The 57671-nt window shown below is 60.6% G+C and carries 46 protein-coding genes (1 of these 46 running past the window's edge); 25 read left to right on the plus strand and 21 right to left on the minus strand.

The genetic code is table 11. From position 1 onward, the window contains the following. The coding region (locus tag GSQ93_RS32530; RefSeq protein WP_254074184.1) for a phospholipase D-like domain-containing protein at positions 1-847 on the plus strand (847 nt) is incomplete at its 5' end. Between the two features lie 74 nt (positions 848-921). Further along, entirely contained in the window at positions 922-2316 is a 1395-nt protein-coding gene (gene fumC, locus GSQ93_RS32535; RefSeq protein ID WP_158940045.1) for a class II fumarate hydratase, read from the plus strand. Positions 2317-2382: 66 nt separating this feature from the next. On the opposite strand, the gene GSQ93_RS32540 is transcribed toward fumC, so the two are convergent. The 3 genes from GSQ93_RS32540 to GSQ93_RS37690 form a co-directional block, all read right to left on the minus strand. After that, a complete protein-coding gene (locus GSQ93_RS32540) occupies positions 2383-3936 on the minus strand; it encodes a class I SAM-dependent methyltransferase (protein WP_158940046.1) in 1554 nt (517 codons plus the stop codon). Between the two features lie 338 nt (positions 3937-4274). Further along, entirely contained in the window at positions 4275-4802 is a 528-nt protein-coding gene (locus tag GSQ93_RS32545; protein WP_158940128.1) for an acyl-CoA thioesterase, read from the minus strand. 123 nt (positions 4803-4925) lie between these two features. After that, positions 4926-5069: a hypothetical protein gene (locus GSQ93_RS37690; protein ID WP_174254707.1), complete on the minus strand. Its 144-nt coding sequence runs from the start codon at positions 5067-5069 to the stop codon at positions 4926-4928. A gap of 161 nt (positions 5070-5230) precedes the next feature. Here GSQ93_RS37690 and GSQ93_RS32550 point away from each other — a divergent pair, with 161 nt between their 5' ends. Next, the gene (locus tag GSQ93_RS32550; protein ID WP_158940047.1) at positions 5231-6010 is read left to right on the plus strand and encodes a helix-turn-helix transcriptional regulator; all 780 of its coding nucleotides are present in this window, start codon (positions 5231-5233) and stop codon (positions 6008-6010) included. A 365-nt stretch (positions 6011-6375) separates the two neighbouring features. After that, positions 6376-8346 (plus strand): alkyl/aryl-sulfatase, encoded by a 1971-nt coding sequence (locus tag GSQ93_RS32555; RefSeq protein ID WP_254074185.1) that lies wholly within the window; start codon positions 6376-6378, stop codon positions 8344-8346. Positions 8347-8429: 83 nt separating this feature from the next. Here the strand turns inward: GSQ93_RS32555 and GSQ93_RS32560 are convergent, their stop codons facing one another. Continuing rightward, complete coding sequence (locus GSQ93_RS32560) at positions 8430-9263, minus strand: thymidylate synthase (RefSeq protein WP_158940048.1); 834 nt, start codon at positions 9261-9263, stop codon at positions 8430-8432. Positions 9264-9576: 313 nt separating this feature from the next. Continuing rightward, entirely contained in the window at positions 9577-10953 is a 1377-nt protein-coding gene (locus GSQ93_RS32565) for a sigma-54 dependent transcriptional regulator (protein WP_158940049.1), read from the minus strand. A gap of 515 nt (positions 10954-11468) precedes the next feature. Between GSQ93_RS32565 and GSQ93_RS32570 the strand changes: the two genes are divergently transcribed. From GSQ93_RS32570 to GSQ93_RS32580, 3 genes are all read left to right on the plus strand, one after another. Then, the gene (locus GSQ93_RS32570; RefSeq protein WP_158940050.1) at positions 11469-11996 is read left to right on the plus strand and encodes a hypothetical protein; all 528 of its coding nucleotides are present in this window, start codon (positions 11469-11471) and stop codon (positions 11994-11996) included. A 421-nt stretch (positions 11997-12417) separates the two neighbouring features. Continuing rightward, entirely contained in the window at positions 12418-13869 is a 1452-nt protein-coding gene (locus GSQ93_RS32575; protein ID WP_158940130.1) for a sigma-54 dependent transcriptional regulator, read from the plus strand. A gap of 83 nt (positions 13870-13952) precedes the next feature. Next, the gene (locus GSQ93_RS32580; RefSeq protein ID WP_158940051.1) at positions 13953-14453 is read left to right on the plus strand and encodes a dihydrofolate reductase; all 501 of its coding nucleotides are present in this window, start codon (positions 13953-13955) and stop codon (positions 14451-14453) included. Positions 14454-14574: 121 nt separating this feature from the next. On the opposite strand, the gene pmbA is transcribed toward GSQ93_RS32580, so the two are convergent. Further along, a complete protein-coding gene (pmbA, locus tag GSQ93_RS32585; protein WP_089163352.1) occupies positions 14575-15945 on the minus strand; it encodes a metalloprotease PmbA in 1371 nt (456 codons plus the stop codon). A 1188-nt stretch (positions 15946-17133) separates the two neighbouring features. Here pmbA and GSQ93_RS32590 point away from each other — a divergent pair. Genes GSQ93_RS32590 through GSQ93_RS32605 form a run of 4 tightly spaced genes read left to right on the plus strand, consistent with a single transcriptional unit; the run spans position 17134 to position 23679 of the window. Next, entirely contained in the window at positions 17134-18414 is a 1281-nt protein-coding gene (locus GSQ93_RS32590) for a DUF445 domain-containing protein (protein ID WP_158940052.1), read from the plus strand. Between the two features lie 59 nt (positions 18415-18473). Beyond that, on the plus strand, positions 18474-18950 hold the full coding sequence (locus GSQ93_RS32595; protein WP_158940053.1) for a nuclear transport factor 2 family protein: 477 nt from the start codon (positions 18474-18476) through the stop codon (positions 18948-18950). Then, on the plus strand, positions 18947-20905 hold the full coding sequence (locus GSQ93_RS32600) for an amylo-alpha-1,6-glucosidase (protein ID WP_158940054.1): 1959 nt from the start codon (positions 18947-18949) through the stop codon (positions 20903-20905). Before GSQ93_RS32595 ends, GSQ93_RS32600 begins: the two co-directional genes overlap by 4 nt. Positions 20906-20946: 41 nt before the next feature. Further along, positions 20947-23679, plus strand: coding sequence for a glucosidase (locus GSQ93_RS32605; RefSeq protein ID WP_158940055.1), 2733 nt, complete (start codon positions 20947-20949; stop codon positions 23677-23679). Between the two features lie 66 nt (positions 23680-23745). On the opposite strand, the gene GSQ93_RS32610 is transcribed toward GSQ93_RS32605, so the two are convergent. Both GSQ93_RS32610 and GSQ93_RS32615 read right to left on the minus strand, forming a co-directional pair. Continuing rightward, positions 23746-24810, minus strand: a complete 1065-nt coding sequence (locus GSQ93_RS32610; protein WP_254074190.1) for a TAXI family TRAP transporter solute-binding subunit — start codon at positions 24808-24810, stop codon at positions 23746-23748. A 170-nt stretch (positions 24811-24980) separates the two neighbouring features. Continuing rightward, positions 24981-26504, minus strand: a complete 1524-nt coding sequence (locus GSQ93_RS32615; RefSeq protein ID WP_158940057.1) for a zinc ribbon domain-containing protein — start codon at positions 26502-26504, stop codon at positions 24981-24983. Positions 26505-27067: 563 nt separating this feature from the next. On the opposite strand from GSQ93_RS32615, the gene GSQ93_RS32620 reads away from it, so the two are divergent. Both GSQ93_RS32620 and GSQ93_RS32625 read left to right on the plus strand, forming a co-directional pair. After that, positions 27068-29527 (plus strand): bifunctional diguanylate cyclase/phosphodiesterase, encoded by a 2460-nt coding sequence (locus GSQ93_RS32620; protein WP_158940058.1) that lies wholly within the window; start codon positions 27068-27070, stop codon positions 29525-29527. Positions 29528-29601: 74 nt separating this feature from the next. After that, entirely contained in the window at positions 29602-30267 is a 666-nt protein-coding gene (locus GSQ93_RS32625) for a TenA family transcriptional regulator (protein ID WP_254074186.1), read from the plus strand. A 30-nt stretch (positions 30268-30297) separates the two neighbouring features. Here the strand turns inward: GSQ93_RS32625 and GSQ93_RS32630 are convergent, their stop codons facing one another. Together GSQ93_RS32630 and GSQ93_RS32635 are read right to left on the minus strand one after the other, a co-directional pair. Further along, complete coding sequence (locus GSQ93_RS32630) at positions 30298-31881, minus strand: aldehyde dehydrogenase (NADP(+)) (protein WP_158940060.1); 1584 nt, start codon at positions 31879-31881, stop codon at positions 30298-30300. A gap of 71 nt (positions 31882-31952) precedes the next feature. Continuing rightward, positions 31953-32885, minus strand: a complete 933-nt coding sequence (locus GSQ93_RS32635) for a dihydrodipicolinate synthase family protein (protein ID WP_158940061.1) — start codon at positions 32883-32885, stop codon at positions 31953-31955. A gap of 99 nt (positions 32886-32984) precedes the next feature. On the opposite strand from GSQ93_RS32635, the gene GSQ93_RS32640 reads away from it, so the two are divergent. From GSQ93_RS32640 to GSQ93_RS32685, 10 genes are all read left to right on the plus strand, one after another. Beyond that, positions 32985-33944: a LysR family transcriptional regulator gene (locus tag GSQ93_RS32640; RefSeq protein ID WP_158940062.1), complete on the plus strand. Its 960-nt coding sequence runs from the start codon at positions 32985-32987 to the stop codon at positions 33942-33944. A gap of 176 nt (positions 33945-34120) precedes the next feature. Next, on the plus strand, positions 34121-35344 hold the full coding sequence (locus GSQ93_RS32645; RefSeq protein ID WP_158940063.1) for a sensor histidine kinase: 1224 nt from the start codon (positions 34121-34123) through the stop codon (positions 35342-35344). A gap of 106 nt (positions 35345-35450) precedes the next feature. Continuing rightward, entirely contained in the window at positions 35451-35747 is a 297-nt protein-coding gene (locus tag GSQ93_RS32650; RefSeq protein ID WP_158940064.1) for a type II toxin-antitoxin system RelE/ParE family toxin, read from the plus strand. A 10-nt stretch (positions 35748-35757) separates the two neighbouring features. After that, complete coding sequence (locus GSQ93_RS32655) at positions 35758-36048, plus strand: HigA family addiction module antitoxin (protein ID WP_062085654.1); 291 nt, start codon at positions 35758-35760, stop codon at positions 36046-36048. Between the two features lie 208 nt (positions 36049-36256). Beyond that, entirely contained in the window at positions 36257-37126 is an 870-nt protein-coding gene (locus GSQ93_RS32660; RefSeq protein WP_158940065.1) for an ABC transporter permease subunit, read from the plus strand. Beyond that, a complete protein-coding gene (locus GSQ93_RS32665; protein ID WP_158940066.1) occupies positions 37126-37836 on the plus strand; it encodes an ABC transporter ATP-binding protein in 711 nt (236 codons plus the stop codon). The genes GSQ93_RS32660 and GSQ93_RS32665 overlap by 1 nt, the downstream gene beginning before the upstream one ends. A gap of 93 nt (positions 37837-37929) precedes the next feature. Beyond that, positions 37930-38916, plus strand: a complete 987-nt coding sequence (locus tag GSQ93_RS32670) for an NrtA/SsuA/CpmA family ABC transporter substrate-binding protein (protein ID WP_158940067.1) — start codon at positions 37930-37932, stop codon at positions 38914-38916. 305 nt (positions 38917-39221) lie between these two features. Further along, positions 39222-39947, plus strand: coding sequence for a haloacid dehalogenase type II (locus GSQ93_RS32675; RefSeq protein ID WP_158940068.1), 726 nt, complete (start codon positions 39222-39224; stop codon positions 39945-39947). Positions 39948-40038: 91 nt separating this feature from the next. Further along, the gene (locus GSQ93_RS32680) at positions 40039-40764 is read left to right on the plus strand and encodes a haloacid dehalogenase type II (protein ID WP_158940069.1); all 726 of its coding nucleotides are present in this window, start codon (positions 40039-40041) and stop codon (positions 40762-40764) included. Positions 40765-40810: 46 nt separating this feature from the next. After that, positions 40811-41305, plus strand: a complete 495-nt coding sequence (locus GSQ93_RS32685; RefSeq protein WP_158940070.1) for an Lrp/AsnC family transcriptional regulator — start codon at positions 40811-40813, stop codon at positions 41303-41305. A gap of 49 nt (positions 41306-41354) precedes the next feature. Here GSQ93_RS32685 and GSQ93_RS32690 read toward each other — a convergent pair whose 3' ends face one another. The 3 genes from GSQ93_RS32690 to GSQ93_RS32700 form a co-directional block, all read right to left on the minus strand. After that, complete coding sequence (locus GSQ93_RS32690) at positions 41355-42749, minus strand: aspartate aminotransferase family protein (RefSeq protein ID WP_158940071.1); 1395 nt, start codon at positions 42747-42749, stop codon at positions 41355-41357. A gap of 154 nt (positions 42750-42903) precedes the next feature. Then, positions 42904-44472 (minus strand): PucR family transcriptional regulator, encoded by a 1569-nt coding sequence (locus tag GSQ93_RS32695; protein ID WP_158940072.1) that lies wholly within the window; start codon positions 44470-44472, stop codon positions 42904-42906. Positions 44473-44499: 27 nt separating this feature from the next. Next, a complete protein-coding gene (locus GSQ93_RS32700) occupies positions 44500-45816 on the minus strand; it encodes an MFS transporter (RefSeq protein WP_158940073.1) in 1317 nt (438 codons plus the stop codon). Between the two features lie 333 nt (positions 45817-46149). Between GSQ93_RS32700 and GSQ93_RS32705 the strand changes: the two genes are divergently transcribed. Next, positions 46150-47769 carry an amidohydrolase family protein gene (locus GSQ93_RS32705; RefSeq protein WP_158940074.1) on the plus strand — a complete coding sequence of 540 codons (1620 nt, stop codon included), beginning with the start codon at positions 46150-46152 and terminating at the stop codon, positions 47767-47769. Then, positions 47766-48749, plus strand: a complete 984-nt coding sequence (locus GSQ93_RS32710) for a GTP-binding protein (RefSeq protein WP_158940075.1) — start codon at positions 47766-47768, stop codon at positions 48747-48749. The genes GSQ93_RS32705 and GSQ93_RS32710 overlap by 4 nt, the downstream gene beginning before the upstream one ends. A gap of 38 nt (positions 48750-48787) precedes the next feature. Here the strand turns inward: GSQ93_RS32710 and GSQ93_RS32715 are convergent, their stop codons facing one another. From GSQ93_RS32715 to ahpF, 8 genes are all read right to left on the minus strand, one after another. Continuing rightward, entirely contained in the window at positions 48788-49906 is a 1119-nt protein-coding gene (locus tag GSQ93_RS32715; protein ID WP_158940076.1) for an LLM class flavin-dependent oxidoreductase, read from the minus strand. Beyond that, positions 49903-51135, minus strand: a complete 1233-nt coding sequence (locus GSQ93_RS32720) for an acyl-CoA dehydrogenase family protein (RefSeq protein ID WP_158940077.1) — start codon at positions 51133-51135, stop codon at positions 49903-49905. The genes GSQ93_RS32715 and GSQ93_RS32720 overlap by 4 nt, the downstream gene beginning before the upstream one ends. 24 nt (positions 51136-51159) lie before the next feature. Next, positions 51160-52095, minus strand: coding sequence for an ABC transporter substrate-binding protein (locus tag GSQ93_RS32725; protein ID WP_158940078.1), 936 nt, complete (start codon positions 52093-52095; stop codon positions 51160-51162). A gap of 130 nt (positions 52096-52225) precedes the next feature. Next, positions 52226-53815: a rhodanese homology domain-containing protein gene (locus tag GSQ93_RS32730; RefSeq protein WP_158940079.1), complete on the minus strand. Its 1590-nt coding sequence runs from the start codon at positions 53813-53815 to the stop codon at positions 52226-52228. Continuing rightward, entirely contained in the window at positions 53812-54408 is a 597-nt protein-coding gene (locus tag GSQ93_RS32735; RefSeq protein WP_158940080.1) for a cysteine dioxygenase, read from the minus strand. The genes GSQ93_RS32730 and GSQ93_RS32735 overlap by 4 nt, the downstream gene beginning before the upstream one ends. Before the next feature lie 14 nt (positions 54409-54422). Beyond that, positions 54423-55499 carry an LLM class flavin-dependent oxidoreductase gene (locus GSQ93_RS32740; RefSeq protein ID WP_158940081.1) on the minus strand — a complete coding sequence of 359 codons (1077 nt, stop codon included), beginning with the start codon at positions 55497-55499 and terminating at the stop codon, positions 54423-54425. Between the two features lie 188 nt (positions 55500-55687). Continuing rightward, positions 55688-56101: a hypothetical protein gene (locus GSQ93_RS32745; protein WP_216857714.1), complete on the minus strand. Its 414-nt coding sequence runs from the start codon at positions 56099-56101 to the stop codon at positions 55688-55690. Positions 56102-56457: 356 nt separating this feature from the next. Further along, positions 56458-57671: the 3' portion of an alkyl hydroperoxide reductase subunit F gene (gene ahpF / locus GSQ93_RS32750; protein ID WP_158940083.1), read on the minus strand. 376 nt of this gene lie beyond the right edge of the window; only the last 1214 of its 1590 coding nucleotides appear in the window; the start codon falls outside the window, past its right edge — the gene reads right to left on this strand; its stop codon occupies positions 56458-56460.

Raw genomic sequence — 57671 nt, forward strand, 5'->3', positions numbered from 1 at the left:
CGACCTGCGTCAACACTGGAAAGAACAAGCCGATCCGCTGAACGCCAAGCCGCTCACCGCCACGCCGATTGCGCAGCAGATAACACAGGATGGACTGGGCCTGACCTGGACACGCACGGAGTTCGAAGCTGACTCGCCGGTAAAGATCGAGCATCCCGACAAGGACTACAAAAGCCCGCCGATGCAGCGCCTGATCGAACTGGCAAATCACGCAAGTAGCGAAGTCCTCATCATTTCGCCGTATTTCGTGCCGCACGACGAGGGCGTGAAAGCACTCGCCGCCATCACGGCGCGCGGTGTGAAGGTGAAGGTGCTGACCAATTCGCTGGCGGCCACCGACGCCGTCGCGGTGCAGGCGGGTTACGCGCCGTATCGCGTACCGATGCTGAAGTCGGGCGTAGAGTTATACGAGTTCAAGCCGGTGCAGGCCGAGGGTGACGGACGGCCAAGCGCCGGGCTGTTCGGCTCGCAATCGCGCGCAAGCCTGCATGCCAAGGCTTATATGATCGATCGCAGTATCCTCGTGATTGGGTCGATGAACCTGGACCCGCGCTCGGCGTCGCTCAACACGGAACTCGCGCTGGTGATCTACAACCAGCAAATTGCGAGCGAAGCCGCACGATTGTTCGATGCCGGCACTGCGCCAGCAAGGGCGTATCGTGTGGAACTCGCTTCGCCCGCGGTGCTTGCGGGCTTGAAGTACACCGGCTCGCCAATGTCCCCGCTCGTCTGGACGACCGAGGACGATGGCCAGGTCCGTACCTACAATTTCGACCCGCAAGCGGGCCTATATCGCAACGTGTTGACGGGTTTGTTCATGCTGCTGCCCGTCGACTCGCAGCTTTGAATTTTTAGATTCTGAAACGTGCAGAACCCGACTGAACCCCGAACCTGATAGCCAAGCCGAAGGAGCATGAAGCCATGACGGACGACGCAAGACTCGAGAAGGATACTTTCGGCGAAATCGCCGTGCCGAACGCAAAACTCTGGGGCGCGCAAACCCAGCGGTCCTTGCAGAACTTCAAGATTTCGAGCGAGAAACAATCGCCGGAACTGATCGATGCACTCGCGATCGTGAAGCGGGCATCGGCGGAAGTAAATGCCGAATTGAAGGTGCTCGCCGACGATAAAGCAAAGGCGATCATCGCCGCTGCCGACGAGATTCTGGCAGGCAAACACCCCGATGAATTCCCGCTCGCCGTGTGGCAAACGGGTTCCGGCACGCAGACCAACATGAACCTCAACGAGGTGATTGCAAACCGGGCAAGCGAGCTGATGGGCGGCGTGCGCGGCGAAGAACGCAAGGTGCATCCGAACGACGACGTGAATCGCGGGCAGTCGTCGAACGACGTCTTCCCGACCGCGATGCACATTGCCGCCGCGGTCGCGATCGTCAAGCATTTGGTGCCGTCGCTCAAGACCTTGCGCGAGACGCTCGATAAAAAATCGAAGGCATTCGATTCCATCGTGAAAATCGGCCGCACGCATTTGCAGGACGCAACGCCGCTTACGCTCGGACAGGAGTTTTCGGGTTATGTCGCGCAACTGGATCAGGGCATCCGGCACGTTGAATCGACTTTGCCGCACCTGTATCAATTGGCGTTGGGCGGCACGGCGGTTGGCACGGGTTTGAACGCGCATCCCGAGTTTGCGGTGAAGGTGGCCGGCGTGATCGGCAAGCTGACCGGCTTGCCGTTTGAAACTGCGCCGAACAAGTTCGAAGTCATGGCCGCCGCCGACGCGCTCGTGTTCGCGCACGGCGCGCTAAAGACCATCGCGGCGGGCTTGATGAAGATCACCAACGATATCCGCTGGCTCTCGAGCGGACCGCGTTGCGGGCTTGGAGAGTTGTCGATTCCCGAGAATGAACCGGGCAGCTCGATCATGCCGGGCAAGGTCAACCCGACTCAATCCGAAGCGGTCACTATGCTCTGCTGCCAGGTGTTTGGGAATGACGTGGCGGTGAATATCGGCGGGGCGAGCGGCAATTTCGAGCTCAACGTCTTCCGCCCGATGATCGCGCACAACGTGCTGCAATCGGTGCGTCTTCTGGCCGACGGCGCGCAAAGTTTCAACGACAACTGCGCGGTCGGGATCGAGCCAAACGAATCGCGGATCGAGAGCTTGCTGAATGAATCGCTGATGCTTGTGACGGCGCTCAATCCGCATATCGGTTACGACAAGGCTGCGAAGATTGCCAAGAAAGCGCACAAGGAAGGCACGACGCTGAAAGCGTCCGCGCTGGCGCTCGGTTATGTGACCGAAGCGGAATTCGACGAATGGGTGAAGCCGGAAGACATGGTGGGGAAGAAGTAACGTCTGGATAGGGAGCGGCGGTTGATCGGTTGATCGCTTGATCGCTTGATCGACCGCTGCCTCTGGTTAGCGCACTGATGCTTTTTGCGCAGCCAGGAAGTCCAGCCCGATCGCGTGCTCCACGAGCGCGTTGCCCGAATCCTCAAAAATATGACGCACGCGTGTGCGCGTCTCTTCCGGCGGTACATCGGCATTTCCCACTTGCAGCCTGAGGCCGGTTGCAGCCAGCGAGCGCGTGACACGGTCGACCAGTTCGTCGATGTCCCGGGGAATCGCTTTTATCGGATCAGCCTTAGCGTGCAGCGACGCCAGCATCAGTTGGTCCAGCACGCTGATACCCGCGCCGCCACCCTGCCGGGGCGACGCCAGCGCACCCCAAGCTTCGCCCCGTTCGACCCGTGCAAGCAAAACGGCATTTAGCCGGTCAGCCGCCGCTCGCGGGTGCATCTCGCCGTAGCGCACGAACGTTTCGCCAACCGCTATCGACAAACGCAGCAGCTTCAAGATGGCGTCGAGCGTGAGGCCGGAGAACTCGGGTGCATCGAAAACCTGTGCGAGCGTCATTTCCGAGCGACGCAACAGATCGAAAAGCGGTTTATGAAACGTGTCACTACGCGTGAGCGTGGCATGTTCGAGAGCCACCGTCGTTTTGTATTGGACAGCCGAATTGCCCCACAAATGAATGTATTCAGCCTGTTTGCGCAAGCCAATGTCATTCAGCGGCGCTTTTGCGCGTACGAAGATGTCCGAGCGAAACCCGCGGTTCGCGAAGTAATCACGAAGCTCTTCCGCGTCGATAGGATCGCTAACCGTCTCCAGCATTTCCCGCTGTTGTTCGCCCAGCCATCCCACCGGCGACATGTAGGCGAAACGCGCGCTGCCGGCGAAGACGAGCTTCGCTTCAGCCATTTCGCGCACGATGTCGGTGAAGTAAAACGGCGTCCACTTCTCGTGCAGATACTCGTGAACGAGGTAACGTTCATCCTGGTTGTCGAAACCCTCGACCCGGCCCAGCGAATCCGGGTTGCGCTTAAAGTGCAGCGCGTCCAGATCCACCATCTTCCGGGCGAAGTCGGACGCCTTGGTCCACGCAGCGCTTCCTCCCCCGGCTCCCATCATCAGCAAGCGTTGCAACGGCAGCACCTGCGCGCAACCCACCATCGCGTTGTAGCTCACTTGCACGACACCGCCCGGTTTCAAATAACGCGTCAGGAATCTCATGATCTGCGCGCGGGTTTCATCGGAAATCCACGAGACGATGCCGTGCCGCGTGATGTAGTCGAACAAGGGCAGCTCGACCTTCCCTTGCGCGAGATCGTCGAAACTGTTCTCCAGCAAGGTGAGATTCGACAAGCGGGCTTCATTGCGTATAGCGGATGCGCTGCGTACGTGCACCGGGTTGAAATCGCAGGCGTAGAAGGCGCCGTTCGGATGCGTTGCTGCAAGAATCAGCGAAGTCAGGCCTTGGCCGAACCCCAGCTCGCAGTAGGTGAAGTTTTCAACGGAAGGCGGCGATACGCGCTGCATCGCGAGGCAGGCGTTCAGGAACGTCGGACTTTGCTCTTGAAAGTAGCCAGCCGTGTAGGCAACCGAATTGTTGTAGCCGGCCGTCCGCTTCATGGCGTTTCCTCAGTTCATGTTGGATGTTTGCGCGATAAGCCGGTCGCTGTCCCTTCGGGGACCGTTCGGCGGTCTTTCCAGACCTTCTACGCAGTGCGCAGAACTATGCCGATAACGCACACACTCATGAATGAGAAACGTCCTATTTGTTTGCTCCGTCTTTCGATATAACGCCGCACGACGGCCGATTCAGCGGCTATATATGGGTTTTACGTGACTTGCGAGCCCGAAGCCTCGTTCCAGTTTTGTAGTAATACTAACCACCGGATCGTAAGCAGCAACGTGCTTATGGTACGGAAACGCTGCGCCGGCAGATCTTCCTGCCGGCGCGCCTTCTTTTAAACCTTCCCGGCCGCCACTTCTTCCGGCTTCAATTCCACGATCGCGTCCAACGCCTCCTTGACGTCGATCGCATATTTCGCCAATCGCTTTTGCTCATCCGTCACGGGAACGAACGAAGGAACCGGCACGGGCTTGCCCTGTTCATCGACGGCGACGAACACCATCAGGCAATCCGTGGTCTGTTGCAGCACGCCGCTCTTCGGATCGCCGGCGTGCACCGAGATATGCAGATGCATGCTCGTGCGCCCCGTTGCGACCACGCGGGCGCGCAATTCGACCAGGTTGCCCACCAGGATCGGCCGGCGAAAACGGATATTGCCCACGCTGACCGTCACGCAATAGCGTCCGGACCAGACCGCGGCGCACGCGTAAGCCGTCTCGTCCATCCACTTCATCAGCGCACCGCCGTGAACCTTGCCGCCGAAATTGACGGAGGTGGGTTCGGCCAGAAAACGAAACGTGGTTTCGGACCGGTCGGTGATCGGGGCATCGGTGGATGGGGAAATGGACGCGGCAGGTTTCATGTAGATGTAAGGCAAGCCGGACGGGCCTGCCTGGTAAGTGGAATTGCCGAATTATACGAGTCTCAAAAAAACGCTCGGCGTCGCGCTGGATGCCCTCCTATGCGCTCCGACACTGCTCGACACTTACTTGCGCACGGAAACGCCCTGATCGATCACCCCGTACATGGTGATGCCGCTCGATCCGCCTGCCGACGACGACCCGCCCGACGTTCCCGCACAACCCGCAAACGCCGCCATCAGCAGCGTTGCTATCAAAATTTTCACCATGGGAATCCCCTGCACAACCTTCACTCAATGCGAAACATCATTCTAGCGCGGGGCCTGCGCGGCGCTCAGGTTGAGTTCCGGCGTGGAATCGATACTTCACGTTTCGATGAAACATCGCGTGCACCAAGCGGCTAAAGTAGAGTCAATCCAAGGAGGCCGCGATGACGCTCAATCACGACGATGCACGCCCGTTTCCCGGTTTATCGCGCATAGGCGCCCTGCTTGCGGACCCCGGCCGCGCCGCAATGCTCTGGTCGCTGATGGACGGCACTGCCCGGCCTGCCGGTGAACTCACGATGATCGCCGGTATCTCGCCGTCCGCCGCCAGCGGGCATTTCACCCGGCTGGTCGAGAGCGGCCTGCTGGCGCTCGAAGTGAGCGGACGGCACCGGTACTACCGCATTGCAACACCCGACATCGCGATGGCAATTGAAGCGTTGGCTAACCTGGCGCATGCCAGCGCGCCGCTGCGGGAAGCGGCGCAGGCGCATCGGCCGCCGCCGCGGCCGGCGTCCGCCGTGCCGCTCGACATGCGCTATGCGCGGACCTGTTACGACCATCTCGCGGGCGAACTGGCTGTGCGGCTGTTCGACCGGATGCTGACATCGAAGTGGCTGGAAGTCGTGCAGGGCGCACAGGGCGGCGTGCCGGATGGTTCAAAGCGGCCCGGTCCCACCTCGCTCGATGCAACGCCGCAGGGAGTCGATGAATTTTCGCGGCTCGGTATTGATCTCACCGCGCAGAAAGCACGCCGTCGGCGGTTCGCCTGCACGTGCATCGACTGGAGCGAGCGCCGGCCGCATCTGGGCGGCGCACTGGGCGCGGCGTTTCTCGATGCGTGCACGGAACACGGCTGGCTTGAGACGACCGCCAAGCGACGGGTCCTGCGAGTTACGCCCGCTGGCGAGCGGCATTTCGCCGCCGTCCTTACCGGCGTCTAGCGGCACAGAACAGGCAATAACGCGGGCATAAAAAGCTCCCGCACCACACGGCTACGGCCCTTCCGCCTGAACGGTCAGGCCGAAGGGCCGTAATTACGTGCCGACGAAATATGACACTTACACAATCCATTCACATGTAAAGTTTTTGGCTGGCTTTCGTATCCAGGGCGCGAGCTCGATCCGCTTGTTGATTCAGAAGGAAATATGCCAAATCAACATTATTAGGAATACAAAATTACTGAATTCAATGACCTGAATCAACGAAAAAACATCGTAACGGAATCCTCCGCGAAATCCATACCGCGCCTTGCATCAGATCAGGCATGAGCAACGCAAAAAAACACAGCCTGTCAATGGAGATAATAATGAACGCAATGCCGCACCGGCTCACGCTTACCGCGCTCGCGGCTCTCAGCTTGCTTGCCACGCCCTTCGCGCTCGCGCAGCAAGCCGCTTTCGCGCCCGCCAAGGATGCCACTGCCATCACCCGTCAGGACAATCTGGCGGTCTACCAGCAACTCCCCTTCGCCGACAAAACCGATTTCGACGACGCGCAACGCGGTTTCATCGGCACGCTCGCGACCGGCACGTTCCCAACCGATGACGGCCGCACCAGCTGGGACCTGAACAAGTACAACTTCCTGAAGGGCGAGGCGCCGGACACCGTCAATCCGAGCCTGTGGCGTATCGCTCAGTTGAATATGTTCACTGGCCTGTTCAAGGTAACGGACCGCGTATATCAGGTGCGCGGACTCGACCTCGCCAACATGACGATAGTTGAAGGCGACACGGGCATCATCCTGATCGACGTGATGACAACGCGCGAAGCTGCACGCGCTGCGCTGGATCTTTACTTCCAGCATCGGCCGAAGAAACCGGTGGTCGCCGTTATCTACACGCATAGTCATGCAGATCACTACGGCGGCGTGAAAGGCGTGATCGACGAAGCTGATGTAAAGAGCGGCAAGGTCAAGGTGCTCGCCCCCGAAGGCTTCCTGCGGGAAGCGGTGGCGGAGAACATCTATGCGGGCAACGCCATGGGCCGACGCTCGCTGTATCAATACGGCGCGATGCTGCCGGCAAGCGCCCGAGGCCAAATTGATGCGGGACTCGGCAAGACCACATCGCGCGGCAATCTCGGCTTGATCCAGCCGAATGACACCGTGGAAAAAACTGGCGATACCCGCACTATCGACGGTATTCAGTTTGAGTTCCAGATGGCGCCCGGCACCGAAGCGCCCTCCGAGATGCTGATCTACATGCCACAGTTCAAGTTGCTCGACACGGCCGAAGACACCACCCACACCATGCATAACCTGTACACGCTGCGCGGCGCGCAAGTGCGCGATACGGTGCAATGGTGGAAGACGATCAACGAAGCCATCCTCCGCTACGGCGACCGCACGGACGTGGTGATCGCGCAGCATCACTGGCCGACCTGGGGCCGTCAGAAGGTGGTGAACTACATGGCGGACCAGCGCGACATGCTCAAGTATCTCCACGACCAGTCGCTGCGCCTGGCCAATGCCGGCTACACCATGACGGAGATCGGAGAACAGGTTCAGCTACCCGACGGCATCGGCAAGAAGTGGTTTAACCGCGGCTACTACGGGTCCGTGAATCACAACGCGAAGGGCATCTATCAGCGCTATCTTGGCTGGTATGACTCGAATCCGGCTAACCTGCACCCGCTGCCGCCGGAAGAAGAATCGGTGCGTTTCGTCGAGTTCATGGGGGGCGCCGACGCGGTGACGGCGAAGGCAAAAGAATCATTCGATAAGGGTGATTACCGTTGGGTCGCGACCGTGATGAACAAGGTCGTATTCGCCGATCCGTCGAACAAGGCTGCGCGCGAGCTTGAAGCGGATGCGCTCGAGCAACTCGGCTACCAAACTGAGAACCCGACCTGGCGCAATGAATACCTGATGGGCGCGTTCGAGTTGCGCAACGGCGTGCCGAAGGGCAAAGGCATCAATACGGCAACTGCCGATGCCGTTGCCGCCATGAGCCCTGACATGCTGCTCGACTACATGGGTATCCGGCTCAACGGTCCGAAGGCGGACGGCAAGCACGCGGTCATCAACTGGAATCTTGGCGACAGCCGGAAGTACGGCATTGAGTTGCGTAATTCGGTGCTGATTTACACCGAAGGCGTCACGCTCGCGAACCCGGACGCTACGCTCACCATGAGCAAGAGTGATTTCACCAGGTTGCTGATGGGCGGCGCGCAAGCACCGTTGGACGCGGCCAAGATCAGCGGCAACGGCCAGAAGGTCAGCGAGTTGTTAGCCCTGCTCGACACCTTCGACCCGATGTTCAACATCGTTACGCCGTGATGTTTTGAAGGGCAGGCGTTCTGGCTTCAGTTGATTGAAGCCGGAACGCGGGAAGGCTGAGGTCGTTGCACGCTCATACCGATCTAAACCGCGATCGGCGCCTTGATGCCCGGATGATATTGATACCCTTCGATCACGAAGTCTTCGTACTGGTAATCGAAAATGGACGCGGGCTTTCTCGCGAGTGCGAGCTTCGGCAGTGGATACGGCTCGCGGCTCAATTGCAAGTCCACCTGCTCCAGATGGTTCAGGTAGATATGGCAATCACCGCCGGTCCAGACTAACTCCCCTACATCCAGATCGCATTGCTGCGCGAGCATGTGCGTGAGCAATGCATAACTCGCAATATTGAACGGCGTGCCCAGGAACACGTCCTGGCTGCGGCAATACAAGAGGCAGCTCAGCTTGCCTTCGTTCACGTAGAACTGCGCGAGGCAATGGCAAGGCGCCAAGGCCATCCTGCCGGCACGGGCGTTATCGACCGGCGACATGGACTCGTCCGGGAAATCCGCCACGTTCAAGGCGGTCAGCATCAACCGCCGCGAGTTAGGCCGCGTCTTGATCTGATGCACGAGCGCGCTCACCTGATCGACCACCGTGCCGTCGCTCTTGGGCCAGAAGCGCCATTGATGCCCATACACTGGACCGAGGTTGCCGTTTTCATCGGCCCATTCGTCCCAGATGGTCACGCCGTTGTCGTTCAGGTACTTGATGTTTGTATCGCCGTTCAGGAACCACAGCAGCTCGTAGACCACGCTCTTCATGTGGATGCGCTTGGTCGTGACGATCGGAAACCCCTCCGCAAGATCGAAACGCAACTGACGGCCAAACGTGCTGATCGTCCCCGTGCCGGTCCGGTCCATCTTGCGAGCGCCGCGTTCGAGAATGTCTTTGAGCAGTTCTTGGTACTGGATCATGAGGAGAGTCGTTCGTAAAAAGAGGGCGTATCGCTATTCTGGCAGAACATTTCCGCGCGTTTGCGGCGCACTTTCGCGCCAGATTCCTCTAACCATGGAAAATGCGGGAAGTTGGGGGAAATGCAGCCGCCGATAAAACCAGACCACGATTTTACCAAGCGCCGGAGGGCGAGGTGCGAAGGCGTCTTTCGGGGGGTCGAATGTGAGCGATCCGCGGCGTTCCGGAGAACCCCGGGCTTTAATGTATCAGGTAGAAACCTTGGCGACTTTTGGCAACCGGCAAGCGGCCGACGGGCGGCCGTCAAACGCGGCCTTAGCCGCGCGTGACGTGCTCCGTCGGTGCATCGACTTCAATGTGCCGCATGCCGTGCGCGCTCAGAAGGCGGTACAGCGTGACCCGCGAAATGCCGAGTTCCTGCGCGGCGTCGCCAAGACGGCCGCGATGGCGCAGCAAAGCGAGTTCGATGGCCTGCCGTTCCGCAGCCTCCCGTGCCTGTGCCAGCGATACCGGCGCCACTTCCACGTACTCGCCAAGCTCAAGATCACGCGCACTGATCTGCCGCCCTTCCGACATTACGATAGCGCGGCGCACGCGATTGATCAGCTCGCGCACATTACCCGGCCAGCCATAGTTATGAATGGCCGCAATGGCATCGGGCGCGAAACCCCGCAGGCGCCGGCTCGCGTCCTTCTTGAATCGATCCAGCATGTGCTTGGCGAGCAACTCGATGTCCTTGCCGCGTGCCCGCAGCGGCGGTTCATCGATTTGCAGCACGCACAGGCGGTGATACAGGTCGGCACGGAACCGGCCTTCGATCATGGCCGTCTGCATATCCACGTGGGTGGCCGAAATGATGCGCACGTCCACCGGGGTCGACCCATGCCCACCAAGCCGTTCAACCTTGCGTTCCTGCAGGAAACGCAACAGGCTTGCCTGGCTTTCGAGCGGCAAGTCGCCGATTTCATCGAGGAACAGCGTGCCGCCGTTAGCCGCTTCCACCCGGCCAATCTTGCGTTGATTTGCGCCGGTAAACGCACCGCGCTCATACCCGAACAATTCCGATTGCAACAGGTGAGCGGGAATCGCGCCGCAATTGATGGCGACGAACGGTTGCTCTCGCCTTACCGAACGTTCGTGAATGGCGACTGCAGTGAGTTCTTTACCCGTGCCCGATTCGCCCGAGATGAACACGGGCGCGTCGGTCATGGCAACCTTGCGAATAGAGCGGAACAACGCGAGCATGGCGTCGCACGAACCGACCATTTCGCCCTCGGCGCGGCCGTCTCGTGCGTCGTTCGAGGCGTTCTCGTGCAGCGCCACCATTCCATAAGCATGGCCGACTGCGTCCACTACGCGATCATTCGATGTGGGTAAGGTGACGTAGTCGAAGCAGTAGTCGCGAATCAGCCGACGCACGGCCGCATCTTCAAGTTGACCTGTCACGGTGGCCGCGACCCAGCCAACATTGGTCAGCGTCAGCGACGCTTCGAGTGCTGCGAGTTCGTGTGCTTCAAAGCTGCTTGAGAGATCGAGCAAGCCACCGGTTGCCAGGTCGTTGCGAAGCCAACGGCGTGCGTCCTTCGCGTTCGATACCACCTCTATGTGCCAGCCCCTCTCCTCAAACCGCGCACACAACGGCGCACTCGGGTCACGAGTCACGTAGATTAGTTGCCGCCGAGCGACTTCCATTGTTCTGATCCTTTCGTCAACGGTCGTTGAAAAGGTCGCGCCGGTAATTGCCCTCAACCACGCTGCAGACGTCGAAGACTCGCATGCCCCAAGCGAACGGTCATTCGGAAAACTGCAAACGGTGAAACCCCGGAAGCGACGAGTACTGTCGCGTGGTTCTATGCGAACCTGTTTTGTTTCAGATGCTGTTTTTGAGAGACTACTATAAAGCGAATACTTCGAAAACAAATATCCGCAACAATGTCTGCAAACCCCTCCTGAAGCAGGGTCACTGTGCGTTTCAACAACGAGGCCGGGTTTTAATAAGCATTTTGCAAATAGTTTAAATAAGACAATACGATTTACGCAATTTTTGATAAAAATGGCCGTTAACCGGCTGTCGTTTCACTCTTGAAACGTTTTCGCGTTTTTTCTGATTCAGTTTTTCAGTTAGCTTGCCGCACGCCCAATGACAGCAACGGATTGCATGCGATGGCATATGTTTCGCTAAATGACTGTGAATCAGGGAGAGCGCCATGGAAAGCACCGGCTGCGTTGTCAAACAAGAAAATACTGCGACGGCCCATAAGATTGCCGTCATTAGTGCCGTGTGGTTTGTACTGGGCAGCTCAACGGAGAACGTTTGCGCCCAAAATACTGCAAACGATGATCGCGTGATCCAGCTCACCTCTGCGCCGGTAGTGTCCGAATATGAAACATTCGCAACCAGGCCAAATCCGCCAGACATTTTTATGGAAAGAAAAATTGGAAGCGCCGATGCTGGCGAAGGCGCATCGAACGAGCGCATTATTGTTAATCCTGTAATGGAACGGGCTCTGCCCGCATCGATTCAACCCATTGCGTCGGCGCCTGCGGTCCGGGCCGGCACAGCGCTTGAAAAAGTCACGGCGACGACGGAAGAGTCGCCCGCCACGGTGCACACGACCAGCGTCACGCTGTGGGATGAGATCAAGCCGCCACTGCCTGCTCCCATTCCCGTTGATGCAGCCAGCCGCTCCGCACCGGGGGACGTCGCAAGCGCGGGCGCCCAGAGGACGCAGTAGCCGGGAATGTACAAACCGGCGCAAAGCGGTTCGCCTGAAGAACGGACCGCGAGATACGCGATGCGGCTATGCAGCTTCGCAACAACGCAGGCAAACAGGATTTGAACGACACGACGGACAGTAGGACACTGACTGCATTGCTCACCGGGTAGCGGAGTGCAGGGCCGCGTGTTCACGCGGTTCATAGGCATACACATAGGCCTGCCGCGCATTCACGCGAGGAAGGCATCGGACTTAGCCGGGCTCACGGGCTTACCGGGCTTTAAAGCAGTGTCCTGCTCGACGACCATATGGATAGACAGCGCATTGCACCGCCGTGTCCGCCGGGACAGCGTGTGCGTCCGTTGCAAAAAGGAGGTCGCTCGTGCTCGAATCCGCCGCCGTGTCCGTACCCGTATCCGATAAAACCGCACTGGCGTCAATGCCGCCGATCGCAGCCTTCCCTGCTGACAACCGGATCACATCTGAGCTCTCCGGTGTGTCGGCTCCCGCGATCATCCCGTCGCCCCACGCGGCGACAGCCGTTCGCAACCTGCTCTACATCGCCCAGGCGCCGAATGAGACGCTTGTCGCGTACTTGAAGAGCCTTGGCTGGAAGGTATCCGCGGGGCCGCTCGCCACCCAGGCCAACGTGCTCAAAACCGATACGCCGGTCGCCGGTATCGTCGACATGACCAGTTTTTCGGCGCGCGAGCTGGCCGCGCTCGAGCCTGCGCTGCGTCATCAGCGCGCCGGCTGGATTGCCCTCACCGACGACACCCATCTCGCGGATCCGGTCGTCTGCCACTTGATCCGGCATTTCTGCTTCGACTTCGTGAAGGGTCCGTTCTCAAACCCGATCATCGGTTACCTCGTCGACCACGCGTACGGCATGGTGAGCCTTGGCGACATCGACCTCGCCGATACCCCGACCGTGTTCGGCGACGAGCAGATGGTCGGCACCTGCGAGGCCATGCAGCAGCTCTTTCGCACGATCCGCAAAGTCGCGAACACCGACGCGAACGTGTTCATCACCGGCGAATCGGGGACTGGCAAGGAATTGACGGCCGTGGCTATTCACGAACGCTCGCCGCGCCGCAAGGGCCCGTTCGTGGCGATCAATTGCGGCGCGATCGGCAATCACCTGATTCAGTCCGAGCTGTTCGGCTACGAGCGCGGTGCGTTCACGGGCGCGAACCAGCGCAAGATCGGCCGGGTGGAAGAAGCCGACGGCGGTACGTTGTTCCTCGATGAAATCGGCGACCTGCCGCTCGACAGCCAGGTGCATCTTCTGCGTTTCCTGCAGGAACGCAAGATCGACCGGCTCGGCGGGCACGACCCTGTCGCCGTCGACGTGCGGATCATTTCCGCGACCCACATCGATCTGGAAGCCGCCATCGCCAGTGGCCGGTTTCGTACCGATTTATTCCATCGGCTGTGCGTGCTGCGCGTGGACGAGCCGCCGCTGAGGGTGCGCGGCAAGGACATCGAAATTCTCGCGCTGCACGTGCTGCACAAGTTCAGGATCGACGGCAAGCGCAAGATCATCGGCTTTGCGCCGTCCGCAATCGAAGCGATGTACAGCTACGCCTGGACCGGCAACGTGCGCGAGATGATCAACCGCGTGCGGCGAGCGATCGTGATGGCGGAGAACAAGCTGATCACGGCCGACGATCTCGGGCTCGGTCACTGCACGGGCATTGAATCGACCACGCTGGCCGCAGCCCGCGATGCCGCCGAGAAGCGCGCGATCGAACTGACGTTGCTGCGGCATCGGCACAAGCTCAGCGAAGCGGCGGCGGAATTGGGGATCTCGCGGGTAACGCTGTACAGGCTGATGGTCGCGCATGGCTTGCGCGGCGCGGCGATGGTGAGCGGCCCGGACGCGGGGTGAGCAGGTTCGCGGCGGTGGCCGGCAGACGTCGGGTAGAATTTGCGGCTTGATTTATCTTGAAGCCGGATACGGATCTACACATCATGACGACGCTGACCTTGATCGTCGCCCGCGCGCGCAATGGCGTGATCGGACGCAACAACCAATTGCCCTGGCGCTTGCCCGAAGACCTCGCGTTCTTCAAACGCACGACGATGGGCGCGCCCATTGTGATGGGACGCAAGACGCATGAGTCCATTGGGCGCGCGTTGCCGGGACGGCACAATATTGTCGTGACCAGGGACGCCGAGCGCCGCTTCGACGGCTGCGATACGGTGACCCGGCTGGCCGATGCACTGACGCTCGCCGCTCGCGACAACGCCGGTGAAGTGTTCCTGATTGGCGGCGCCGAGTTGTTTCGCGAAGGGTGGCCGCTCGCGCACAAGCTGATCCTGACCGAAATCGATGCCGATTTTCCTGGCGACATTTCCATCGACGCACCCGATGCAGCCGTCTGGAACGAGGTCTCGCGGGAGACGCATCACGCGGCAGCGCCAGATGATTTCGACTATTCGTTCGTGGTTTACGAGCGCCGCACGGCTTAGCCTCGGATTTCGCGGTCTCAATCCACTTGTGGGCTAATCCATCGCGCTTCACGCTTTGCCATTGAAAAAGCCCGGAACGACGCTCATCGTTCCGGGCTTTTTCTCTTCCGCAGACGCTCCCTTACTGCCCCGCGATCGTCATCTTTTCGATCAGCACGGAGCCAATTTCCTTGTTGCCGCGCACGACCGTGTCCGCGCCGATCGCCTCGATGTGCCGGAACATCTCCTGCAGCGTGCTGGCGACCGTGATCTCTTCAACGGGATACTGGATTTTGCCGTTCTCCACCCAGAAGCCGGATGCGCCGCGCGAATAGTCGCCGGTGACGTAGTTCACGCCCTGCCCCATCAGTTCCGTCAGCAGCAGGCCCGTGCCCAGCTTTTTGAGCATTTCCTCGAAGTCATCGCCAGGTTTGGTCAGCGAACTGCGCAGCGAGAGATTATGCGAACCGCCTGCGTTGCCCGTCGTTTTCATCCCCAGTTTGCGAGCCGAATACGTCGACAGGAAATAGCCTTGCACCACGCCGTCTTCCACGACGTTGCGGCGTTGCGTGCGCACGCCTTCTTCGTCGAAAGGCGCGCTGCCCATGCCGCCCTTCACGTGCGGGTCTTCCAGCACCTGGATGTGCGGCGCAAACACCGGCTTGCCGAGGCTATCGACAAGGAACGTGGTCTTTCTATATAGCGCGCCGCCGCTCACCGCCTGCACGAAGGCGCCCAGGATGCCGGCTGCCAGCGGTGCTTCGAACATCACGCGGCATTTGCGGGTATCGAGCCCGCGTGCGCCCATGCGGGCAAGCGCGCGATGCGCGGCGTACCGGCCGATGGCTTCCGGCTCGGCGAGATCGGCTGCGTTGCGTTTCGATGTGTACCAGTCGTCGCGCTGCATGTCGCGGCCGGAACCGGCGATGGGCGCACACGCCACGTAGTGACGTGAGAACGGATAACCGCCCATGAACCCGCGCGATGTAGCCAGCACGAACTGCGAGTGCTGCGCCGAGACGCTCGCGCCTTCGGAGTTCTGGATGCGTTTATCGACGGCGAAGGCGGCATCTTCTGCTCGACGGGCGAGATCGGCGGCTTCTTCAGCGTCGATATCCCATGGGTGGTAGAGATCGAGATCTTGCGGCGCCTTTTCCAGCAGCTCTTCTTCGGCGAGACCCGCGGCGCTGTCTTCGGCGGTGAAACGCGCGATGTTGTAGGCGGCGGCGACCGTGTCTTTCAGCGCGGCGCGCGTGAAGTCCGAGGTGCTGGCATTGCCGCGCTTATTCCCGATAAACACCGTCACGCCGACCATTTTGTCGCGATTGTGCTCGATGGTTTCGACTTCACCGCGGCGCACGCTGACTGAGAGGCCGTCGCCTTCCGAGATCTCGGTGGCGGAGTCGGTGGCGCCGAGCTCCTTTGCATGCCGCAGGATGTCGGACGCGATTTCCTTCAGCTCGTCCTGGGTGTGCGGGAAAAAGCGTTGCCTGACGTCCATGTCTGCTGCCATTTTATGTCTGCCTGTGGGTGCTCGACGTGTCGAGCGTGTTCGCGTTGTTGGTCGTGGTGACGGGGCGGGTTAGCGCCCGCTGTGCACTTGAATGCGGCCGTGTGGCCGGATTTCGACCATCGCACGATGATAGCAAGTCCAGCACGGGTTTGGTTTCACAGGGGTGTTCGTTTGCACTTGGGGTTTCGGATGGGCGGATGGGCGGGGTGCGTTAGTTTCAGGGTTGGCGGTCGGGGTTTGGGCCGGGTTGGTGCTTTCGGTGTCAGTGGTCTGCGTGAGTCGGATTTTCTCTTTATCACTTTTAGCCACTGCGCGTGGCGGCGCGTCATTTCTTGGTCCTTAGCGACAAAGAAACGAAGCAAAGAAGCGCTTTTAACCACGCTATCCTAAGTGTCCACAGCGTGCAGTTTTGATTCATAGGTGCCCCAAAAGCACGGTGCTCGCCAGAGCCACGGATGTTTGAAGCCCTCCTTCTCGCGAATCCTGACATAGACACGCTTCGCCACCAGTGCTCTCGGACAAGCACGATTGCCCAAGAACCAGCACGGCCTCACGCGTCTTCGACGCTTCGTTTCTAGATGGGTTGGCAACGTGCTCTGACCAGCCATTCTCGTCGGTAGGGCCTCATGCACCGCGCGGCGCGGCGCGGCTTGGTTTGGTTTGTGGGTGGGTTGGCGACGAGGCTCGTCGCGCATACATATTTGGTGGGTGGTTGTCCGCGGATAGCGCGGGGTGAACCTTGGGCAGGTTCAATCACTGGTGGCGAAGCGTGTCAGAACCCGTGTTCGGAGAAGGAGGGTTTCAAACATTGGTGGTTCTGGCGAGCACCGTGCTTTTGGGGCACCTATGAATAGAAATCGCACGCTGTGGACACTTAGGGTAGCGTGGTTTGAAAGCGTTTTCTTTGCTTCGTTTCTTTGTCGCTTTGGACAAAGAAATGACGCGCCGCCACGCGCAGTGGCTAACAGTGATAAAGAGAAAATCCGACTCTCGCAGACCGCTAACGCTGAAAGCACCAACTCGGCATAGACCCCGACCGCTAACACCGAAAGCACCAACCCGGCATCAACCCCCAACCGCTAACCCTAAAACCTAAAGCCCCGGAACCGCACCCCACGACCATTCACCTGCGGCCATTGTCACTGGTATGCTGGCGGCCTTATTCCACCAAGAAACCCCCAGACCACGATGCCAACGCAGGACAAAGCACTCGCACTAAAAAAGATGAAATGGTTCGCCGCCGGCCTGCTGGTCGCGGCAGCGGCATTATTCGTGCTCGCCAAGAGCCAACACGACGCCGGCCCGTGGGCGTGGGTCTCGGCCTTCGCCGAAGCCGCCATGGTCGGCGCACTGGCCGACTGGTTCGCGATCGTCGCGCTCTTCCGACACCCGCTCGGGCTGCCGATCCCGCACACCGCCATCCTCCCGGCGAACAAGGCGCGCGTAGCTGATAACCTCGCCGAATTCGTCCGCGACAAATTTCTCGGCACCGACGCGCTGGTCGCTCGCGTGAACGCCTTCGACCCCGCCGGCCGTCTCGCGATCTGGCTGGCGGAACCCGCAAACGCGGCACTCCTGGGTGCAAAAGCGGTCGCGGCGGCGGCCCAGATGCTCGATTTCGTCGACGATGAACGCGTCAAAACGATGCTTCACGAAGCCCTGCGCCGCCGCGCCGAACAATTCGACCTGGCCGGCGCGGTAGGCGGATTGCTGTCCACGCTGACGGCGGATGGGCGCCATCAAATGCTGCTCGACGAGGGCTTGCGTGAACTCGCCCAATGGCTCGATCGCGAGGAAGTGCAGGCCATCCTCGCGGCCAAGATCCTGGACGTGGCCGGCGAGGAATATCCGAAATTGATCGGTATGCTCGGTTTTGTGGGCCTGAGCGCCGAAGACCTCGGTAACAAGTTCGCGGGCGGCCTCGTGCGCGGCGCGAACAAGTGGCTGCACGACATCAGCGAAAACCCGGAACACGAGCGCCGTCAGGCATTTGACCGGACGGTGGAAGGGTTTATCGAACGCCTGAAGACGGATCCGGCGTTCCGCGCCCGTATCGACCAGCACAAGCGCGAATGGCTCGAACGCCCGGAATTGCGAACCTACGTGAACGGCCTGTGGGACGAATTCAAGGACTGGCTGCGCCGTGATCTCGCTCAGGCAGATTCGACGCTGCACAAAAAAGTCACGGGTGCATCGGCGTCGTTCGCGACCGCGCTGGGGACCGATCCGGCGCTGCGTGAATCGATCAACGAACACATGCGCGACGCGCTCAAGTCGCTCGCACCGGATCTGCGCGACGGCATCGCCAAGCATATTGCCGCGACGGTGCGCAACTGGGACGACGCTACGCTCGTGCGCGACGTGGAACTGAGCGTCGGCCGCGACTTGCAGTTCATCCGGGTGAACGGCACGCTGGTGGGCGGCGCGGTGGGCCTGATCATTCACGCAGTGTCCATGTTCATGGTTTAAGCTGCACAATCGAAGCCTTGTAGCCGCGGTCAGCTAATTTCCTCCAGAAGAGACCGAATATGACGGACCCGAACGCCGCGTTGATCCAGCGCTTCTACGAAGCCTTTCAGCGTTCCGACGCCGAAGCAATGGCGGCGTGCTACGCGCCGGACGTGCAGTTCAGCGATCCCGTGTTCGGCGTACTGCGAGGCCGCGAAGCAGGCGACATGTGGCGCATGTTGATCTCGCGCGCCAGCGAATTCTCACTGACGTTCAGCGACATCCAGACCGTCGGCCAGACGGCGACGGCGAAATGGGTCGCGACTTATCGTTTCACGCAGACCGGGCGCAACGTGGTCAATGGTATCAATGCGCGTTTTGCGATTCGCGATGGCCTGATCGTCGAACATCACGACAGCTTCGACCTCTGGACCTGGAGCCGCCAGGCGCTCGGACTCAAGGGCTGGCTGCTCGGCTGGTCGTCGTTCGTGCAGAACAAGATTCGGGCTCAGGCGACCAAGGGTCTTCGCGCATACCGGCAGCAACCCCAAAAATGACCCGCCTCGAATGTCCGGCCAGCGAAGGCTGTCTCAACGACGAATGGCTTGAGGCCGATTCTTTTGGCGGTTTTGCATCGGGCACAGCCGGCACTGAACGGACCCGCAGATATCACGCACTGCTTCTAACGGCCACGCAACCGCCGGCGGGACGCATGGTGCTGGTGAACGGCGTGGAAGCCTGGTTGGAAGACGCGTCGGGGCAGACGCGCATTCCGCTGTCCATGCAGCGTTATGGTGCCGGTTCGGTCTGGCCGGACCCATCCGAAAGCCTGCTTTCCTTCGATACCGACCCTTGGCCCACGTGGCGCTTCCAGGTCGGCGATAACCATATCCTGACCGCCGAACTATTCGTCGCGAAGCAGAGCGCGCAGACGGTGCTGCGCTGGCGGCTCGACGGCGAGGCATTTACGCTGAAGGTTCGGCCCTTGCTTTCCGGTCGCGACTATCACGCGCTGCATCACGAGAACTCCGCGTTTAACTTCAACTACGCCGCCAGGGGCGATCAGGTGCGCTGGCAAGCGTATGGCGATGTGCCGGCGGTGGTCGCGGCATCGAATGGATCGTATGTTCATGCGCCCGACTGGTATCGCAACTTCTGCTACACCGTCGAGCGCGAACGCGGCATGGATTTCAACGAAGACCTCGCCACGCCCGGCGTCTTTTCGTTCGATTTATCGCTTGGGGAAGCGGTGCTCGTGTTCAGCGCGAACGAGGGCGCGACGACGAATGCGATCGATACGGCGAAGCAGCTTGCTGACATTGAACGAGCACGTCGCACAGCCTTCCTGACGCCGCTGCATCGGTCCGCGGACGCTTACATCGTGGCGCGAAACGAGGGCAGCACAATCCTCGCCGGTTTCCCGTGGTTCACTGACTGGGGCCGCGATACCTTCATCGCGATGCGCGGTCTGCTGATCGCATCCGGCCGATCCAGCGACGCCGAATCGATCCTGCTCGAATGGGCCGGGACCCTCTCCGAAGGCATGTTGCCGAATCGTTTTCCGGACAGCGGTGCGCCGGAATACAACTCGGTGGATGCATCGTTGTGGTTTGTGATCGCCGTGCACGACTATCTCGCGACAGGCCACGCGCAACGTGAAACGCAGGACCGGTTGCAGCAAGCTGTCGATGGCATTCTCGACGGTTACTCAAGCGGTACGCGTTTCCAGATCGCCGCCGATCCGGACGATGGGCTGCTGCGGGCCGGCGTTCCCGGCGTGCAACTGACGTGGATGGACGCGAAAGTGGGCGACTGGGTGGTGACGCCGCGCGTCGGCAAGCCGGTGGAAGTGCAGGCGCTGTGGATCAACGCGCTGCGCATCGCGGCTGCGTGGAGCCCGCGCTGGACCGAACTGGCCACGCGCGCGACCCAGGCTTTCCAGCAACGTTTCATCGATCCCGCCAGCGGTGCGCTCTACGACGTAGTCGACGCCGATCACGAGCCGGGCAAGCTTGACCGTTCCGTTCGTCCGAACCAGCTTTTTGCCGTGGGCGGACTGCCGTTCGCGGTGATCGACAGTAGCGCAACGGCTCGCGCTATCGTCGATCAATGCGAGCAGCTCCTGTTGACGCCGCTCGGACTCAGGACGCTGTCACCGAATGACCCTGCCTACAAGGGCCGCTACACCGGCACGCCGCTGGAGCGCGATGGCGCCTACCACCAGGGCACGGTCTGGCCGTGGCTGATTGGCCCGTTTGTCGAAGCGTGGCTGCGGGTTCATGGCGACGACCAAGCATCCAAAGCCGTGGCCCGCGAGCGTTTTCTCAAGCCGCTGCGCAACCATCTGCATCACGCCGGGCTGGACCACGTTTCCGAAGTCGCGGACGGCGATGCGCCGCATACGCCCGGTGGCACGCCATTCCAGGCGTGGTCGCTCGGCGAACTCATGCGTCTCGAACGTCTGCTTAATACCGATACCGCCGATCCTGCCGAGATGCCGCAAACGCGCTAGATTATCGGTCTTTCCGTCACGCTTTTAGTCAAGGACGTCCCATGCCGCCACTGCGCGCCACCAAGTCACTCGACACCATAGAAGGAGCCCGGCTCCATTCCACCGACTGCACACGCTGGCAACGCTGGGGGCCGTATCTCAGCGAGCGTCAGTGGGGCACGGTGCGCGAGGACTACAGCGAGAACGGCACCGCCTGGGACTATTTCCCGCACGATCATGCGCGCAGTCGCGCCTACCGCTGGGGCGAAGACGGCATTGCCGGATTCAGCGACGACCACCAGAACTGGTGCGTCTCGCTCGCGATGTGGAACGGCCTCGACCCGATCCTCAAGGAACGTTTGTTCGGGCTGACGAACGCGCAGGGGAACCACGGCGAGGACGTGAAGGAGCTGTACTTTTACGTCGACGGCACGCCGACGCATTCCTACATGCGCATGCTGTACAAGTACCCGCACGCCGCGTTTCCGTATGACGATCTCGTTGCCGAAAACGGCCGCCGCGGCGCGGACATGCCGGAGTACGAAGTGCTCGATACAGGCGTGTTCGAAGACAACGCGTATTTCGATGTCCATGTCGAATATGCGAAAAACACGCCTGAAGATATCGTGATGCGCGTAACGGTCGAGAATCGCGGGGATCGCGCCGCGTCACTCGACCTTCTGCCGCAGATCTGGGCGCGCAATACGTGGTCGTGGCAGCCTTCGAAGAAACCTTCGCTGACCTTGCAATCCGACGCGAAGGGCAGCCGCCTGATCGCTCAAAGCGACGGCCGTGAGCCATTGGTGGTGACGGCCGAAGCCCGTGGCGACGCTACGGTCAACTGGCTATTCTGCGAGAACGACACCAATGTCAGGCGCCTGTTCAACTCGGAAGGCGCGGGACCGTTCAAGGACGGCTTCAACGACTACATTGTGCACGGTGAAGAGAGCGCGATCCGACGCGATACCGGCACGCGCGCCGCCGCGCATGTACATCTGGAGTTTGGTCCGAATAGCCGCACGGTAGTGACCCTGCGCTGGCGCCCGGCGTCGGAGGCAGACCGTGAGCGGCAACCGCTCGATATCGACGCGCTGTTCGCCCGCCGGATCGCTGAAGCTGATGCCTTTTATGCGGGCCTGCAGCACGAAATGGATGACGCCGACCAGCGGCTCGTCCAACGTCAGGCGCTGGCGGGCATGCTGTGGTCGAAACAGTATTACCTCTTCGACGTCACTCGCTGGATGGACGGCGATCCGTTGCAGCCGACACCGCCGGCCGGCCGCAAGCGTGGCCGCGATGCCGACTGGCGGCATCTGTGCAATGCGGACATTGTCTCGATGCCGGACAAGTGGGAATACCCGTGGTACGCGTCGTGGGATCTTGCGTTTCATGCCGCCGCGTTCGCGCTGATCGATCCGGCATTCGCGAAGAAACAATTGCTGCTGCTGGTGAAGGATCGCTACCAGCATCCGAACGGGCAACTGCCGGCCTACGAATGGGCGTTCGGCGACGCCAACCCGCCGGTTCACGCATGGGCGACATGGCGCGTTTATGAAATCGATCGAGCGATTACGGGCAAGGCGGATCGCGACTTCCTGGAGCTCGTGTTCCACAAGTTGCTGCTGAACTTCGCGTGGTGGGTGAACCGCAAAGACGCGGACGGCCGCAACATTTTCCAGGGCGGTTTCCTCGGGCTGGACAACGTCGGCATCTTCGATCGCTCGGCGCCGCTGCCCACGGGCGGCCGTATCGACCAGTCGGATGGCACCGCATGGATGGCCGCGTATGCGCTCGACCTGATGCGCATCGCGCTGGAACTGGCGGTGGCGAATCACGTGTTCGTCGATATCGGCGTGAAGTTCTTCGAGCATTTCCTGTATATCGCCGAGGCGGTCAGTTGCAGCGATACGTGTGACACCGGCCTCTGGGATGAACGCGACGAGTTCTTCTACGACGTGCTGCAGCTCCCCGACGGCAAGAGCGTGCCGATGCGTATTCGCTCTATCGTCGGCTTGATTCCGCTGTTCGCGGTGCATGTGCTGGAAGAGCATTTGCACGGCCAGTTGCCGGGGTTGCGGGACCGGTTGACGTGGTTCCTCGAGCACCGGCCTGATCTGGCCAAGCTGGTGTCGCGCTGGAACGAGCCGGGCAAGGGCAATAGCCTGCTGCTCTCGGTGCTGCGCGGACACCGCATGAAGGCGCTGCTCAGGCGCATGCTCGACGAAAGCGAGTTCCTGTCCGACTACGGCGTGCGGGCGTTGTCGCGGGTGCATCGGGACAATCCATTTGTGCTTGAGCACAACGGCGACCGCTTCTGCGTGAAATATCTGCCGGCGGAATCGGATTCGCGCGTGTTCGGCGGCAATTCCAACTGGCGCGGGCCGATCTGGATGCCGGTCAACTATCTGCTGATCGAGTCGCTATACGAATTCCATCGTTATTACGGCGATGATTTCCGCGTGGAATATCCGACGGGGTCGGGCCAGAAACTGTCGCTGAGCGACATAGCCGACGAACTCGCGCGGCGCTTGACGCGCCTCTTCCTGAAGAACAAGGACGGCGTGCGCCCGGTCATGGCCGCGTATCCGCAACTGCAGGCTGACCCGCGCTCGGACGATCTCGTGCTGTTCCATGAGTACTTTCATGGCGATACAGGCCGCGGCGTGGGGGCCTCGCATCAGACGGGCTGGAGCGGGCTGGTCGCGTTGCTGTTGCAGCCGCGCGTGAGCACCGTGGCGCAGAACCTGCCGGCAGGCGGCGAGGTTCAGCCCGAAGTGGAACTGGCCACGAAGTAACGCACTGGCAAGGCAACGGGCGGGTTCAGTCCGCCCGCTGCCGCCAATCCAGTAGCAGCGTCCGCGTCATTCGTTATTGCACAACATCAACACCTTCTCCGCGTCGGTGCATGCGCGCTTCGGCGCGCGTTGCGTCGCGGGCGTTGCCGTGTCACCCACTCCTGTCGACGCCATCTTGCGAATACATGCCCGCAGGCGCTTCTCTATTGGCGGATAGTATTTCCAGCCGCGTGTGAGCGGCGGCAATTCCATCTTCACCTGCTTCCATTTCGGATGGCCGTTGGCCTGCAGTTCATCGAAGTGCGTGCAGAGCGAGTCGGCGAATTGCGTCATTGCGCCGACGGTGCCGCGCAGGTTGTAATCGTAGGTGACGAGAAACGCCTTCACGGTCAGCGTCGGCGAGTCTTCCTTGATCCAGTTCGGATAACTCGACGTGCGGATGGTAGCCGGGAAATAGGTCTGCTCGGCACGCGCGGTTTCGGGGACGGAAGGATCGAGCTTGAGCAGCTTGAGCTGGCCCAGCAGTTCCGAGTTCAGATCCTGAAACAGCTTGGCCGGCTGTCCCACCACGATGATCGCCACATCGAGTTTGCGCACGATCAGTTTCGCGAGCGCGTCCTCGTTGCTGTAGTGCTGCGCGTTCTGCTCGGGAATCGGCTCGTTGAACATCAGCCTGTAGAGCGTGGTCGCTGATTGCGCCGTGCCGCTGCCGATCAGCCCGACGCTGATGTTCTTGTCCTTGATCTCGTGGATATAGTTCAACGGGGAATCGGACCGGACAACGAAGTAAATTTCTTCGTTGTACAACGGCATGATGAGCCGCAGCGGCTGGATGATCTTGCCCGCTTCCTCGTTGCCGGCTTTCGCCATATCGAGGTAAGCCTGGTACACGTCCGACTGCACCAGCGCGAATTTCACGCCCGGCTCGTAACGCATGCGCTGCACGTTTTCGGCGGAGCCTTTCGACGCGAGCACATCGAGGTTCATGCCGATCGGGTCAGCCACCATCTTCGCCAGATCCTGGCCTATCTGGATGTAAGTGCCGCGTTCCGGCCCGGTGACGATCTTGTAGTCGGCTTGCGCATGAGCCTCCGCAACGAGGCCAGCGAGCCCGAAGAGGGCGAACAGCATGAGGAAAGTCTTGTGCATGATGTCGTGTGATTCGTTTTAATGTGTTGGCCAACTTTCATTACACGGATAGACCACGGTGGCCTGCGTCTCCCGGCGCGACCTTCGATCTCCTCAAAGTCTGCTTCTGTTTGTCTCCTGTGCCTTGTCTCCTGCTTCCTTCCTCCTTGCTTCTACTGCGGGGGAGCGTGTTGCGCCGACGACGGGCTCTTGCTCCAGCCCGACTCCAGGATCGCGCGCTCTTCATCGTCGGGATTGCTGGCGTTGAAGCTGGACACACGCGGTTGCGCCGGGCTCGCCGCGTTGTCTCCTGACGCAAGCGCGCGGCGGGCCGCGGGTTCGGGCTGCGCGGGTGCGCGGGCCGTGGCGGTCACCGGTGCGCTGCGTACCAGTGCCGTGGCGGGCATCGCGTCCGTGCCGTCTGGCATGGGAACAAACGCGGGTACGGGCGGACGAGGCGGGGCGGCCTGTTGCGGCGCTGGCGGCGGAAAATACGACTGCGACGTGAGCGGAGCCTGCGAGCCCGCGCCTATGCGCGCCGGCTCTGGAACGGCTTGCGGGGCAACAGGCGAGCGCAGGGTCGTAGCGATCACGGGTGCACCCGGTACAAGCCGCGCGGGCGTCGCGATAGGCGCAGGCACGCCCATCGCGGCGACGGCACGCGCATGCTGGGCGCCCGAGACCGTGACGGTGGGCCTGTGAGCGGACGCGGGGGGAGGCGAGGCCACAACGCGCGGCCCTGGCACAAACAGGGGTGCAGATGCGGCAGCCGCCTGAGCGTTGTTGCGAGGGGCGCCACGCGCCGCCGTTTTCGCGGACGGGTTTTTATTGAGCCAACCCGACCGTGCGATCGCGTGTTCGACCAGCGCTTGCGCTTCCACATTGCCGGCATCGATCGTTAGCACGTCATGGGCGTTCTGACGCACGCATAACCACGAGCCGGTCGCGGCACAATCGCGTGCGGCTTGGAGCATCACGTCGCGTACGTGTTCCAGGCCGGTGAGGTCCGCTTGGGTGTCCTGCACATCAGCGGCACTCAGTTGCGACGCCGGGATCTTCGAGAAGCGGCGGCGCGCCATGGTCAGGTCGCCGCGCGAGATGGCCTCACGCGCGGCCTGCAGGTTATCCGTCGCGCCGGCCAGCCCCGCTGCCGTGCGGCCGGAGGAGGTGTCGGCAGGCATGGCTTCGCGGGCGGCAACGGAGGGCGCTGCCGCCGTTTGCGCCTGCCTGGCGGCGGCCGCGGGCCGGGCCGGGGCGCCCGCAGGCCCGGGGGTGCCATGCACGTCTTTCATATCGATGGCGCCGTACGCACTATGCCCCGCCGGCTGTTCGGAACGGGCGGCGTTGTCACCGCTGCTGCCGCCCCGCTGTGAATAGATCACGCCGCCCGCTACCAGCGCCAGTGCAATGGCGCACACAGTGACAGTCTTCGACATCTCCCAGCGCTGCTCGCCAGCGCCAGTCAGTTCGGACTCCTCCGGCATGCTCGGGTACGACGACGGAATGTTAAGGGCTTCACGGCGCGCGCCGAAGGGCAGGCGCAGGCTCGTTGAGAGCGCAGTGGTCTTCACCGCGCCGAAGGTCGGGCCAGGCTCGGCGCCGCATTGCGGGCACGAATCGGCATCGCCCGGGATATCGCTGCCGCAACGCTTGCAGGTCACGGCATCGGACGATGAGGGAAAGAAGAGACGGGCCATGCCAGAAACCTCCCGGGACACCAGGGTTGTCCTTCCCGCTTGCGTGTCCGGTTTAATCGGACAAAACGGTCACTCATGTGATGAAATGCTTCGGACTCCCTAGGCTGGACAGTCACCGGGGGAGCCGGAACCAATATGTGACATCTCCGCGACGGCGTCAACACGCCCGGGAACAACGCCGCAACAGCCGCCCCGCCTTGCTCAAATGCCTGCTTTGGCCCCGCCGGTCAAGGCACGGGCGAACCGGTAAAAGCGGCCGTCGGTTTCGTCGGCAGGAGCCTAGGTTCTGTCCGAATATGGCGCTTTGCGGCGCTTCGAAACCGGTCCGCACGGGCTCGAAAACAACGGCCGCCGCCCAATTGTTTTCGGGTGTTTACGCCTATTAGGGCATTCAGTAATAAATTTGAGCCAGACTCGCAATTTGGTAGGATGTAAGCACGCACCGAGCGCGCAGGGCGCACCACCCCAAAAGCCGCCACAAATACAAATGACTCACCATCCGATGCTCGCCGCCTGACCTCGGCAGTGCACCCTGGCATCGGGTCTGGAGAAGGGACATACCGATGCACATGCCGTCTAAGGGCGAGAATGCGCAGCTCATACGGATCACCTGGCCGTTTCTCGTCGTCATTCTTGTCCTCGTTTCGCTCGCCATTTTCAGTATCGACATCATGTCGTCGGTACGGGCTTATATCGGCGGCGAAAGCATTTGGTCGAAGGGCCAGAAAGACGCAGCTTTCTATCTGAACCTGTACGCCGAAACCGGCTCCGACAGCACCTACAAGCAATATCTGACCGCCATGGAAGGCCCGCGCAACCTGCGCACGGCCCGTCTGGCGCTCGACCAGAGCACGCCCGATCCGACCACCGCACGGCGGGCGCTGATCGCGAGCGGCGTGCATCCCGACGACGTCAGCGACGTCATCTGGACCTTCAAAATGTTTCGCCACGTCAGTTATTTCAGCGAAGCGGTAGGTTACTGGTCGCGCGGCGACGCCGAGGTGGCGAAGCTGGAGCGCGTCGGCGACGAGTTGCACGCGCGAGTCGCGGCCGGTGGCTTGCCCATGACCCTGGTGAGTGCTTACAAATCGCAGATATGGACCATCAACGCGACCATTGCGCCGCTGTCATGGGGTTTCTCCCAGGTATTGAGTACCGCCTTCCGCAAGACGGCGTCGCTGTTGCTGACCGTCGATCTGGTCGCCGCGCTGCTGCTCGTGTGCCTCTCGACCGTGCACGTGCGGCGGCTGATCAGGCAGCGAGGGCGCATTGAAGCCGCGCTCAAGCAGAGCGAGGCGCGCGCCAAGGCGACGCTCGGTTCGATCGGCGAGGCGGTGATTGCGACGGGGCCGTCGGGGCATATCGAATTCATCAACCCGGCGGCCGAGCGGATCGCCGGATGCCGGGCGGACGACTGTCTCGGACGGCCGCTGGTTCAGACCTTCAGCTTGCTGCACGCCGATAGCCGCCAGCCGCTCAACCCGATCGACGACGCCCGGGCGGGCATGCGCCCGGATGGCGAAGCGGCCGAAATGCTGCTGCAACGGCGTGACGGTGCCGAGATCCGCGTGCAGGCGGTGACGTCGCGGATCAGCGCGGCCGGCGCAAGTCCCACCACGGCCGATGCGGAATCCGGCTTCGTGCTGATCCTGCGCAACATGACCCGCGAGTACGAATATATCGAAAGCCTTGCCTGGCAAGCCACGCACGACGGCCTCACGGCGCTCGTGAACCGCGCCGAATTCGAGCGGCGTCTGCAACACGCGCTGGGCACTCGCTGGAGCGAGGTGGCGTCGTGGCTGCCGGCCGCATCGGCGCTCCTGTTTCTCGATCTCGACCGCTTCAAGGTGGTCAACGACACCTGTGGCCATGCGGCCGGCGACGCCATGCTGCGTGAAGTCGCGTTGCGTTTCGAAGCCAGCCTGCAACCGGACGACACCCTCGCGCGGCTGGGCGGCGACGAGTTCGGCGTGCTGCTGCAGGGATACGACACCCCGGGCATCCAGGCGGTCGCGGAACGCCTGCGCGCGTGCCTGAATGACTTTGTCTTCAACTGGGAGGCGCAACCGTTCACGACCAGCGTGAGCGTCGGCGTGGTCGATCTGCGCAACACGGAAATGAGTGTGGAAGAGGCCATGCGGCTCGCCGATATTGCCTGCTACATGGCCAAGGAACGCGGCCGTGACCGGGTGCAACTGGCGGATCTGGGCGACCGCGAACTGGCGCGCCACGCGAGCGAAGTATCGTGGGGAAGACGGCTCAAGCAGGCGCTCGAACACGATCACTTCTGTCTCTACGTGCAACCCATCGTGGCCGTTGGCGACGGCTTGCCCGCGTCGGCGGAAGGGCAGCGCGCCGAATTGCTGCTGCGCATGCTCGACCCGGCCGTGCCCAACGGCGTGATCGCGCCGACCCTGTTCATTCCTGCCGCCGAGCGGTATGGGCTGATGACGGCTATTGACCGGTGGGTGATCCGCACTGCCTTCGATACGCTTTCGCGTACCCGTCATAAGCGTTTCAAGGAATACGCGATCAACCTCTCGGGCGCGTCGGTGGGCGACGAACGTTTCCTCGGTTTCGTGCGCGAGCAATTCCAGCGCACGGGCGTCTCGCCTAGCATGATCTGCTTCGAAATTACAGAAACCACGGCGATTGCCAACCTGGCGTCGGCGGCGCGGTTCATGCACGAGCTGAATGCGCTCGGCTGTCATTTCGCGCTCGACGACTTCGGCGCAGGCATGTCGTCGTTCGGATACCTGAAGCATCTGCCGGTGGAGTATTTGAAGATCGACGGCAGTTTCGTGACCGACATGGTGCTCGATCCGGTGAGCCGCGAGATGGTCGCGGCCATCAACGAGATGGGCCATTCGATGAAATGCCGGACCATCGCGGAATATGTGGAAAGCGAAGGAATCCTGCGCGCACTGCATGTGCTCGGGGTGGATTATGCACAAGGGTATTACATCGGACGGCCCACGCTTTGGACAGAGCCGGCCGTTTTGACATTAGCTAAGGAGGCGTGATGGGGGGTGGGTTTACAAGAGAGGGTGACCTCAAGAACACAGCAAGCTACCCACTTTGGTTACAGGAAGTTTTGTTGGAAACCGGCGCGGCAAAAAGCCGTGTGACGGCTCATCCGCTTTTTCGGTCCTTGCGCGACGGCGAACTGGGCCCGCGTGAAATGCGAGCGTTTTTGATCAACGGCTGGCCGGTGATCAACCAGTTTCCGCAGTACATGGGCATGAATTTGCAGAAGATCGGACCCGAAGAAACGCCGGGCTCGCGCATGGCGCGGCGGTATCTCACGCGCAATATCCGCGTCGAGCAGAATCACGCCGATTATTGGGTCGATTGGGCCGCGGCCCACGATGTTTCACGCGAGGATCTGCAAGCCGGCGAAGCGCCCGCGCTTGCGTTTGCACTGAGCCACTGGTGCTGGAAAAGCAGCAATGCGGACTCGCTGGCGGCGTCGATAGCGGCGACTAATTTCGCTGTTGAAGGTGTGACCGGAGAATGGTCGACACTGCTCTGCAGCCGCGACACGCTCGCGCACAGTTACCCTGAACCGATCCGCAAGGCGACCATGCGCTGGCTCAGGATGCACGCGCATTACGACGATGCACATCCGTGGGAAGCACTCGATATAGTCGCCACTTTGCTGGGCCGTGCACCGGGCGCGACCGAGATCCGCGATGTCAAACGCGGCATTCAGCGCAGCTATGAATACTTCGAGGTCAGCCTGAACTGTTGCCTCGAAGCGTAACTGCCTGCCGCTTTACATCTTTACTTCTGGTTACTTCGATAACTGCAGTTTGCCGTCCAGCCGCCGGTTTAGTCCGAGCGGATTGGCGGTTTTCAGCGCGTCCGGCAGCAGGCCTTCGGGCATGTCCTGATAGCTCACCGGACGCAGGAAGCGGTCGATGGCAAGGCTGCCCACGGACGTCGAGCGGCCGTCGGCGGTGGACGGGAAGGGGCCGCCATGGACCATGGCATGGCCAACTTCAACGCCCGTGCCGAAACCATTCACGAGGATCCGGCCGGTGCGACGTTCCAGCGCCGGCAGGAAACGGCGGGCATCGTCGTAATCCGCTTCATCGATATGCAGCGCCGCCGTCAACTGACCTTCCAGTTGTTCGACCAGTTCCAACACCGTGGCCAGGTCCGGGCATCGGACGATCAGTGAAGCCGCGCCGAAAATCTCCTCGTGCAATTCCGGATTCGCGCGGAACGCTGCAGCGGTGGTTGAAAACAGCGCTGCTTGGCCCTGCGTCGCGCCTTTCGCCGCACAGCCTCGCGCGAGCGTCTTGACGTCGCCGTGCTCCGCCGTTTTGTTCACAGCCGATTCGTAGGCCTTATGAATTCCCGGCGTCAGCATCGTGGCGGCGGGTGTTTCGCTTAGGGCGGCAGCCGTTGCTTCGATGAACGTATCAAGCTCGGGACCGTCGATGGCGAGTACCAGACCCGGATTCGTGCAGAACTGGCCGGCACCGAGCGCAAGCGAGCCCGCGAAGGCCTTGCCAATCGCCGCGCCGCGATTTTTCAGCGCGTGCGGGAACAGCAAGACCGGGTTGATGCTGCTCATTTCGGCGTAGACCGGGATCGGTTCCCGACGTGCCGCCGCCAGCTTCATCAACGCCGTGCCGCCGCCGCGCGAACCGGTGAACCCGACAGCCTTGATGCGACGATCCGAGACGAGACCTTGGCCGATGTCACGGCCGCTATCGAAGAGCAGGGAGAACGTGCCTTCCGGCAAACCGCAGTCCGCGACCGCTTTTTGCACGGCGCTTCCGACCAGCGCCGACGTACCCGGATGCGCCGAGTGAGCCTTTGCAATTACCGGGCAACCGGCGGCCAGCGCGGAAGCGGTGTCGCCGCCCGCTACCGAAAACGCCAGCGGGAAGTTGCTTGCGCCAAACACAGTGACCGGACCGAGCGGCACATAACGCAGCCGCAGATCGACGCGCGGCAGCGGCTGGCGCTGCGGCTGCGCCGGGTCGATACGCACGCCCAGGAAATCGCCTTCGCGTACAACGGCTGCGAACATGCGCAACTGGCCGACGGTCCGGCCGCGTTCGCCTTCAATGCGTCCGCGCGGCAGGCCGCTTTCAGCCACGCAGCGTTCGACCAAGACATCGCCGAGATCGAGAATGTTTTGCGCGATCGTTTCCAGGAACTTGGCGCGGGTTTCAAGCGGCAGTTCGCGGTAGATATCGGATGCTTGCCAGGCGAGCGCGCAGGCTTGCTCCAGCTGGTCGAGCGAAGCGCCGCCGAAGGCCGGTTCGAGCGGCTCGCCCGTGGCTGCATTGATACCCTTGATCGAGCCGTTCGTGCCGCGAAGGGTCTGTTTGCCGATCAGCAGATCGCCGGAAATTTCCATGATGGTTCGAATCCTGTTGGTGTAATCAAAGTGCCCATACTACGGTGTCCGGATTATGTTGCTTGCAAGCCTTACTTGCCCCAGCTCAGCACGAGCGGATCGAGGCGGCGCGCGACTTTCAGCAAGCCGGCGCGGGTCGACGGATGCATCGCGGCGAACGGGTGACGCGTGGTGTCGGAGCGGATCACGCCGCCTTCCATCATGAGTGCTTTGCAGGCGGCGAGACCGCACTGGCGGTTCTCGTAGTTGATGAGCGGCAGCCATTGCTCATACAGCTTGGCGGCGCCTTCCGTGTCGCCGGAAGTGTAGGCGTCGACAATCTTGCGAATCCCGTCCGGATAACCGCCACCGGTCATCGCGCCGGTCGCGCCGGCATCGAAATCCGGAATCAGCGTGATGGCTTCCTCGCCATCCCACGGGCCGATGATTGCATCGCCACCCAGTTCAATCAGTTCGCGCAGCTTCGACGCCGCTTGCGCCGTTTCGATCTTGAAGTACGACACGTTCGCGACTTCCTTCGCGAGCTTCGCCAAAAACGCTGCGGAGAGTGGCGTGCCGGCAACCGGCGCGTCCTGGATCATGATCGGGATATCGATGGCGTCGGACACGCGATTGAAGAACTCATAGATCCCGCGTTCGCCCACACGGATGGTCGCGCCGTGATACGGGGGCATGACCATGACCATCGCGGCGCCTGCGTCTTGTGCGGCGCGGCTGCGGGCCGCGCAGACGTCGCTGCTGAAATGCGTGGTGGTCACGATCACCGGCACGCGGCCGGCCACGTGTTCCAGCACGGCCTTCTGCACCGTGGCGCGTTCGTCGTCGGTGAGCGCGAATTGTTCGGAGAAGTTGGCGAGGATGCACAGGCCGTGTGATCCGGCGTCGATCATGAAGTCGATCGCGCGTTTCTGGCCGTCCAGGTCAAGGCGTCCGGAGGCGTCGAAGACGGTCGGGGCGACCGGAAACACGCCGCGATAGGTTGCGCGGTGGGTCGGATTGGGCATCGGAAGTCTCCATTGTCTGTTTGAGGGAACTATAGGTGCTGGCAGAAGGCGCTGTATAGTGAAACCTTTCCATCTAGTGATCGCTTTTACGACTCACCCATGAAATCCACGCTGGACGTATTAATGGGCCGCTTGCGCATGAAGCAATTGCAGTTGCTGATCGCGCTCGATGACCACAAGTCGCTTCATAAAGCCTCGAGCGCCATGTCGATGACCCAATCGGCCGCGAGCAAGGCACTCGCCGAGCTGGAGTCCATGCTGGAAGCGCCGTTGTTCGAGCGCGCGAAGAAAGGGCTGGTGCCGAACCAGTTCGGCTTTTGCGTCATCCGCTACGCGCGGCTGTTGGCGGCGGACCTGACATCGCTGTGCCAGGAAGTCGCCGATATCCGCTCGGGCACGGGCGGCCGTCTGGCGGTCGGGGCGATCATGGGCTCGGTACCGGATCTGGTCGTGCCAATCCTGAATGAGTTGCAGGTGAGCAATCCGGGTTTATCGATAGAAATCGTGGAGGACACGAGCGCGCGGATGCTGGCGCTGCTTGACGAAGGACGGCTGGATCTTGTCGTCGGCCGCTCGATCGTCAGCGATGAACCGTCGAGATATCTCTATCAGCCGCTTGGCGACGAGCCCTTGTCCGTGGTGGTGGGCTACGATCATCCGCCGTTCGCGGCCGGCGAGTTGACGTTTGCCGACCTGGGTGGGCATCGGTGGATCACGTATCCGAGCGCCATGCCGATGCAGGCGCTGTTGCAGCGTGAGATGGATCTGGCGGGGGCGCAGGTGCCGGTCAGCGCGATCTCGACGGCGTCGACGTTCGTGACCGTCGCGCTGCTGCAATGTAGCGCCGACCTGGTGTCGGTGCTGCCGGCGGGCGTTGCCAGCCTGTTTTGCAAACATCGGATGCTGCGCACGCTGCCGATCGGATTCAAGTCGAAGTCGCAGACGTTCGGAATCGTGACGCGCAAGGTGGGCGTGTTGTCGCCGTCGGCGCGGCAGTTCGTTCAGCGGTTGATGGACGCCAGTACGTCGATGTCGCTTACAGCAGCAGGCCGGGACTGAGGTGGCCCCAAGGCTGGCGAAACTGAACGGCGTACTCCCGCCATTGTGTCGTCCTATACTTTAGTGACTCGCGTCCAATGCCCGGACCGAGCGTTCCGGTCGGCACTATCCGCTTCCACCGGCATCAGATGACCCTAGGCGCCGACCCGGCGCGCCGCAGCCTACGGATCTCGGGCATGAGCCAAATCACCGCTGGCGCCTTGAAGGGCCTCGCCACCGCCTTGCGTCGGCAGCAAAAGCCGCTCACCGACCGCTGGATGCAACTCGTTTTTGGCGACGCCGAGGTAGAGCATTCCGACGATCTCACCTACCGGCAGCTTGCCGACCATGTCCCGCGCATTTTCGACGAAATCTGTCTCGTGCTCGAATCGCAGGATATGGATTCGCAGGAGCATGCGATCGAAAACGACGCGCGCGAGCATGGGAAATGGCGCTGGCAGCAGGGTTATCGCATTGATGAACTGGTTCGAGAACTCGACTTGTTCCGCCAGGTCCTGCTCGCGGCCATTGGCGATTACGCGCAGCGCAATCCTTCGTTCGACCGCAAGCGCGAGGAACGTGCGCGCCTGATCGCCGATCAGACGCTTAGTTTCGTGACGCTCACCTCCGTTCGCGAGGCCGTGGGCGAACGCGACCGGAAACTCGACGAATACACTGGCATGCTGGAGCGCGCGAATCAGGAACTGACGTTGCGGCAGCGGTTGATCAGCGACCTTTACGAAACGCGCATGCAGGTTGCGCGACGTGTCACTCACGATCTGCGCAACTTCCTGAACGTATTCGCGACCGCGCTGCAATTGATCGGCCGCTCGCAGGCGAAAAACGACCGGGCGATCGCGCTGGCGAAACGGCAAGTCACCGACATGGCCGCGCTCGTCGATAAAATGGGCGAATACTCGAAAGTGCTCGGCGATGATTCCATCCTGACGGTCGAACGCTTTGACCTGACCGACCTCTTTGACGAACTCATGCTGCTTTGTCATGAGTCCGCCAAGGGGAAGGGACTGACGCTCAAGGGGCGCGTTGATCCGGCCTTGAGGATGATCACGTCCAACCGCCTGAAGATGAAGCAGATTGCGCTGAACCTGTTATCCAACGCAATCAAATACACCACCACGGGCGAGGTGGAACTGGCGATCATCACGTCGGACGCGAAACACTGGACGCTGCGTGTGTCGGACACGGGCATGGGGATCAGCGAGGAGGATCGCGAACGGGTATTCGAGGAATTCGAACGCGCGGCTTCCGACGAGATTCCCGGCACCGGATTGGGACTCGCGATCGTGAAGGAACTCGCGCGCGAACTGCATGGTGTGATCCGATTTGAATCGTATAAGGGTCGCGGCAGCGTGTTCGAAGTGCGTTTTCCGCTGGCGCTTGAAATCGATGACGGGGGTTAGGGGGCGGAGGATTAAAATGTTCCGTTGTACCCAAACTGCAGTCGGTTCCCAATGGCGGCGCACGACCGATCTTGCGTAGCGTATAGCGTTCATGTACACTATACGAATGATCAAGAGCTTTCGACACAAAGGGCTGGAGCGTTTTTTCCTAACCGGATCAAAAGCTGGCGTTACCGCCGCTCATGCTGTGAAACTGCAGATTCGCCTGACGGCGCTTCATGCCGCGACGGGTCCAGAAGATATGAACGCGGCGGCATGGAAACTCCATGCGCTCAGCGGGCAGAACTCGAAGAAGCAGGATGTCGAACGCCACTGGTCAATATGGGTAACGGGCAACTGGCGTCTGACGTTCTTTTTCGAAGGAACAGATGCTGTTCTTGTTGATTACCAGGACTATCACTAAGGAGCCGACGATGACATCAATGCATAACCCGGCGCACCCCGGACTGGTGTTGCGCGACTACCTGGGCGAACTCAGCATTACGACAGTTGCGGAGCGGCTTGGTGTTACGCGTGCCGCGCTGTCGCGCATTCTCAATGGTCACGCTGGCATTTCGGCTGATATGGCGATATTGCTGGGTGCCGCGCTTGGAACCTCGGCCGAAATGTGGACCATCATGCAGGCTCGCTACGATCTGTGGCAGGCACAACGGAAACCGCACCGAAAGGTTGAGCCATTTCCCGAACTGGCACGAGCAGCCTGACGCGCAGTCGTCTCATCCACACCGCCCCAGAGGCGGTTTTTTTATAGCGGGCGGGTACCTGATCTTTCCCGACACCGCTGCTAAGCATAGAAGTTTTATGTGGTTCCAGTATTTTTCCTTTTGTTTAACATCGTGTGGCTAGCATTTGCTGATGCTCGTTGCCGCGTTGGCCGCGGCGAGCCACCCGGACAAAAGGAGTCTTCAACCGATGGCAGACGTATTCGCCCGAGGGGCATCCGCTCTCCATTCGCAGCTTGATCCCGACGCACGTCCCGCCGTCGCGCAAAAACCGAATCATGCAGGTCCGGTGTCTCCATGGTTGCGTTATGTGTCGTGGGGCATGCCGGTTCTGCTGCTGATCGTGTGGGAGTTGTTTGCGCGTCTTGGCGCGTTGTCGCCGAACGTGCTGCCGGCGCCATCGAAGGTCGCGCTCACCGCATTCGAGCTTGTGAAAGAAGGGCGGTTAATTGGCGACATGGCCGTGAGTCTGCTGCGCGCCGCAACCGGCTTCGTGATTGGCGGCTCGATCGGGTTTGTGCTCGGCACGGCTGTCGGCTTTTCCAAAGTGGCTGAAGCATTTCTCGATCGCAACATCCAGATGCTGCGCGCCATTCCGTTCCTTGCGGTATTGCCGCTGGTGATCGTGTGGTTTGGCGTAGGCGAGGCAGGCAAGATCTTCCTGGTATCGCTCGGCGTGATGTTCCCGATCTATATCAACACCGTTCTCGGGATTCGTCAGGTCGATCCCAAACTCATTGAACTCGGTCGCGTGCTCGGGCTGTCGAACTGGACGCTGATCCGGCGCATCGTGTTGCCCGGCGCGCTGCCTTCGGTGCTGGCAGGCGTGCGTTATGCGCTGGCTACGGCCTGGCTCGCCCTGGTGGTCGCCGAGACCATTGCGACGAGTACAGGTATCGGTTTTCTCGCTATGGACGCGCGCGAATTCCTGCGTACCGATGTGATCGTGATGACCATCGTGATCTATGCCGCGATCGGCGTGCTGGCGGATCAGCTTGCGCGTTTCCTCGAGCGCCGCTTGCTCTCGTGGCACGTGAATTTTGCGAAGGTGTCACGCTAATGAGCGCAGCTTTGAAGTCGTCGGGGCCGGCGGTTGTCGTTCGTAATCTGCGGCGTTCGTACGGAGAGCGAATCGTTATCGATAGTTTGAACCTGCGAATCGAGCGGGGCGAATTCGTCGCGTTGCTGGGCGAAAGCGGCTGCGGCAAGACTACGTTGTTGCGGGCGTTGTCGGGGCTTGATCCTATCAACGGTGGTTCGATCGACGGGCCGCGCTTACCGGCTGTCGTGTTCCAGGAGCCGCGTTTGTTGCCGTGGGAGACGCTCTCCCACAACGTCGCGCTCGGGCTTGCCCCGGGTCCGCAAAGCCTGGCGGCCGCGCGAGCGGCGCTGGCGGAAGTGGGCCTGGGCGAGCGCCTGGAAGAATGGCCGCGTAACTTGTCCGGCGGTCAGGCGCAGCGCGTGGCGCTGGCACGCGCGCTCGTGCAGGAGCCGCAACTGCTCTTGCTCGACGAACCGTTTGCCGCGCTCGACGCGCTGACGCGCATCAAGATGCAGCGCTTGGTGAAGCATTTGATCGAGCGCCATCAGCCAGGGGTATTGCTCGTCACGCATGATGTGGATGAAGCGATTGCCCTCGCGGATCGTGCGCTGATCATGCGTGGCGGTGCGATTGCTGCGGAGTATCGCGTGACGGATGCCGCCAGGCCCGCACTGCGGGAGACTTTGCTCGCGCAACTCGGCGTGGACGCTGACACGGCCACTCACTAATCCGCATCGTCTCATCCCATTCAATTTATCTTGCCTCTCGCTCGCCTTCAACGGTGCGCGCGATTCCGTTCATCCGTTCGACTCCATTCCGCCATGTCAAATCCAAGTTCTTCTATCTGGTCGCGTCGCCGCTTTCTTCAAACCACGGTGGCTGCTTCGGCGTTGGCCACGGGACTCTCCGCCTGCGGCAGCCGGAAAGCTGATACGGTTCGCCTTGGCTGGGGACTCGGCGGTTTGCCGATGCTCGCAAAAGTCCGCGGCGAATTCGAAAAGACCCTCGCGAAAGACAATATCAAAGTGGAGTGGATCGGGCCATTCCCGAATCATGCGCCATCGCTCGCAGCGGTCACCGGCGGCAGCGCGGACTTCAGCTTTGGCGGTAGCACGACACCCGCGCTCGCGGCCATGATTGCCGGTTCGCCGCTTGTGTTCACGCAGTTTTGCGTCGTCGATCCGCGCAGCACGGCGATCATCGCGAAGGACGGATCGGGTATCGATCGGGTGGAGGATCTGGTCGGCAAGACCGTAGCGGTGAATCGTTCAGGACTTGGCGAATTCCTGCTTGTGGCCGCGCTTGAAAAACACAAGGTGCCACGCGATGCGGTGAAGTTCGTTTATCTGAATCCGCCTGATGCGGCGCCCGCGTTTTCGCAAGGCAAGATAGATGCATGGTCGATGTGGAGTCCCGGCGTGGACATTGCGCGCGCAAATTACAAAGGCCACAACATCTTTCTTGAAGGGCGGGACCTGGATTTCCAGATCGATTTCAATTCCTATGTGACCACGCGCAAGTTCGCCGAGGACAACGCCGATCTGGTGAAGGCCGTCAATGCCGCTTACGGACAGGAAGCGAAATGGGCATCGGATAACTCGCTTGAAGCCGAGAAAATCGCCCAGCAGCAGGGTCATTACAGCGACGAAGTCCGCACTACGCTCAGCAGCATGAAGCGCAAGTTCAACATGCACGGCGTCGGCGATAAAGCCTTCGTGCAGGATCTGCAGAGAGCGGCGGACTGGCTCGCGGCGCGCAGCGTGCTGCCGCAGAAGATCAATGTGTCGGACTATCTCGCGAAGGTTTGATGAGCCGATATGGCCATGCCGAGTCAACGCTCGACTCTGCGGGACATTTCCTTTCCAGTCATCCGGCGTGTCACAGGGGGAGGCGTGCGGTATCTTGCCGGTAAAGTAGGAGAGAGCTGGCAGATTCAGGGCATCCAATGTTAACCGACCCGAACAGAGAAGCAGAAAACGTGGCAGCAGATTCTGCTGCCAGACAGCTATCGCACGAAACCCGCTGCTGATGCTGATCTCGACTTCAGTAACGGCTGCTGCCATGAGTCAATACACTGTGAGTTCATCCTGTGAACAACCGAGGGGCACCCAATATGAAACTCACTGACTTCGATACGCTGACGTTTGACTGCTATGGCACCTTGATTGACTGGGAGACCGGGATCTTCGAAGGCCTGCGTCCCCTTCTTGAGCGCGTCAAGCAGCCGCTGACGCGCGATCAGGTCCTTGAGGCTCACGCACGCCACGAATCCTCGCAGCAGAAATACACGCCCGCCAAGCGGTACCAGGAACTGCTGCCTATCGTGTACAAACGGCTGGCGGAAGAATGGCAAGTACCGTTTACGCTAAGTGACTGCGTAGCGTACGGAAAGTCGGTGCAGAATTGGCCGGCGTTCGAAGATTCCGCAGAAGCCCTGCAATACCTCAAGAAGCACTACAAGCTCGTTATTCTGTCGAATATCGATAACGAAAGCTTCACCTACAGCAATGCCAAACTGCAGGTTGAGTTCGACGCGATCATCACAGCCGAAGATGTCGGTTCGTACAAACCGTCGCCGCGTAATTTCGACTACATGCTGGAAAAGCTCGGCGACCGTGGGATCAAAAAAGAGAAGATCCTGCATACCGCCGAGAGCCTGTTTCACGATCACAAGCCGGCTAACGAATTTGGTCTGACGTCGTGCTGGATTTATCGCCGGCATGAGCAGGAAGGCTTCGGTGCGACAATGAATCCGGGCCAGCAGCCCAAGATTGATTTCCGCTTCAACAGCATGGCGGCTCTTGTGAAAGCGCATCAGGAAGCCTCGCTGCAAAAGTAACGCCTGAATAGCATCCGCCGCTTCTGAGGGACTTGCGCGGCAGATCGCGGGCCGCGCAGTCCAACGCGATTTATCTTTTTAGGAGGTTCAGGTGCGACTTACTGACTTCACGGCGCTCACCTTCGATTGTTACGGCACGCTGATCGACTGGGAGCGCGGTATTACGGCCGGTCTCGCGCCTCTGGTCAATCGCGCTGAGAAGCCGTTGACGCGTGACGAAGTGCTCGAGGCGCATGCGCGTCACGAATCCTCTCAGCAGCGTTACACGCCGGAGATGCCGTATCGGGATCTACTCGCGGTCGTCTTCAAGCGGCTCGCAGAGGAATGGAACGTTCCCCATACGACGGAAGAAGCCACGACATACGGGCAGTCAGTCGGGCAGTGGCCCGCTTTCCCCGACTCCGCGAGTACGCTTCAATATCTCAAGAAGTACTTCAAGCTGATCATCCTGTCCAACGTTGACAACGAAAGTTTCGCCGGCAGCAGGTCGATGCTGCAAGTAGACTTCGATGCAGTCATCACCGCGGAAGATGTCGGTTCGTATAAGCCCTCTCAGCGAAACTTCGATTACATGCTCGATATTCTTCCTTCGCTGGGTGTGCGCAAGGAAGAGACGCTGCACATTGCGGACAGCATGTTTCATGATCACGAACCGGCGGCCAAGCTCGGCATAAAATCCTGCTGGATCTATCGTCGGTTCGAGCAACGGGGCTTTGGTGCCACCATGCGCACGGTCAAGGAGCCCGCGGTTGAGTTCAAGTTCACGAGCATGGCGCAACTGGTGAAGGCGCACCACGAAGAGCTCAGCAAAGGGTGACGGACAGACCCGCCTGAAAAAAAATCACCGGACGCGAGAGCACGACATGACCACTCGACAGAAACTGGATCGGATCGACATCAAGATCCTGGCGGAACTGCAGAAGAACGGCAATATAACGAATGCGAACCTGGCCAATGCAGTCGGGCTATCGCCGAGTCCATGCCTTCAGCGTGTCAAACGGCTTGAGTCGTCGGGCATCATCGCCGGATACGGCGTGCATCTCAATCTTGCCAAGCTGACGACTACGGTGACGGTGTTTACCGAGGTGATGCTGAAAGACCATCGACGGGAGGATTTCATCCGGTTTGAAGCGAACGTCCGGGAGATCGACGAGATCATCGAATGTCATCTGGTCAGCGGCGGTTATGACTATTTGCTGAAGTTTCTGGTCGGCAATATTGGCCACTATCAGGAGGTAGTGGAAAAGCTGCTGGATCTCAACATTGGCATCGAGAAATACTTCAGCTATATCGTCATCAGGTCGCCTTTCGTCAAGCACGCCGCGCCGTTGGACAAGTTGCTGACGGACGAACAATGACGTCCGTCACGTCAATCACGCGTGTCGCTAAGCGGCTAATAAGCGGCTACTAAGCGGCTACTTTGCTGCGCAATGCTGCACGTACGTCGGCGTGTTCGAGCAGGTCGTCAAGCGTCTTCTTGACACGCTCGAACATCAGCGTGAAGTCGTCCTGCGTGTAGCAGAGGGCGGGCGCAAAACCGAGGATATTGTCGCCGAATGCGCGGAAGATGATCTTGTTTTTATATGCGGTCTCGAAGATACGTTCCGACAGCTTGAGCGACGCATCGAATCCTTGTTTGGTGTCTTTGTCCGACACCAGTTCGAGCGCTCCGAGCAAGCCGATATGGCGTGAGTCGCCCACTAGCGGATGCGTCAGCAGCGCGTCGAGCCCATTCGCAAAGTGCGGTGCTTGTGCGATACCGTTGGCCAGCAGACCGCCCTCGTGATACAGACGCATGACTTCGAGTCCGATAGCGGCGCTCACCGGGTGCGCGGAATACGTCTGGCCATGTCCGATCACCACTGATTTATCCGCGCCGTCTGCTATGCCCTGATAGACCGCGTCGGACATCAGCACGGCGCCCATCGGCGCGTAGCCGGCGGTCAGGCCTTTGGCGACGGTCATCAAGTCCGGTTCAACGCCTTCTGTCTCGCACGCGAAGAGGGGGCCTGTGCGGCCGAATGCGGTGATCACTTCGTCAGCCACGAACAGGATGTCGAGCTTGCGGCAAGCTTGGCTCATTGCCTTGAGCCATCCTGCAGGCGGCACGATGACACCGCCGGATCCTTGCACCGGCTCGCAGAAGAATGCCGCGACATTCTCGGCGCCGAGCTGGGCAACTTTAGCTTCGAGGGCGGCGACTGAAGCCGCGATGATCGCCCGTGGATCATCAGGTGTCGCGCTCCGATAAAGATAGGGCGATGGAATATGGTGCTGGGTGCGCAACGGTACGTCGAAGTTACGATGAAAGCTCGCAATCGCGGTCAGGCCGGCACCGACGGATGATGACCCGTGATACCCCCGTTCGAGCGCGATGATGTGCTTTTTCGACGGACGGCTCGTCGCGTTGTAGTAGTGCGTGATAAAACGGATTGCGGAGTCCACTGCATCGGAGCCGCCGAGCGTGAAATAGACGTGTTGCAACGACTTGGGCGCCTTACTGACGAGTTGTTCCGCCAGTTCGATTGCCGGCTCCGAGCCGAAATGAAAATAGCCGGTGGCGTAGGGGAGGCGGGCCATCTGTTCAGATGCAGCTTTGACGATGCTGTCCTGCCCGTAACCGACATTGACGCACCACAACCCGGCGAAGGCATCCAGCAGTTCATTGCCGTTTGCGTCACGCAGGTAAGCGCCCCGGCCGGACTCGAGAATGGTGACGCCGCGTGCTTCATGTGCGCGATAACTGACGACCGGGTGGATCAGGTGCTTGCGGTCGGCTTCGGTGAGTGACTGGATCGACATGGAGGTGACCTCGTTTCGAAAGTGCTTGAGTGATGAGCTGATGCGACCGTCCCAGACGGGGCGCAAGCGGCGAGGCAGATAGCTGAGCCGGTTTCTCAGATTAAAACGTGAAACAGGACGGCGGTCATCCTACGGAGCGTATGAAAAAACCGAGTTAATCTTCTCGAAGCCGATACAGCGCTACCGCTACTTGAAGCTGAAACCGCACATTAGGATCTTCGAGTGACAACTTCAGTATGCTTTCGATACGCTCGACGCGATAACGCAGCGTGCTGATATGAACGCCGAGCGCCTTCGCTGTGTTGGCGAGCTGGAAGCCCTCATCCGCAAGCGTGCACAAGGTTTCCAGCAGCGATTCCCCGCGCCGTTTCTCCGAGAGCGGCCCGATCAATCGCTCGATAAGCAGATCGCGTGCATTCGGGTCCCCCATCAACGCGCGAGGGAAAAGGATCTCGTCGAATTGATGCAGGCGTCCAGGGCGCAACGTTGGCACGAGCGCGTCTACGTCCTGTGCGCCAACTGCCATACCTTTGACGCCAGTGTGAATCCGGCTGATCGCCATGGCGGAGCGTTTATCTGACAGGGCTTCCCACAATGACGACGTCGATGCGTCTTCCGGAACAATAAACTTGATCTGGTTCAGCCATATCGCGATGAGCTCGGGGAGCTTCCTTGCACGCAACTCGCGCTTGAGCGACTCGATCCAGCGCTCGCGTCGTTCAAGCCCTTCGGTCGTGAGCGGAATCGGCTCGTCGAGCAGAACCAGGCACACGCGATAAGCTTTTGAATCGCTCCAGCCGCACACCCGGGCGCGTTCGAGGGCACCGGCTGACGCCGAAAATTCGCCGTCGAGAAGGCCAGCAACGAGCGCATACCCAAGGCGATCTTCCTGTTGCGCGAGTTGCCGCTGGTGCATCATATGCAGCGCTGCGACCACGCTCGCATGTTCGATCGCGCGTGCATCGAGCTCCTGGGTTTCGTTGCCTGAAAGATCGAGCCAGATGAGTGCGACGACGATATCGTGCAAACGTACGGGGAAGACGATGCGATGCAGCGCTGCGGCCCCTGTAGCGAACTTCACCACGAGAGGCCGTTGCAGTGCTGTGAGGTCGATTGGTAGCGAACCACTCTGCACTGCGTCAACGAATTGAGGTTCGAGCCGTGTGAGCGCGTCAACCGTATCCGATCCACCCAGGATGCCGCCAGCCGGGTCGGTGAATGTCACGAAGCGCCCAAGCAGGCTGGTCAGCGCGGCTGCGATGTCCGACAGGCTGGTAGCGAAGACGGCCGCGTGGGTGAGCGCCCGGTGCAGCTTTTCGGACCGCTCGATGATATCGCCCTGGAAGTTGATGATCTTCGCGAGTATTTCGTGAGTGACCTCGCTGAATGGGACATCCCAGGGCAGTTCGAGTAGCGGCAGGCCAACCCGGTTGGCCTCTTCAAGCGCCTCAGGCGGGAAGTGTTCGCGAAAGTGGGGCACGGCGAGAACCACGCCCGCCAGCCCCACCTTGCTGAGGTTCCTGACCAGTTCTCTTGAGGCAACCTCGTCGCTTGGCCAGTTGTATCCGGTCGTCAGCAACAGTTCCCCGGGCTTCACCCATTGCGCAATGTCGGGGTGATCAACCATGTGAACCCACGTGATCTCCCGGTCCAGCGTTTGCGAACCCGCCACCACTTCGGCGTCACGTAATATGGTCTCCCTTATGGCGGTATCGAGTTTCATTTTTTTCCGTAAATGCAGCGTGGCGTGCTAGCAGGGCACAGCAATGTCGGGTGATCTGCTAGCGACAGGTTGCCGGTATCCGAACAGCACGCCGAACAGACTGAAAGCGGCTGCGAACATCACGTAGAACGCGGGTGCCATTGCCGTGCCGGTCTTGGCGATCAGCCAGGTAAGAATCAGCGAGGCGAAGCCGCCAAACGTCATGACAGCGAGGTTGTACGCAACTGACAGGCCGGTCGATAATACTTTCGTCGGAAACGTTTCGGAAAGCGCGGCGAGAATCGGGCCAGTGTAGATCGCAATCAGCACGCCAAATACGGCCTGAAAGATGCATAGCGTGGCAAGCGATGGGGACGACACGATCATCGCGAACATCGGCCACGCGAGCAGAAGCATTGCCGCCGCTGAACCCGCCAAGAGCCATTTCCTGCCGATCTTGTCGGACCACCAGCCCGTGATTGGCGAGCAAACCGTAATCACTACGCCACCCACCATCGCGGCAATGAAAGAGGCCGACTGCTGCAGCTTGAGCACCTTGACCGAGAACGTCGGCATGTAGAAGAGGATCACGTAGATGCACACGGTCCATAGCACGACCATCGCGAAGCTTGCGAACGTCTGCCGCGGATAGTCGCGCAGCACGTCGGCAAGCGGCGTCTTGGACTTGTCTGTGGCGTTAAGAAAGACGGGCGTTTCCTCCAGGTTGCGCCGGATGAAGAAACCGATCGGGCCGATCAGCAAACCGGAGAGAAACGGAATCCTCCACCCCCAGCTTTCGACATCCTGCGCCGACAGCCCCAGCGTGATACCGGTGCCGAAACACGCGCCGAGCAGCACGGCGAAGCCGATGCTCGTCTGGATCCAGCTGGAGTAATAGGCTTTTTTCCCCTTCGGCGCATGTTCGGTCAGGAACGCGGTAGCCGTGCCCATTTCTCCACCAGCGGAAAATCCCTGAAGCAGCCGTGCCATCACAATCAAGCAAGGCGCGGCTACCCCAATCTGCGAGTAGGTTGGGGCAAGGCCGATCAGCGCGGTGCCCGCGCACATCAATAGGATGGTCAGTGACAGTGCCGCCTTACGGCCGGCCCGATCCGAGTAAATGCCGATCAAAATGCCCCCGAACGGGCGGACCAGAAAGCCGACGCCGAAGGTCGCAACCGACAGCATCAACGAACTCAGGTCGTTACCGGTCGGGAAAAATAGTTTGGCAATAGTGATGGCGAAAAAACCGTACACCATGAAGTCGAACCATTCGAAGCCATTGCCCAGTACGGTCGCGACAATGGCGCGTCGCCGGATTGCCCGGTCTTCGTCGTAGGTTGCCGTCAGATCTGCCGTGTTCATCTCCACTCCTGATGCATGCGTGTGACTTCGTCTATGAGGTTGAACGCGCGGGTTGTCCGTGCGCTCCCTGTTGGTCATTGGACTCAGCCACAATTCGCGCAACTACCCTCAAAACAACGTAATGAACACGGGTGGATTTGTATCAAACATAGAATAAGAGCCGGGAAAAAGGAAATATCGTTGTCTATTTTGTATGTTTGATAGGTATCTCCTGCTTTTTTGAATTTCTACCCTATCCACCGGACGAAAGTCTTCTGACATAGCATTCAAAAATCAGCGCTCGCGCGATCAAGGTCGAACTGGTTGCGTCCGTAGTGGGAACCGGGAGGAACAATGACGACACCAAACATCACGATTGAAGTCGGCGAAGAGATGGTCGCGGGCTTTGCAAAGAAGGGGCTTGGCCAGGTTCGTCCTGCCTCGTCGCGAGACCGCGGCGCTGGCCCGTTTCGCAGGCTGGTCCTGCGCGGTGCCACGGTTATTGACGGCACCGGGGCGCCTCCTTGGGGCCCCGCCGATATCGTTATCGAGGGCGATCGGATCACGGAAATTGCCGCCGTGGGCGTCCCGGGACTTCCAATCAACGAGCAACGCAGGCCAGCCGCGGGCGATCACGAGATCGACTGCACCAACAAGTTCGTGACACCGGGATTCATCGACTGTCACGCGCATATCGGCACCCCGTTTCATGCAGAAAATGGCGAGATGATGCCGGCGGACTATGTGTACAAGCTTTGGCTTGCACATGGTGTGACGTCAGTGCGCGAAGCGGGCTGCATGAACGGACTCGAATGGACCTGTGAGCAAAAGGCCGCAGCCGACGCGAACCGCATCGCGGCGCCGCACCTGTACCCTTACGTCTACTTTCCCGCTGTCAACGACTACCTCAAGACGATCTACAGCCCCGAAGAAGGGCGGCAATGGCTGAGAAGAGTCAGTGAGAAAGGCGCAAAGGGGGTAAAGTTTTTCGGAGCACCGCCGGCGATCATGCAAGCGGCTCTGGATGAGTGCAAGTTACTAGGACTACGTACGTGTTGTCATCATGCGCAGCTCTCGGTGGGCCGTATGAACGCGCTCAAGACGGCGCAATGGGGGCTGACAAGCACCGAGCACGCGTATGGCTTGCCAGAGGCGCTCTTCGAGGGGCGGACGCTGCAAACGATTGGGGACGACTACAACTATAACGACGAGTACCTGAGATTCTCCACGGCCGGCCAGACATTCCTCCAGGCGGCAAAGCCGGGCAGTCAGAAATGGAATGACGTGCTGGATGCGTTTCTGGCCGTCGGCCATACCTTCGTCCCTACGATGAACGTGTATGACGGCAACCGGGATCTCATGCGTGCGCGCAGGGCTGAATGGCATGACGCGTACACGGATAACACCACGTGGAAGTATTTCCAGCCACAGCGCGGGGGTCATGGTGCGTATTTTTATCGCTGGTCTGTGAAGAACGAAGTCGAGTGGCGCGAGAGCTTCCGCATGCTGATGCAGTTCCTCAACGAATATAAGAACAGGGGCGGCCGCGTATGCCCGGGCAGCGACTCCGGGTTTATGTTCCAGATCTACGGGTTCGGTTATGTCCGGGAACTCGAACTTTTTCAGGAAGCAGGATTCTCGCCGCTAGAGGTGCTGCGTGCGGCGACGGCTCAATCTGCCGAGCTGCTGGGCATAGAAGACGAGACCGGCGCGCTCGAAGTCGGTCGCTGTGCGGACATTCTTGTGCACGGCCAGAATCCCTTGACCGATTTCAAGCTGCTTTACGGAACCGGCGCCTTGCGGCTGAACGATGAGTTGCGCTCTTTGGAACAAAAGCGCTCGATTGAACTCACCATCAAGGGCGGTGTGGTGTTTTCTGTCGAGGAGCTATTGGCTGATGTGCGCGCGATGGTGTCGGCTACGTGGCCCGATGGCGAAACGCCCTTCGGACCAACCGGCAGGTCAAAGGTATGAACACGGCCTCCACGCAATTTTTCATCCTCGCCGGAATTCTCGGAAGCGGCAAGACGTCCTTGCTCGAGGCGCTGCTTGACGCGGGTAGCGGTGCGTCGACAGCTGTCATCGTGAACGAAGTGGGTGCGATCAATATCGATGGGGCGATTCTTTCGGAGTCGGCCCGCGGCATGACGATGGCAACCCTCAGCAACGGTTGCGTATGCTGTTCGTTGACTGACGATCTGGTGACGACGGTCGAAGAGCTGGTCGCTTTGCGTGCGCAGGCGGGCCAACCGGCATTCGAGCGGATCGTTCTGGAATGCAGCGGGTTGTCGCGGCCTGGGGCTGTCATGCGTTCGCTGGAGCAACTTGCTGAATTACGCTTTCGGTTGCTTATCGTGGCCACTTACGACTGTAGCCGGCCGCCACTTGACCACGATTTCGACGATGCCTCTGCGCAACTCAGTGCGGCTCATACGGTAGTACTGACCAAGATCGGTCTTGTCAGTGCGGAGCGGCGCGCGCAGGCACGCAGCGTCGTCGCGGCCATCAATCCGATGGCTCGTATTGTCGATGAATTTGCGCCGTCGATCCGGGCGCGTGAGGCCTTCGCAGAGGTGGATACTTCGGTGTCGCCGCTGATCGGAGGCAGCGAGCCAACGCAGGTCAGCGAGGCCTTGCTTCATCCTCGCGTGCGCGTATTCCGCGCTCGGTTTGCGGAGAAACCGAACTGGGAAGATGTTCTTGAATGGCTTGAAAATATAGCCGGAATGACCGGTGATCGGCTGCTGCGAATGAAGGCGATTGTCGCCGGCCCTCACGGCTCCGATCGCGTTTTACTTCAGAGCGTTGGAACAACGTTTGCTGCGCCCAGACGTCTTGCAACAACGGCGTTCGACGAACTTGCGGCGGTCTTTATTGTTCGCGACTGCGCGATGGTGGAACTGCAACAGGTCGAAGGCGCTTTAGGCGTTACGTGGACGGCGCTGCAGCGGTAGCTGCCCGACGTCACCGCCGTTCACGTCGCAGACTGCGTTCAGGCCTGAACCGTATCGAGTTCTTTCACGTTCGCTTTGCTGTCCTCGTTTGCAACCGCTGCGTGTACCAGCGGCAACAGATCGCGGCCATAACCCAGCGCGTCTTCCAGCGGATCGAAACCACGGATCAGAAACGTGGAAATCCCCAGACGGTAATATTCGATCAACGCCTCCGTCACTTGCTCGGGCGTGCCGACCAGCGATGTGGAGTTGCCCGCCGCTTTCGTCAGCGCGGTGATGCCGGTCCATAGACGCTTGTCCACCACGGTCCCCTTCGCTGCTTCGGCGAGCAGACGCTGTGCACCGACGTTCTTCGGTTCGGTCGGTCGACGTGTAAAGTTAGGATTGCTTTTCACCACGTCCGTCGCGCGTGCGAGGATCGATTCCGCGCGTGCCCACGCGGCATCTTCTGTTGGAGCGATGATCGGGCGTAGCGAAAGGCTGAAGCGGATTGCGTTCTCACGGCCATACGGTTTGGCGGCGGCGCGCACAAGGGCGATGGTCTCGGCGACCTGGGCTAGCGATTCGCCCCACAACGCAAAAACATCGGCATGCTTGCCCGCGACCTGGATTGCTGCTTCTGACGAACCGCCGAAATACACCGGAAGATGCGGCTTCTGCACGGGGCGAACCAGCGATCGGTGACCCTTCACCCGATAGAACTCGCCCTCGTGATCAAACGGCGTTTCGCTTGTCCATGACCGCTTCACGACATCAAGATATTCATCGGTGCGCTTGTAGCGGTCGTCGTGATCGAGGAAGTCGCCGTCGCGTTGCTGTTCGGTATCGTCGCCGCCGGAGATGATGTGCACGGCGGTGCGGCCTGCGCTGAAATGATCGAGCGTGGCGAGTTGACGGGCGGCCAGCGTCGGCGCGACAAAGCCCGGCCTATGCGCAAGCAGGATGCCCAAACGCTTGGTCTGTTGCGCGACGAACGACGCGATCTGGAAGCCGTCCGGCGATGCACTTGAATGCGCGATCAGCACGCGATCGAAACCACCGTATTCATGCGCTTGCGCGACCGCAGCAATGTAGGGCGGATTGACCGCGGGACCTTGCGGCAAGTGGATTTCGCTTGATTCCTGATGGCTCACGTAGCCGATGAATTCAACGCTCATAGTGGTGCTCCTTTAAGAGAAGAGTTGGCTTGGTGCGCGGCGAATCCTGCGCGTCCGAATGCGCCGAGCAGCGCATCGTTTTGCGGTGTATGAATGCGCGAGCACAGCACGTCGCGATGATGGCGTTCGAGTGCGTTGTTGCGGCTTAACCCCGGATTGCCGCTTGCCTCGACCGCGAGTTCAACGGCGGTGATGGCGTTCTGCGTGACGAGGTATTTGATAGCGGGTGCTTCATGCAGCGGAACGCTGCCGTGCGAACCGGCGTCCAGCAGCACGCGATTGTTGAGCAGCAATGCGTCGATACGGCCAAGGGTCTGCTGGAAACTGCCGAGGCTGGAGAGCGGTGCGCCGAGGTTGGCGGGTTTGCGATCCGTGGCCCATGATGCAAACCAGTCGCGCGCAGACCGGGCGACGGCATCGTAGATCGATGAGAGCAGCACGTTCATCCACAGCGTCGTCAGCGGGTCCATGCCGCTCGCGGCGATCTCTGGGGAATTCAGGTCGACCGCACGAGCAGCCGGAACACGCACGTTCTCGAAGATCACTTCGTGACTGCCGGTTGCACGCATGCCGAGGTGGTTCCATGGCTCGCCGAATCGAATGCCCTCTGTATCCCGATGCACGAGGAACGTCCCCACGCGCGGCGGGTTTTCGTCGGTGCGGCCCCAAACAGCGAACCATGTCAGCCCGGGACTGCCGGTTGAATAGATCTTGCTGCCGTTGAGAATCCAGGCATCGCCGCTGTCGGTCAGACGACCGATAGTACCGGGCAAACCGCCGCGAGAGGGCGAGCCCAGTTCGGGCTCCACGCGCAGTGAGTTGATGAGCGCGCCGTGTTCCACCGCGTCGCGCGCCACCTGTTCCTTTAATGCTTGCGGCCAGTTAGGATTGGCCTGCAGACGCAGATGATAAAGACATTGCATCACAAGGATCAGCGCGGTCGACGGCTCCCCACGTGCGACCGCTCGTATCACTTTGAGCACGTGCGGGAGCGTCGCCTGCCGGCCACCAAGTGCTTGCGGCACTGTTAGGGCCAACAAGCCGGCGCTTCGCAAACGCGCGAGGTTGTCGTGGGGAAAGATCGCATCGCGATCCAGCACACCGGCGCTCGCAGCGAAATCCTGAGTAAGCGCGGCAAGCCATGGATCGGCGGCGTTGCTGTCGAGATCGGCGAGGGCGTCGAGCGCGATAGGGTCCTGCAAGGCAGTGGGAGGATGCCGTACGGTCATCGGAAGGTCCGTTATTGACGAATGTTAATGCGCCGTGAACTGGGCGTCGAAACTGGGTGTCACGTCGAGCGTGGTCTTGATCACGCCCGCGCGAACGTAGAGGTCGGCCGTGCGTTGCTGCTCGGCGATCACCTTGCTGTCGATCGTGATTGGCTTCAACTGCGCTCGCTGATAGACGACTTTCAGTACATTGGCGGGCAGGTGGGTGACACGAGATTGGATGGCCGCAACTTCGTCAGGATGGGACAACGCCCATTGTTGACCGGCTGCTACGCGACGCACGAAGTCATCAATTTCCGCGCGTTTGGTCTTGATCGATTCGTCGGTGGCGGCCTGAAAGCTCAGCCCCGATGAAAGTCCCACGCCATTCGCCACGCTGCGGTTGTTATCGCGCAATTCACCGAGCGCAACATACGGGTCCCACGTAGACCATGCATCGACGTTGCCCGACTCCAGCGCGGACTTGGCATCGGCCGGCTGCATGAACTCCAGCGTCACGTCAGAGAGCTTGATGCCCGCACGTTCCAGCGTCGCGATGGCCAGAAAATGGCCGATGGAACCCCGCGTGGTCGCTATGCGTTTGCCTTTCAGATCGGCTGCGCTTTTGATGGGGGAGCCGGCCGGCACAAGGATCGCGAGGTCGACGGGTTGTGAACGCGTTGCCGCTACCGCTCGCACGCGTGCACCGGCGGCGTAAGCGAAGATCAGCGGGGCGTCGCCCAGACCGCCTATATCGATTGCGCCTGCATTCAAGGCCTCACCGAGCGGTTGCGCGGCGGGAAAGTTGAACCACTCGATCTTGTACGGCACGTCTTTCAACTGGCCGGACGCTTCCAGGATCCCGCGTACCTGCAACTGCTGGTCGCCGACTTTCAGAACTGGTTCGGCCACCGAAGCAAGAGAGTGCAGCGCGGTGAATGCAGTCAGCGCGGCGATCAGGAGGAGACTGCGTCGTTTCATGAATCTTCCAGGCAGGGAAAAGATTCACGATACGGTTCGACGCGGCATTAGACAAACGCGTTGTTCTGCTTTGCTAATCACCAGAATTGGAATGACGCGGATCGGGGCGGCCCGCGTCAAATCAGATGTTTCAGATTACGAAGAAGCCATGCGTGCCGTCACGTTCGAGTTGCGCGACGAGACCGTACTCCCATTCAAGGTACGCGCTCATTGCTTCGTGCGGGGCGTCGGTGCCTTCATACGGACGCCGATACCGGTCAATGCGCGGCGACGCCAGATGTGTCTCACCCTGCGCAAGCGGCAAGCCTGCCGAGGTCCATGCAGCGGTACCGCCTTCGAGCAACAAGACAGGCTTCGATGTAATCGCCGCCACTTCCGGTCCGGCGAATGCGGCAAGCGCGCTCGATCCGCACGTGACCACGTATTGCTTCGCATCCGGTAGCGCAGGGAGGTCGAGCGCAAGCCGCGATCGCACGGTCCACCATGCGCCGGGAATGTGTCCCTTCACATGGTTGGCGCTCGCTGTGAAGTCGAGCACGATCGTCTGACTCGCTGGATCGTCGAGCAGGGCGGCGAGTTCGTTTGCGGTGATCTTTGGTATGGCTGCGGGCAGCGGTTTCGCGGCGCGCCACGAGCCTTGTTCGGTCAGGTCGGCGCTCGTTGCGCCGTCGATCACATGCACGTCGATGTTCATCTGCGCGAGCCATGACGCTGTCATGTTGGCGCGCACGCCATCGTCGTCGAAGAGGACCACGCGAGCGCCTCGGACCGGCGCGAACATCTCCGTTTCCTGCACCAGTTGTCCGCCCGGCGCGCCTTGAAAACCTGCTGCATGCGCGTGTTCATATTCGGCCGGCGTGCGGACATCGAAGCGATACGTCGTGCGTTCAACATCTTCTGCCCAGCGCTTCGCCTCTGCGAGCGTCGTGCGTTTCACGCCTGCGCGATCGGCTACGGCTCGTGCCGATTCACGCGAAGCCGCGTCGGCGCGACCGTCGCCGGTGGCGAACTGCCGAGCGCTGCCATGGGCGAGCGATTGACCCGCGAGCAACCAGCCGATCGTGCCGTTACGCAACGCGGCCACCGGGTTCGGAAGCCCCGCATTCACCAGCGACTGCGTGCCGATAATGCTGCGCGTACGCCCCGCGCAATTCACGATCACGCGCGTCTTGGGATCGGGCGCGAGCGCACGAGCGCGCAACACGAGCTCGGCACCCGGAACGCTGATGCTGCCGGGGATGTTCATCGTCTGATATTCGTCGTAGCGGCGCGCGTCCAGCACGACCACGTCCTCGCCGCTTTTCAGTAGCGCATCAACGGCTTCAGCCGATAACGCCGGCGTATGCTGCTTCGATTCGACGAATTCGCCGAACGCTTTGCTGGGCACGTTGACATCGCGGAACACTTCGCCGCCTGCGCGTTCCCAGCCTTTCAAACCATCTTCGAACAACGCAACATCGGTATAGCCGAGTTCTTCGAACCGTCGCGCAGCCCGTTCCGCCAGACCTTCGCCGTCATCGAGGAGAACGATGGGCACGTTCTTGCGCGGCAACTTCGTAAAGGCGTCGAGTTCGATCTTCGATAACGACAGGTTCGCTGCAAACAAGGGGTGACGTTGCGCGTGCGGATCTTCTTCGCGGACATCGAGGAAGGCTATTTCGCGCTTTGAAAGCAGGGCGTTGCGCACGTCGTTGAAGCTGCGCTGGGAGATGGCGCTCATGAGTCGAGTCGTTCCTTCGAGAGGTTCCAGAGGTTGGGGAGCGTGTTGTTCGTGTAGCCGGAGACGAACGGTTTTGGCGGGCCGTCAGAAGGATAGACGTGCCGCGAGATGCCGCCGATGTTCGCACCGTACACATGAATACTGATGGATACCCGGTCGTCGAACGCATTGCTTACGCGATGGATATCGCCGATGGACGGCGACACCGCCGCCACTGCACCCCGTTCGAGCAACTGGTCTTCGCCTGATACCAGAAGCGCACCCTGATCGGTGCGTGCATAAGAGCGTGCGACTTCCGCGCCGCGCAGCACGCCGACGAGGCCCCACACCGTGTGATCGTGAACAGGCGTTTGTTGCCCCGGTCCCCACACGAAGCTGACGACCGAGAAACGTTGACGGGCATCGGCGTAAAGCAGGAATTGCTGATAGCGATCAGGCGATGGTTGCGCGTAGGCATCGGGTAGCCAGTCATCTTCGGCTATCAGCTTGCTCAGCGACACCGCCCCGTGTTCAAGCAGGTGCGCTTCTGGTAAATTTTTATCGACGAGTTGCGCAATCTCGCTTATAAATCCGCGCAGTTTTACATGGCTCATCGCTTATTGTCGCTTCACGCCGCGTGCGCTATTTGCGCGGTCAGTTCACGCGTGGCCGGGATCAACTCGCGGCCGTAATCGAGCGCGTCTTCCAGCGGATCGAAGCCGCGAATCAGGAAGGTGGTGACGCCGAGCGCGTGATATTCGGCCAGCGTTTGCGCTACTTGAGCTGGGGTGCCAACGAGTGCAGTCGAATTCGAGCGGCCCCCGATCTCCTTCGCTACGCCGGTCCACAGGCGATCATCGGCACGTACGCCGTCGCCTGCTGCGGCGAGCAAGCGACGCGCGCCTTCGCTTTGCTGCGGCGTTGCTTCACCGAGACCTTGCTGCGCACGCAGCCGACGCGTTTCATCAAGGATATGTTCAGCACGTTCCCACGCGGCCTTTTCCGTTGCCGCAAGAATGGGCCGGAACGACACCGAGAAACGCACGTTGCGCCCATGTTTTGCTGCTTCAGCGCGAACGCGAGTGACCTGTTCGCGCACCTGTTCTTTCGATTCGCCCCACAACGCGTAGACGTCTGCATGCTTGCCCGCGACCTCGATAGCCGGTGCCGATGCGCCGCCGAAATAGATCGGTACGTAGGGGGCTTGCTTGGGCTTTACTTCGGAGAACGCTTTTTCGAAGCGGTAATAGCGGCCTTCGTGATCGAAGGGGTCGGATTCGGTCCACACGCGTCGCAGGATCTGCAGGTATTCGTCGGTGCGGGCGTAGCGTTCGTCGTGCGAGAGGAAGTCGCCGTCGCGGCGTTGCTCGACGTCGCTGCCGCCCGAGATGAAATGGACCGCGAGGCGGCCGCCGCTTAGCTGATCGAGCGTGGCGAGCTGGCGGGCGGCCAGGGTCGGCGCGACGAAGCCGGGGCGATGCGCGAGCATGAAGTGGATGCGCTGCGTGACGCCGGCCGCGTAAGCGACGGTCAGCATGGCGTCGGGGCTGGTCGACTGATAGGGCACGAGAATGCGGTCGAAACCGGCCTTTTCGTGCGCCTGGGCGAAGTCGCGGAGATAGTCGATATCGATTGCCGGACCGCGCGCCAGATACGTCTCCGACACTTTTTGCTGCTGGATCATGCCGATAAATTCGACGCTCACGAAAGACGCTCCTCGTTGATTCACACTGTGAAGGCAGTGCGTGAAGAGACGCTTCAGGACGCTGCCGATAGCTTTAAAGGCTAACATCGGCTGACGCAGATCTTAAATATCAAAACGAGCTAAAGATATGGGGTGGGGCGAATGGGGGGGTGTGAGAGCGAGGTTCCGTCGAGCCCACCTTGCAGCCCTTACGACCCCTTGCTCCTACCCGACGACCCCGACTTCGCACTAGCCGGCGACCGCGCTCTCCACCGGCTCGTGGTCTCTTTCCCCGCAACCTCGTCCATTGCCACGGCGATCAACTCGACCCGTTGCTCGCGCGTAAAACTCGCGTAAGAAATACCATCGATCACGCCATGTTTCTTCAACAGATGAATCGCAGCCGACCGGTTCGCTTTCTCGAGTTCCAGGTCTTCCTGCGCGCTGAGCAACGCCGCTGTCAAACTCGCGACCGCGGCTTTTTCCTGCGCGACATCGAATTTCATCAGGTCCATCTTGACGTCGAGATCAGGCTCGTTCCCCGATGCCCTGAGCTGCAATTGCGTCAGCTCGCGTTTCAAATCGCCTTCCCGGCGAAGCGCGCGTTCAAGTTTTTGTGCCATGCCGGGGTGTGACCGCCCGTGGCCGCGAAAGAACGTGCTGAAGGTGTTTCCGAGAATTCCCATACCGTCATGACCTCGAGGTGATTTGTGCATCGGCACGTGCTGTCCGATGGCCGCAGGTGTGCACTCGACGCGAGAACCGAATCTCACTCTTGATATCTACGGCAACTCGGGGCAATTCTTTAGACAATTTATGGGCCGTCTAATTAACGGTATTTGTTACGCGATGTAAGCTGGAGAAAGGACGAAAAAACGCCCGATAATCAACATGATAGGTGATTATCGGGCGTTTGATACTACGATTAGATCGAAGCGTCTAAACAGCTATCCGTAAGGTGAACCGCTGCCCGCCGGCTTCAGGCCGCCACTTCCTCGGCTCCAGCCTCAACCGTTTCCGTGTCCGAATTCCGGATCAGGTAATCGAATGCACTGAGCGATGCTTTGGCGCCTTCGCCGACCGCGATCACGATCTGCTTGAACGGTACGGTGGTGACGTCGCCGGCCGCGAACACGCCTGGCACCGACGTCGCGCCGCGCGCATCCACCACAATCTCACCGTGACGCGACAGTTCGACCGTGCCCTTGAGCCACTCCGTATTCGGCACCAGCCCGATCTGCACGAAGACGCCTTCCAGCTCGACGTGCTTCGTTTCGCCCGAACTCAGGTCCTTGTACGACAGGCCGTTGACCTTCTTGCCGTCGCCGGTGACTTCCATAGTCTGTGCCTGCGTAATGATGGTCACGTTCTTGAGGCTGCGCAGCTTGCGTTGCAGCACGGCATCGGCACGCAGTTCAGTACCGAATTCGAGCAACGTCACCGCGCTGACCAGTCCAGCCAGATCGATCGCAGCTTCAACGCCGGAATTGCCACCGCCGATCACTGCAACACGCTTGCCCTTGAACAACGGGCCGTCGCAATGCGGGCAATACGCCACGCCGTGATTGCGATATTGCTTCTCGCCCGGCACGTTGATTTCGCGCCAGCGAGCGCCCGTCGCCAGCACGATCGTCTTCGCTTTCAGCACCGCGCCGTTGGCGAGGCGCACTTCGTGAATCTTGCCCGGCACGAGCGCGTCGGCACGCTGCACGTCCATGATGTCGACGTCATAGCTCTTGACGTGCTGCTCGAGCGCGGTTGCGAACTGCGGTCCTTCGGTCGCTTGCACCGAGACAAAGTTTTCGATAGCGAGCGTATCCAGCACTTGCCCGCCAAAGCGCTCAGCCGCCACGCCGGTCGAGATGCCCTTGCGCGCCGAGTAGATGGCAGCCGCCGCGCCGGCCGGTCCGCCGCCGACGATCAGCACATCGAATACGCCTTTCTTTTCGAGCTCTTTCGCAGCACGAGCGCCGGCGTTGCTATCGAGCTTCGCGAGAATTTCCTTCACGCCGGTGCGGCCTTGCCCGAACACTTCACCGTTCATGTAGACGGTGGGAACGGCCATGATCTGGCGCTGCTCGACTTCGTCCTGGAACAGCGCGCCGTCGATGGTGACCTGGCGGATACGCGGATTGATGAGCGCCATCACGTTCAGCGCCTGCACGACTTCCGGGCAGTTCTGGCACGACAGCG

The sequence above is a fragment of the Burkholderia sp. S171 genome (assembly GCF_009766085.1).
Classification (GTDB): domain Bacteria; phylum Pseudomonadota; class Gammaproteobacteria; order Burkholderiales; family Burkholderiaceae; genus Caballeronia.

Bases quoted from the DNA above. Each gene is read 5' to 3' on its own strand.
- GSQ93_RS32655 (WP_062085654.1), top strand. From the start codon at position 35,758: ATGACATCAATGCATAACCCGGCGCACCCCGGACTGGTGTTGCGCGAC.
- GSQ93_RS32645 (WP_158940063.1), top strand. From the start codon at position 34,121: ATGAGCCAAATCACCGCTGGCGCCTTGAAGGGCCTCGCCACCGCCTTG.
- GSQ93_RS32670 (WP_158940067.1), top strand. From the start codon at position 37,930: ATGTCAAATCCAAGTTCTTCTATCTGGTCGCGTCGCCGCTTTCTTCAA.
- GSQ93_RS32715 (WP_158940076.1), bottom strand. From the start codon at position 49,906: ATGAGCGTTGAATTCATCGGCTACGTGAGCCATCAGGAATCAAGCGAA.
- GSQ93_RS32700 (WP_158940073.1), bottom strand. From the start codon at position 45,816: ATGAACACGGCAGATCTGACGGCAACCTACGACGAAGACCGGGCAATC.
- GSQ93_RS32710 (WP_158940075.1), top strand. From the start codon at position 47,766: ATGAACACGGCCTCCACGCAATTTTTCATCCTCGCCGGAATTCTCGGA.
- GSQ93_RS32545 (WP_158940128.1), bottom strand. From the start codon at position 4,802: ATGAAACCTGCCGCGTCCATTTCCCCATCCACCGATGCCCCGATCACC.
- GSQ93_RS32705 (WP_158940074.1), top strand. From the start codon at position 46,150: ATGACGACACCAAACATCACGATTGAAGTCGGCGAAGAGATGGTCGCG.
- pmbA (WP_089163352.1), bottom strand. From the start codon at position 15,945: ATGGCAGCAGACATGGACGTCAGGCAACGCTTTTTCCCGCACACCCAG.
- GSQ93_RS32660 (WP_158940065.1), top strand. From the start codon at position 36,257: ATGGCAGACGTATTCGCCCGAGGGGCATCCGCTCTCCATTCGCAGCTT.
- GSQ93_RS32570 (WP_158940050.1), top strand. From the start codon at position 11,469: ATGGAAAGCACCGGCTGCGTTGTCAAACAAGAAAATACTGCGACGGCC.
- GSQ93_RS32730 (WP_158940079.1), bottom strand. From the start codon at position 53,815: ATGAGCGCCATCTCCCAGCGCAGCTTCAACGACGTGCGCAACGCCCTG.
- GSQ93_RS32685 (WP_158940070.1), top strand. From the start codon at position 40,811: ATGACCACTCGACAGAAACTGGATCGGATCGACATCAAGATCCTGGCG.
- GSQ93_RS32540 (WP_158940046.1), bottom strand. From the start codon at position 3,936: ATGAAGCGGACGGCCGGCTACAACAATTCGGTTGCCTACACGGCTGGC.
- GSQ93_RS32605 (WP_158940055.1), top strand. From the start codon at position 20,947: ATGCCGCCACTGCGCGCCACCAAGTCACTCGACACCATAGAAGGAGCC.
- GSQ93_RS32630 (WP_158940060.1), bottom strand. From the start codon at position 31,881: ATGGAAATTTCCGGCGATCTGCTGATCGGCAAACAGACCCTTCGCGGC.
- GSQ93_RS32640 (WP_158940062.1), top strand. From the start codon at position 32,985: ATGAAATCCACGCTGGACGTATTAATGGGCCGCTTGCGCATGAAGCAA.
- fumC (WP_158940045.1), top strand. From the start codon at position 922: ATGACGGACGACGCAAGACTCGAGAAGGATACTTTCGGCGAAATCGCC.
- GSQ93_RS32595 (WP_158940053.1), top strand. From the start codon at position 18,474: ATGACGGACCCGAACGCCGCGTTGATCCAGCGCTTCTACGAAGCCTTT.
- GSQ93_RS32635 (WP_158940061.1), bottom strand. From the start codon at position 32,885: ATGCCCAATCCGACCCACCGCGCAACCTATCGCGGCGTGTTTCCGGTC.
- GSQ93_RS32555 (WP_254074185.1), top strand. From the start codon at position 6,376: ATGAACGCAATGCCGCACCGGCTCACGCTTACCGCGCTCGCGGCTCTC.
- GSQ93_RS37690 (WP_174254707.1), bottom strand. From the start codon at position 5,069: ATGGTGAAAATTTTGATAGCAACGCTGCTGATGGCGGCGTTTGCGGGT.
- GSQ93_RS32560 (WP_158940048.1), bottom strand. From the start codon at position 9,263: ATGATCCAGTACCAAGAACTGCTCAAAGACATTCTCGAACGCGGCGCT.
- GSQ93_RS32575 (WP_158940130.1), top strand. From the start codon at position 12,418: ATGCCGCCGATCGCAGCCTTCCCTGCTGACAACCGGATCACATCTGAG.
- GSQ93_RS32590 (WP_158940052.1), top strand. From the start codon at position 17,134: ATGCCAACGCAGGACAAAGCACTCGCACTAAAAAAGATGAAATGGTTC.
- GSQ93_RS32565 (WP_158940049.1), bottom strand. From the start codon at position 10,953: ATGGAAGTCGCTCGGCGGCAACTAATCTACGTGACTCGTGACCCGAGT.
- GSQ93_RS32725 (WP_158940078.1), bottom strand. From the start codon at position 52,095: ATGAAACGACGCAGTCTCCTCCTGATCGCCGCGCTGACTGCATTCACC.
- GSQ93_RS32665 (WP_158940066.1), top strand. From the start codon at position 37,126: ATGAGCGCAGCTTTGAAGTCGTCGGGGCCGGCGGTTGTCGTTCGTAAT.
- GSQ93_RS32735 (WP_158940080.1), bottom strand. From the start codon at position 54,408: ATGAGCCATGTAAAACTGCGCGGATTTATAAGCGAGATTGCGCAACTC.
- GSQ93_RS32550 (WP_158940047.1), top strand. From the start codon at position 5,231: ATGACGCTCAATCACGACGATGCACGCCCGTTTCCCGGTTTATCGCGC.
- GSQ93_RS32695 (WP_158940072.1), bottom strand. From the start codon at position 44,472: ATGAAACTCGATACCGCCATAAGGGAGACCATATTACGTGACGCCGAA.
- GSQ93_RS32580 (WP_158940051.1), top strand. From the start codon at position 13,953: ATGACGACGCTGACCTTGATCGTCGCCCGCGCGCGCAATGGCGTGATC.
- GSQ93_RS32675 (WP_158940068.1), top strand. From the start codon at position 39,222: ATGAAACTCACTGACTTCGATACGCTGACGTTTGACTGCTATGGCACC.
- GSQ93_RS32650 (WP_158940064.1), top strand. From the start codon at position 35,451: ATGATCAAGAGCTTTCGACACAAAGGGCTGGAGCGTTTTTTCCTAACC.
- GSQ93_RS32610 (WP_254074190.1), bottom strand. From the start codon at position 24,810: ATGCTGTTCGCCCTCTTCGGGCTCGCTGGCCTCGTTGCGGAGGCTCAT.
- GSQ93_RS32615 (WP_158940057.1), bottom strand. From the start codon at position 26,504: ATGGCCCGTCTCTTCTTTCCCTCATCGTCCGATGCCGTGACCTGCAAG.
- GSQ93_RS32720 (WP_158940077.1), bottom strand. From the start codon at position 51,135: ATGACCGTACGGCATCCTCCCACTGCCTTGCAGGACCCTATCGCGCTC.
- GSQ93_RS32690 (WP_158940071.1), bottom strand. From the start codon at position 42,749: ATGTCGATCCAGTCACTCACCGAAGCCGACCGCAAGCACCTGATCCAC.
- GSQ93_RS32745 (WP_216857714.1), bottom strand. From the start codon at position 56,101: ATGGCACAAAAACTTGAACGCGCGCTTCGCCGGGAAGGCGATTTGAAA.
- GSQ93_RS32600 (WP_158940054.1), top strand. From the start codon at position 18,947: ATGACCCGCCTCGAATGTCCGGCCAGCGAAGGCTGTCTCAACGACGAA.
- GSQ93_RS32620 (WP_158940058.1), top strand. From the start codon at position 27,068: ATGCACATGCCGTCTAAGGGCGAGAATGCGCAGCTCATACGGATCACC.